The 57,671-nt window shown below is 63.7% G+C and carries 44 protein-coding genes and 1 tRNA gene (1 of these 45 running past the window's edge); 36 read left to right on the top strand and 9 right to left on the bottom strand.

Annotation, left to right across the window (positions count from 1 at the left end; all coding sequences use genetic code 11):
* The 3 genes from DY468_RS08555 to DY468_RS08565 all read left to right on the top strand — a co-directional run.
* Positions 1 to 286: EF-Tu C-terminal domain-related protein (locus DY468_RS08555; protein WP_502706217.1), on the top strand; the 286-nt coding region annotated here is incomplete at its 5' end.
* 44 nt (positions 287 to 330) lie between these two features.
* A complete protein-coding gene (locus DY468_RS08560) occupies positions 331 to 624 on the top strand; it encodes a hypothetical protein (RefSeq protein WP_349644261.1) in 294 nt (97 codons plus the stop codon).
* Positions 625 to 706: 82 nt separating this feature from the next.
* Positions 707 to 782: transfer RNA gene (locus tag DY468_RS08565), tRNA-Trp, on the top strand.
* Positions 783 to 950: 168 nt separating this feature from the next.
* Here the strand turns inward: DY468_RS08565 and DY468_RS08570 are convergent.
* Positions 951 to 2,162 carry a PepSY-associated TM helix domain-containing protein gene (locus DY468_RS08570; protein WP_164604251.1) on the bottom strand — a complete coding sequence of 404 codons (1,212 nt, stop codon included), beginning with the start codon at positions 2,160 to 2,162 and terminating at the stop codon, positions 951 to 953.
* 91 nt (positions 2,163 to 2,253) lie between these two features.
* Positions 2,254 to 4,488 (bottom strand): TonB-dependent receptor, encoded by a 2,235-nt coding sequence (locus tag DY468_RS08575; RefSeq protein WP_164604253.1) that lies wholly within the window; start codon positions 4,486 to 4,488, stop codon positions 2,254 to 2,256.
* Between the two features lie 559 nt (positions 4,489 to 5,047).
* Between DY468_RS08575 and DY468_RS08580 the strand changes: the two genes are divergently transcribed.
* From DY468_RS08580 to DY468_RS08690, 23 genes are all read left to right on the top strand, one after another.
* Complete coding sequence (locus DY468_RS08580; protein ID WP_164604255.1) at positions 5,048 to 5,578, top strand: RNA polymerase sigma factor; 531 nt, start codon at positions 5,048 to 5,050, stop codon at positions 5,576 to 5,578.
* A gap of 142 nt (positions 5,579 to 5,720) precedes the next feature.
* Entirely contained in the window at positions 5,721 to 6,686 is a 966-nt protein-coding gene (locus DY468_RS08585) for a FecR family protein (protein WP_164604257.1), read from the top strand.
* A gap of 129 nt (positions 6,687 to 6,815) precedes the next feature.
* Positions 6,816 to 10,322, top strand: coding sequence for a TonB-dependent receptor domain-containing protein (locus tag DY468_RS08590; RefSeq protein ID WP_246700926.1), 3,507 nt, complete (start codon positions 6,816 to 6,818; stop codon positions 10,320 to 10,322).
* Between the two features lie 104 nt (positions 10,323 to 10,426).
* Positions 10,427 to 11,110, top strand: a complete 684-nt coding sequence (locus DY468_RS08595; RefSeq protein ID WP_164604261.1) for a biliverdin-producing heme oxygenase — start codon at positions 10,427 to 10,429, stop codon at positions 11,108 to 11,110.
* The gene (gene exbB / locus DY468_RS08600) at positions 11,107 to 12,057 is read left to right on the top strand and encodes a tonB-system energizer ExbB (RefSeq protein ID WP_164604263.1); all 951 of its coding nucleotides are present in this window, start codon (positions 11,107 to 11,109) and stop codon (positions 12,055 to 12,057) included. Before DY468_RS08595 ends, exbB begins: the two co-directional genes overlap by 4 nt.
* 14 nt (positions 12,058 to 12,071) lie before the next feature.
* A complete protein-coding gene (locus DY468_RS08605; protein ID WP_164604265.1) occupies positions 12,072 to 12,521 on the top strand; it encodes a biopolymer transporter ExbD in 450 nt (149 codons plus the stop codon).
* Positions 12,518 to 13,363, top strand: coding sequence for an energy transducer TonB (locus DY468_RS08610; RefSeq protein ID WP_164604268.1), 846 nt, complete (start codon positions 12,518 to 12,520; stop codon positions 13,361 to 13,363). The genes DY468_RS08605 and DY468_RS08610 overlap by 4 nt, the downstream gene beginning before the upstream one ends.
* A 337-nt stretch (positions 13,364 to 13,700) precedes the next feature.
* Positions 13,701 to 13,889, top strand: coding sequence for a preprotein translocase subunit SecE (secE, locus tag DY468_RS08615; RefSeq protein WP_164604270.1), 189 nt, complete (start codon positions 13,701 to 13,703; stop codon positions 13,887 to 13,889).
* A 16-nt stretch (positions 13,890 to 13,905) separates the two neighbouring features.
* Positions 13,906 to 14,436 carry a transcription termination/antitermination protein NusG gene (nusG, locus tag DY468_RS08620; RefSeq protein WP_119857401.1) on the top strand — a complete coding sequence of 177 codons (531 nt, stop codon included), beginning with the start codon at positions 13,906 to 13,908 and terminating at the stop codon, positions 14,434 to 14,436.
* Positions 14,437 to 14,688: 252 nt separating this feature from the next.
* Positions 14,689 to 15,117, top strand: a complete 429-nt coding sequence (rplK, locus tag DY468_RS08625; RefSeq protein WP_013501901.1) for a 50S ribosomal protein L11 — start codon at positions 14,689 to 14,691, stop codon at positions 15,115 to 15,117.
* 6 nt (positions 15,118 to 15,123) lie between these two features.
* Positions 15,124 to 15,813, top strand: coding sequence for a 50S ribosomal protein L1 (gene rplA / locus DY468_RS08630; RefSeq protein ID WP_110785902.1), 690 nt, complete (start codon positions 15,124 to 15,126; stop codon positions 15,811 to 15,813).
* Between the two features lie 103 nt (positions 15,814 to 15,916).
* The gene (locus DY468_RS08635; protein ID WP_164604272.1) at positions 15,917 to 16,867 is read left to right on the top strand and encodes an NAD(P)-dependent oxidoreductase; all 951 of its coding nucleotides are present in this window, start codon (positions 15,917 to 15,919) and stop codon (positions 16,865 to 16,867) included.
* A 141-nt stretch (positions 16,868 to 17,008) separates the two neighbouring features.
* The gene (locus tag DY468_RS08640; protein ID WP_164604274.1) at positions 17,009 to 17,473 is read left to right on the top strand and encodes a (2Fe-2S)-binding protein; all 465 of its coding nucleotides are present in this window, start codon (positions 17,009 to 17,011) and stop codon (positions 17,471 to 17,473) included.
* A 2-nt stretch (positions 17,474 to 17,475) separates the two neighbouring features.
* Complete coding sequence (locus DY468_RS08645; protein ID WP_164604275.1) at positions 17,476 to 19,641, top strand: xanthine dehydrogenase family protein molybdopterin-binding subunit; 2,166 nt, start codon at positions 17,476 to 17,478, stop codon at positions 19,639 to 19,641.
* Positions 19,638 to 20,288 (top strand): Isoquinoline 1-oxidoreductase subunit, encoded by a 651-nt coding sequence (locus tag DY468_RS08650; protein WP_164604278.1) that lies wholly within the window; start codon positions 19,638 to 19,640, stop codon positions 20,286 to 20,288. The genes DY468_RS08645 and DY468_RS08650 overlap by 4 nt, the downstream gene beginning before the upstream one ends.
* A gap of 679 nt (positions 20,289 to 20,967) precedes the next feature.
* Positions 20,968 to 21,486, top strand: coding sequence for a 50S ribosomal protein L10 (rplJ, locus tag DY468_RS08655; protein ID WP_107345092.1), 519 nt, complete (start codon positions 20,968 to 20,970; stop codon positions 21,484 to 21,486).
* A gap of 55 nt (positions 21,487 to 21,541) precedes the next feature.
* Complete coding sequence (gene rplL / locus DY468_RS08660; RefSeq protein ID WP_107345091.1) at positions 21,542 to 21,919, top strand: 50S ribosomal protein L7/L12; 378 nt, start codon at positions 21,542 to 21,544, stop codon at positions 21,917 to 21,919.
* Positions 21,920 to 22,384: 465 nt separating this feature from the next.
* Positions 22,385 to 26,509, top strand: coding sequence for a DNA-directed RNA polymerase subunit beta (rpoB, locus tag DY468_RS08665; protein ID WP_164604280.1), 4,125 nt, complete (start codon positions 22,385 to 22,387; stop codon positions 26,507 to 26,509).
* Positions 26,510 to 26,650: 141 nt separating this feature from the next.
* On the top strand, positions 26,651 to 30,853 hold the full coding sequence (rpoC, locus tag DY468_RS08670) for a DNA-directed RNA polymerase subunit beta' (RefSeq protein WP_164604282.1): 4,203 nt from the start codon (positions 26,651 to 26,653) through the stop codon (positions 30,851 to 30,853).
* 198 nt (positions 30,854 to 31,051) lie between these two features.
* The gene (locus DY468_RS08675; RefSeq protein ID WP_164604284.1) at positions 31,052 to 32,131 is read left to right on the top strand and encodes a helix-turn-helix transcriptional regulator; all 1,080 of its coding nucleotides are present in this window, start codon (positions 31,052 to 31,054) and stop codon (positions 32,129 to 32,131) included.
* Positions 32,132 to 32,387: 256 nt separating this feature from the next.
* The gene (locus DY468_RS08680) at positions 32,388 to 32,957 is read left to right on the top strand and encodes an N-acyl amino acid synthase FeeM domain-containing protein (protein ID WP_164604286.1); all 570 of its coding nucleotides are present in this window, start codon (positions 32,388 to 32,390) and stop codon (positions 32,955 to 32,957) included.
* Positions 32,958 to 33,241: 284 nt separating this feature from the next.
* The gene (locus DY468_RS08685; protein WP_164604288.1) at positions 33,242 to 35,305 is read left to right on the top strand and encodes an FAD-dependent oxidoreductase; all 2,064 of its coding nucleotides are present in this window, start codon (positions 33,242 to 33,244) and stop codon (positions 35,303 to 35,305) included.
* Positions 35,306 to 35,425: 120 nt separating this feature from the next.
* Entirely contained in the window at positions 35,426 to 37,576 is a 2,151-nt protein-coding gene (locus DY468_RS08690) for an ABC transporter ATP-binding protein (RefSeq protein ID WP_164604290.1), read from the top strand.
* A gap of 106 nt (positions 37,577 to 37,682) precedes the next feature.
* Here DY468_RS08690 and DY468_RS08695 read toward each other — a convergent pair whose 3' ends face one another.
* Positions 37,683 to 38,135: a MarR family winged helix-turn-helix transcriptional regulator gene (locus DY468_RS08695; RefSeq protein WP_164604292.1), complete on the bottom strand. Its 453-nt coding sequence runs from the start codon at positions 38,133 to 38,135 to the stop codon at positions 37,683 to 37,685.
* 128 nt (positions 38,136 to 38,263) lie between these two features.
* Between DY468_RS08695 and DY468_RS08700 the strand changes: the two genes are divergently transcribed.
* Positions 38,264 to 38,692, top strand: a complete 429-nt coding sequence (locus DY468_RS08700) for a VOC family protein (RefSeq protein WP_164604295.1) — start codon at positions 38,264 to 38,266, stop codon at positions 38,690 to 38,692.
* Between the two features lie 130 nt (positions 38,693 to 38,822).
* Positions 38,823 to 40,031: an MFS transporter gene (locus DY468_RS08705; protein WP_164604298.1), complete on the top strand. Its 1,209-nt coding sequence runs from the start codon at positions 38,823 to 38,825 to the stop codon at positions 40,029 to 40,031.
* 78 nt (positions 40,032 to 40,109) lie between these two features.
* On the opposite strand, the gene DY468_RS08710 is transcribed toward DY468_RS08705, so the two are convergent.
* From DY468_RS08710 to DY468_RS08720, 3 genes are all read right to left on the bottom strand, one after another.
* A complete protein-coding gene (locus DY468_RS08710; RefSeq protein ID WP_164604301.1) occupies positions 40,110 to 40,583 on the bottom strand; it encodes a GNAT family N-acetyltransferase in 474 nt (157 codons plus the stop codon).
* Between the two features lie 548 nt (positions 40,584 to 41,131).
* Positions 41,132 to 42,751 (bottom strand): RNA-directed DNA polymerase, encoded by a 1,620-nt coding sequence (locus tag DY468_RS08715; RefSeq protein ID WP_164604312.1) that lies wholly within the window; start codon positions 42,749 to 42,751, stop codon positions 41,132 to 41,134.
* A 307-nt stretch (positions 42,752 to 43,058) separates the two neighbouring features.
* The gene (locus DY468_RS08720) at positions 43,059 to 43,460 is read right to left on the bottom strand and encodes a MerR family transcriptional regulator (RefSeq protein ID WP_164604315.1); all 402 of its coding nucleotides are present in this window, start codon (positions 43,458 to 43,460) and stop codon (positions 43,059 to 43,061) included.
* Between the two features lie 66 nt (positions 43,461 to 43,526).
* Here DY468_RS08720 and DY468_RS08725 point away from each other — a divergent pair, with 66 nt between their 5' ends.
* The gene (locus tag DY468_RS08725; RefSeq protein ID WP_164604318.1) at positions 43,527 to 45,656 is read left to right on the top strand and encodes a heavy metal translocating P-type ATPase; all 2,130 of its coding nucleotides are present in this window, start codon (positions 43,527 to 43,529) and stop codon (positions 45,654 to 45,656) included.
* On the opposite strand, the gene DY468_RS08730 is transcribed toward DY468_RS08725, so the two are convergent.
* Positions 45,651 to 46,868, bottom strand: coding sequence for a YbfB/YjiJ family MFS transporter (locus DY468_RS08730; RefSeq protein ID WP_205512145.1), 1,218 nt, complete (start codon positions 46,866 to 46,868; stop codon positions 45,651 to 45,653). The two genes, DY468_RS08725 and DY468_RS08730, sit on opposite strands and share 6 nt — an antisense overlap.
* Before the next feature lie 96 nt (positions 46,869 to 46,964).
* Here DY468_RS08730 and DY468_RS08735 point away from each other — a divergent pair, with 96 nt between their 5' ends.
* Positions 46,965 to 47,846, top strand: coding sequence for a LysR family transcriptional regulator (locus DY468_RS08735; RefSeq protein WP_246700927.1), 882 nt, complete (start codon positions 46,965 to 46,967; stop codon positions 47,844 to 47,846).
* A gap of 1,095 nt (positions 47,847 to 48,941) precedes the next feature.
* On the top strand, positions 48,942 to 50,552 hold the full coding sequence (locus tag DY468_RS08740) for a hypothetical protein (RefSeq protein WP_164604323.1): 1,611 nt from the start codon (positions 48,942 to 48,944) through the stop codon (positions 50,550 to 50,552).
* Positions 50,553 to 51,170: 618 nt separating this feature from the next.
* On the opposite strand, the gene DY468_RS08745 is transcribed toward DY468_RS08740, so the two are convergent.
* A complete protein-coding gene (locus DY468_RS08745; RefSeq protein WP_164604325.1) occupies positions 51,171 to 51,866 on the bottom strand; it encodes an O-methyltransferase in 696 nt (231 codons plus the stop codon).
* A 136-nt stretch (positions 51,867 to 52,002) separates the two neighbouring features.
* Here DY468_RS08745 and DY468_RS08750 point away from each other — a divergent pair, with 136 nt between their 5' ends.
* Positions 52,003 to 52,851 (top strand): AraC family transcriptional regulator, encoded by an 849-nt coding sequence (locus tag DY468_RS08750; protein ID WP_164604329.1) that lies wholly within the window; start codon positions 52,003 to 52,005, stop codon positions 52,849 to 52,851.
* On the opposite strand, the gene DY468_RS08755 is transcribed toward DY468_RS08750, so the two are convergent.
* Positions 52,814 to 53,731 (bottom strand): hypothetical protein, encoded by a 918-nt coding sequence (locus DY468_RS08755; RefSeq protein ID WP_164604332.1) that lies wholly within the window; start codon positions 53,729 to 53,731, stop codon positions 52,814 to 52,816. The two genes, DY468_RS08750 and DY468_RS08755, sit on opposite strands and share 38 nt — an antisense overlap.
* Positions 53,732 to 54,652: 921 nt before the next feature.
* On the opposite strand from DY468_RS08755, the gene rpsL reads away from it, so the two are divergent.
* The 4 genes in view from rpsL to tuf are tightly spaced (at most 38 nt apart) and all read left to right on the top strand, a layout consistent with a single transcriptional unit that may run on beyond the window.
* Positions 54,653 to 55,024: a 30S ribosomal protein S12 gene (rpsL, locus tag DY468_RS08760; protein ID WP_008969396.1), complete on the top strand. Its 372-nt coding sequence runs from the start codon at positions 54,653 to 54,655 to the stop codon at positions 55,022 to 55,024.
* Positions 55,025 to 55,039: 15 nt separating this feature from the next.
* Positions 55,040 to 55,510: a 30S ribosomal protein S7 gene (rpsG, locus tag DY468_RS08765; RefSeq protein WP_164604335.1), complete on the top strand. Its 471-nt coding sequence runs from the start codon at positions 55,040 to 55,042 to the stop codon at positions 55,508 to 55,510.
* 30 nt (positions 55,511 to 55,540) lie between these two features.
* A complete protein-coding gene (gene fusA, locus DY468_RS08770) occupies positions 55,541 to 57,613 on the top strand; it encodes an elongation factor G (RefSeq protein WP_164604338.1) in 2,073 nt (690 codons plus the stop codon).
* A 38-nt stretch (positions 57,614 to 57,651) separates the two neighbouring features.
* Positions 57,652 to 57,671, top strand: the start of a protein-coding gene (tuf, locus tag DY468_RS08775; RefSeq protein ID WP_164604340.1) for an elongation factor Tu. Its footprint extends 1,171 nt past the window's final position; only the first 20 of its 1,191 coding nucleotides appear in the window; it begins with the start codon at positions 57,652 to 57,654; its stop codon lies beyond the right edge, outside the window.

Consider the following 57,671-nt stretch of genomic DNA (forward strand, 5'->3'; position numbering starts at 1 on the left):
GCCGCACACCAAGTTCAAGGCCGAAGCCTACATCCTGACCAAGGAAGAGGGCGGTCGCCACACTCCGTTCTTCACCAACTACCGTCCGCAGTTCTACTTCCGCACCACCGACGTGACCGGTGTCGTGCACCTGCCGGAAGGCACCGAGATGGTGATGCCGGGCGACAACATCGCGATGGAAGTGCACCTGATCGTGCCGATCGCGATGGAAGAGAAGCTGCGCTTCGCCATCCGCGAAGGGGGCCGCACGGTGGGCGCCGGCGTCGTCGCCGCGATCATCGAGTAACCATCATCGCTCACGCCGAACGACAGCCGCGAGCACGTTTGATCGTGCTCGCGGCCTTTCTTTTTGCTCTGCTCGCGCCGGCGGCAGGTGAGGCGGCCTGCCCGGACCGGCCGCCATGCAAGGGCTGCGGCTGCAAAGGCGGCACCGGCTATCGCGCGCCGGACGGGCATTGCGTCGGCTTCCGCGAGCTCGACCGGGTCTGCGGCGCGCCGCCGACCCGCTGCGTGTTCGAGAATGCGCCGGGGACGGGCGCCAACCGGGATTGCGCGCTGGCGCCCCGATCACATCGCAAGTCCGGAACCGGTCCGGATGCCGTGCCTGTGGAACCTGTCGAATAGACCAAAGCCTAAGCGCGTATCCCACTTGCCAGCAGGGCACCGCCTGTGCTTCAAACGGCCCGTTCGGCGGCGACGCCGACGTAGGAGTGTAGCTCAATTGGTAGAGCACCGGTCTCCAAAACCGGGGGTCGCAGGTTCGAGCCCTGCCACTCCTGCCAGCGATCCGCTAAGCATCTGAATTCTCTAAAATAGTCGGTTAACGCCGGGGCTTGCGGGGTCGATTTTGGTCGCGCTGGCGGCGGCCGATTGCGGGCGATGCGCTGACGGAAGCGATAGCCTGGCCGTCGCGCGAGCCGGGTGTGCCTGATGCCTTTGCCGGGGCCGGGCTAAGCAGCCAACGTCTTTGCCTTGGCGCGGGGCTTTTCGTCGCGCGCCAGCCGCGCCTTGCGCTTCTTCCACCAGACATAGAGACCGGTATAGGCGCTGATCGCCAGCGCCAGCCCGACGAACGCGACGAAAACGCGATAGGGCAGGCCGAACACCTTGGCCATATGCAGCGATTGCAGCCAGCGGCTGACTGTGTCGCCGGAATAGGCGCCGGTCGGCATCCGGGAGCCGAGCAGGGCGCCAGTGCGGGCATCGACGAACACGCCGGTCTGGCCTCGGTCGCTCTGCACGTCTCGCGACGTGTTGGCGAAGTAGATGAACGCGTCGAAGCGGCGATTGTAGAACAGATGGCTGCGGAAATTGACGACGAAGCCTTGCTGCGCCGCCAGTTCGTCCATCGCGCGGGAGGCGATGTCGTAGGCTTGCGGCCAGCCGAGCAGCGGCTTGCTGGTGTCCGCTTTGCGCGGCTCCGGCGTCTTGCTGAACTCGAGGAAGGTCGACATCACCGGCGTATAGACCTCCTGCCGCAGATTGAGCATCACGCTCGACCACGCGAACAGGAACAGCACCGCCCACAGCCACAGGCCGGAGGCGCGGTGGACGTCATAATGCAGTCGATACGCGCTGGACTTGTGCTTGATCAGCCACGCCGGCAACCAGCGCTTCCAGAATGGTGAGATCCGCGGGAAGGTCGATACGATGCCGACCAGGCAGTTCACCGTCCACACCAGCGCGACGAGGCCGAAGAACCATTGGCCGTAGGGGGCCGGCAGCGCCAGCGCATAGTGCAGCTTGTAGATGAAGCCGATCAGCGTGGTGCGATCGAACGGCGTGGCGCCGTACTTGCGCACGCCGAGCAGACGCCCGTCATACGGATCGAGGAACGCCTGATCCGCATCGGGCTGTTGCGGATCGCTGCGCGTCAGATTGAACGGGACCGAACGATCCGGCGTCCGCAGAAACGGAAATCCGGTGACCTGATAACCCGGCAGTGCCGCAACCGCCCGGGCATGCAGCTCGAACGGATCGAGCAGCGCGGCGGGCCGTCCCTGTGCGTCGAGGCGCGGCTGCACCACATACTGCTCAGGATTGACGAGCGCCTCGAGCTCCTTCTCGAACGCCAAGAGGCTCCCGGTCACGCCGGCGACGATCAGAAACGCCGCTGCGAACAGGCCGGTCCATTTGTGGATGAAGACCGAAAACGAGATCATGCGGGCCATGCCGCAGCCTGCGCGCAGGCTGAGCGTGGGCTCCGTCCGGCTCTGCGCGCATCATCCGTCATCGTTGTCGTCTTCTTCCGGCTCAGAACCGGAACGTTGTCGAAGCCAAATAGGTGCGCGGTGCGCCGAGATAGATCTGCCTGTCCGACGCACTGGTCATCCAGTAGCTGCTGTTGCCGACATTCTCGATGGCGAAGCGCAGCGTGATCGGCTTGCCGTTCCAGGGCGAGGCGAAGGTGTAGCGCGCACCGAGATCGAACCGCGTCCAGGACGGCACCAGGAAGCGGTTGGCAGCGTCGGCATAGGCCTCGCCGAAGTGGATCGCGCGGCCGGTCAGGGTCAGGCCATCGGCGAACGGCGTGTCCCACTCGGTGCCGAGGCTGACCTGCACCTGCGGAATGCCGAGTGAGCGCTTGCCGTCGTTGATGCCGTTCTGCGTCTTGACCTGACGGGCATCCATGAACGACGCGCCGCCGAGCACGCGCCAGCCGGTCACGAGTTCGCCGAAGGTGTTGATTTCAACACCGCGGTTGCGGTTCTCGCCGTCCAGCGAGAAGATCGGCAATGGTGAGTTCGGAAGCGTGATCTGTGCCGGCTGCGAGATGTCGTAAGCGGCGACGGTGGTGGTGAAGCGGCCCCAATCGACCTTCACGCCCATCTCGTGCTGGACCGATTTGTACGGCGGGAACACCTGACCCTGGTTCTGGAAGCCGGCGTCCACGATCGTGCCCATCATCAGGCCTTCGATGTAGTTGGCGTACACCGAGACGTTCTCCAGCGGCTTGATCACGAGCATATAGGCCGGCGACCATGTGCCGGCGCTGTAGCTCGATGTCGGGGCCCCCGTGATCGTATTGAACGCGTCCGACGCGGCTTCCTGCCGGCGGATGCCCATCGTGAACTGGATGCGCTTGTTCAGCACCGACATCGTGTCGGCGATGCCGTAGCTGTTGAGTGAACTCACATTGGCCTTGACGACGTCGACTTGCGGAATCGTCTGGAAGGGGACAGGAGCCGGATTGTAGATATTGGAGGTCACCCGCGTGCCGACGCTCTGCGAGGCGTCGAGCTGGCCACTCCACAGCGTGGTGTTGAAGTTGACTTCATGCAGCACCGGACCAGTCTCGACCGTGGCCCGGAAGCCTGCCTGTTCGGTGTGGTTGTGGCGGTTCTGCCGATTGACGAACGGCGTCGACGTGGTGTCGCCGAGGGCATTGACGATGGTCGGGTTGGAGATCGTCGAGGTGATGGAATTTTCGAAGAAGCCGCCGCCGCCATAGATCGTCAGCCAGTCGGTGACGTCGACTTCGGCCTGGAACAGCGCCGCGGTGTTGGTGCCCTTGATGCCGGTCCAGGTCGGAATCCAGAAATTGGTCGGGGAAGGCGGCGTCGGCACCGCAGTCAGGCTCGGGCTCAAGGTGTTGCGGCCGCTGAGGCCGTTGCCGCGGAAATCGTTGTAGAGCACGTCGGCGGAGACCCGCACGCGCTCGCCGCGATAATCCAGCGCCAGCGCGTGGCTCTGATCGCGCAGGCTCTGATTGTCCACCTCGGTGTTGCCGTCGCGATAGCTGCCGTTGTAGCGGATGCCGAATTCCTTGTGTTCGCCGTAGCGCTGGCCGACGTCGAGATGTACGCCGCCTTGCCCGCGCGACGCGAACGACGTCGTCACTTCGGCGATCGGCTCGTTGCGGGCGCGCTTCATCACGTAATTGATCGCGCCGCCGATCGAATCGTCCGGCGACTGACCATTGAGCAGGCCGCTGAGCCCCTTGATCACCTCGACGCGCTCGACCGCATCGATCAGGTTGAAGGTGTTGTTGCCCATCAGGCCGAAATAGCCGTTGATGCCGACCGCGGTGTTGCCGAGCAGGAAGCCGCGGATCACCGGTTGCTCGCGGCCGATATTGCGCGGCAGCGCCGAAGCGACGGCGGGGTCGTTGACCAGAACGTCCGCCAGCGTGCGCGCCTGCGTGTTCTCGACGAGCTCGCGGGTGTAGGTGGTCTGGTTGAACGGCGTATCGAGTACGCCGCGATTGCCGAGCAGACCGACCTGACCGCCGTTCGCGACCTGGCCGCCCGCATAAGACGGCGTCAGCGCACCGACTGTGCCGCGGCTGGGCACGACGTAGGGAACCGGAGCGACCGGCTGCAGCGGCGCCGCCGCAGCACGGCGGGGCGCGGCGCGAGGGGCCGATGCTTGGCGGGTGGGTTTGGCGCTCGGCTTGCTTTGCCGTGTCGGGGCTTCGACGCTGATCGCGGGGAGTGTCGACTGCGCCTGCGCCGGGCCGACGAAATCGATCGCAAGTGATACAGTCACGAATGACAAAGTGAGACGGCTCACAGCACCAAGGCACGCAACGCGAGCCACATTGTCGAGTATCACTTCCTTCGCCCCTCCCAGAAGACGCCAAGCGCATGTGTGTCTGATAGGATGCGGTCTACGAAAACGATCGCGGTCGCAAGATGGCCACGATTAGAACGCTTCGAAGTCGCGATGGCGCCGGCGTGACTTGGATGAAGAAAGTTCGGCCGCGAACGCGCCGCCGCGCTCGCGAAGGGGATGGTGTTGCTGGAATCATTCCGATCGCGACGCGCGGCAGCTCGCACGATCAGGCATCAGATCGCTGCGACCATCCGTCGCGTGTTGATGCGATCCGTCCGGTCGCACGCAGGCGCGGATGCGCCGATGTGCGCGCTGACATCGGCGGCGAGGTGGAGTGAGGCGCGCTACTGCGATTGTCGCACGGTGGAATTCGCAGCGCTGCCGCTAGAGCCAATCTAATTCGCTGGGTTTGCGACGAAATCGGGCGGCTGGTAACCGGATTGGTGGAGATGGCGTTCGCTCGGGGGGCGAAAGGTTGAGTGGCGTTCGTTCGATGACCGATTTGACCGAGAGTCTGGCGCATCTCTATGCCGACGAGCATCGGCGGCTCCAGCGGTTTCTGATTGCCCGCGGACTGTCTGCGAGCGCTGCCGCCGATATCGTGCAGGAGGCTTTCCTACGCCTGCTGCGTGCGCCGCGCGAAGAGGTCCGTGACCTCCGCAGCTATCTGTTCCGAACCACCGACAATCTGGCGATCGACGAGGCCCGCCGGCGTCGCCGCAATATATTGGCAACGGCTGTCGAACTCGACGAAGCGATCGCCGACCCGTCGCCGCTGCCCGATGCGGTGCTGATTTCCCATCAGGAATTCCGAGCGTTGCACGCTGCACTGGCCGCATTGCCGCCGCGCCCCCGCGAAGTGTTGATTCTCCACAAGTTCGAAGGAATGAGCTACGCCGACATCGCCGACCGGCTCGGAATCTCGAAAAATACCGTGATGGCGCACATGCTGAGAGCGATGCTTTGCCTCAAGGCCAGCTTCTCGGCAGAGGGGGGCGGTGCGGACGGCTCGTCGGTCCGGTGATGCCATCCCCCTGACGGATGCGGTTTCGCTGTTTTTCCTTCACTTGAACGTCTTCCGTGCCTAGCTACGCCCCGCATCGGCGATGTCTCCCACCGCATGACGGCGCAATTCCTCAATGTACGATCGTGTCACACGAGGCCGCATGAACAGATTGGACGGACCTGCGTCCATAGACGAGCAAGCGGTTCAGTGGTTCGTTATCCTTCGCGATGACGAGGCCACCGAGGAGGACCGCGCCGCCTTTGCGACGTGGCTGGCGGCTGATCCGGCCCACGAGGCTGCTTGGCGCTCGGTCGAGCGGATGTGGAGCGGCCTCGATGCCGTCGGACGGCGTCCGGCGCCGCGCAGCCCTCGGCGGCAGCGATCGAACCTGCCGAACCGCATCGCGGCGACTGTCGTGCTGTTGCTGGTGATGGCCGGTTTCGGCTGGCAGTTGCTGCCGGTTGGCCTGTTCGCGGACCATCGAACCGGCGTGGGCGAGCGCAAGACGGTCATGCTGCAGGATGGTTCGCAGGTCGAGCTGGCGACCTCGACGGCGATCGATGTCTCGTTCGGCGACACCGAGCGGCGCATCAAGCTGCTGACCGGAGAGGCATTCTTCGAGGTGGCGAAGGATCCCGGAAGGCCATTCATTGTTACGGCCGAAGGCGGCGAGGTGCGCGTGCTGGGCACCGCGTTCGACGTCAAGATTGCGAAAGACGTTATGGTCGCCGTCGCGCACAACACGGTTCAGGTCGGAACGCCAACGGCGACGCCGGTGAAAGTCGAAGCCGGTCACGAGGTTCGCTACGGCACCGGCGGCGTATCTGGTGTCACTGCGGCGGATCTCGATGCCGTACAGGCGTGGCGGCACAATCAACTGATCTTCCGCGACGTGCCCTTGGATGATGTGCTGGCCGACCTCGGCCGGTATCGGCGCGGTCCGATCGTGCTGTTCGGCGGTGCGCTCGGCAAGCGGCACGTCACGGCGGTGTTCGACACCGACGACGTGGATGCGGCGCTCGACACCATCGCTCAATCGCTGTCGCTGCGGGTTTATCGTGCCGCCGGCCTTCTGACTGTAATGATTCCAGGTCCAGAATCGCAAAAAGACGCGGTAGTCGAGTAACTACTTTGTCCAACTCCCCCGTCTTCATCGGAGCAGGCCGCTACACGCGGCCGAACGACGATGGGGGCCTTCGGGATGAGTTTGGATACAAAGTGCGTATGCTCTAATGGGCGACTGGCCGTTCTGTTGATGGCGGCGACGTTCTTGTCGACGGCCACGACGGTTGAACAATCCTACGCACAAGCTCCGCAACCATCACGCGCAGGCGCCGGCTCTCGCGAGCTCGACATCCAGGCTCAGCCGCTCGGGAGCGCGCTGATCGCATTCTCCCGTCAGTCGCGGCTGCAGATCTTCGTCGATCAAGCTCTGGTGGCGGGAAAGTCAGCGCCGGCGGTCCGCGGCGCGCTGACACCGTCTGCCGCGCTCGACCGGCTTCTGGTCGGGTCCGGGCTCTCCTATCGGTTCAAGCGTGGAGGCACCGTCACGATTGTCGGTCCGGTCAGCGCCAGCATGAACCAGATGCCGGCATCCGATGGATCGCTAATGCTCGATACGATCGACATCTCGGGTGGTCGCGGAACTCCGGCCGAGGTGCCATACCGCACGCCCGCGCCCGTGACCCAGATTACGCAGGAGAGCATCGAGCGCTTTCGGGGCAGCAGCCCGGCCGACATCTTCCGCGGTACGCCGGGTGTGATGTCGGGCGAAGCCAGGAACGGCGGCGGTTCGATCGACGTCAATATCCGGGGCATGCAGGGCATGGGCCGTGTCGCCGTCACGGTTGATGGCGCTGAAAACGGGCTGACGGTCTATCAGGGCTATCAGGGCATCTCGAACCGGACCTACGTCGATCCTGATCTTCTGGCCGGCGTCGACATCACCAAGGGCGCGGAGGTCTCGTCGCGGGGCATCGCCGGCACGGTGGCGATGCGCACGGTCGGCGCCGACGATGTCGTGAAGGCCGGTGAAAAATGGGGCGTGCTGGTCAAGAGCAGCTTCGGCACCAACACCGCCAACCCGCGACCGGGCGATCTCGGCGGTTATACCTGGCCGCGGCCCTATGTCAGCGATCCGCAGCCCTATCCGGTGCCGACGGCGCAGGCTTCCGGCCTCGACCGCCCCGGACTGTTCACTCCGACCAGTGGCTCGTTCAGCACCGTCGCGGCGATCAAGGAAGCAAACTACGATTTGCTGTGGGGCTACGCATACCGAAAGCAGGGCAACTATTTCGCCGGAAAGAACGGGCCGGGCGCGGGCGTCCTTGACACCGGGCCGCAGCCGCTCTGCTATTCGAGTGGCTTCTGCTATTACCCGCCGAGCCCGATCTCGTATGCACATGTCTACCAAAACACCGGTCTGACCAGCTATCGCGCTGGCGAGCAGGTCCTGAACACGCAACTCGAAACCGAATCGTATCTGGCCAAGGGCACTGTGCGATCCGACGACGGCCAGAGTCTGCAGATCGGCTACAACGGCTATCGTAGCAGGGCCGGTGACGTCATTGCCTCGTTGTTCTCCAGCGCTCAGAGCCAAGCGGTACAGCAGGCCCAGGAAGATGTGACCAAAGTCGATACCGGCACCGTCCGCTATCGTTGGAAGCCGGAGGACAACGGACTCGTCGACCTCAAAGCCAACATGTGGATGACCAACCTGACGTTGCTGACGCCGCCTCGGGTCAGCTTGGGAACCAACGTCAAGCCTGAGGATTTCGGTCTTCCGTACAACTACCTGCCGGGCAATCAAACCACGATGGGCGGCGGCGACCTCAGCAACAGGTCCCATCTGTCGTTGGAGCGCTTCGGTTCGCTCGATTTCGATTACGGTGCGTCATATGTCCAGGAAGCGACCAGGCCGACGCCGTTTACAAATCAGCTCAATGCCGGCATCCCGTCCCGAGAAGGCGCCAGGCAGGAGATCGCCGGTTTCGGTAAGGTCGCGTACAAGCCGGTCGATTGGCTCACGCTGAACGGCGGTCTCCGGTATTCGCATTACTGGTCTCAGGATCGGAGCACGATCACCAACGCCTCACAGATGAATCCGCAGCCGTCGCGTGACACCGGCGGATACAGTCCGTCCGCCGGAATCGTGGTCGAACCGATCAAGGACGCACAGTTCTACGTCAACTACTCCAGCGCCCTGCGCATGCCGACCCTGTTCGAATCGGTTGCCGGCTACAGTCTGATCCCCAACGCTGGTCTGCTTCCCGAGCGCTCCAACAATTGGGAGGCCGGCGTGAACCTCTTCAGAGAAGGGGGGTTCGCGCCCGCCGACAAGGCGATGATGAAGTTCGGCTACTTCAACTGGAATGTGTCGAACTACGTCGCCCGGATGAGCAAGTCGTTTGTGGATCCGACCTATGGCTACACCTATTCGGCCCTACAGGTTGTCAATATCGATCGTGCGCGCTTCGAAGGACTCGAATGGTCTGGCCGCTATCAGAGCGGCGGATTCACCGCAGAAGTCGCAGCGAATTACTATCTCAACGTCGAATATTGTCCGACTGCGGCCAATTGCGCCACCTCGACTCTGTCCGGCGACTATTCGGCTAATCAGGTGCCTCCAAAATATTCGGCGAACATCACGCTGTCGCAGAAATTGCTCGACGATGATCTGACGGTCGGTGGTCGTGCGAGTTATATCGGGCCGCGCTCGATCGGATACGGGGCGGTGCAGTATGGCGCGGCTGCCATCATCGCGCCGATTATCTGGCAGCCGTATTGGCTGGTCGATGTGTTCGCCGAGTATAAGCTCACAACGGATATCACCCTGCGTGCGACCGTCGAGAACTTGACGGATCAGTATTATGTCGACCCGCTCAGTCTGGTTCAGCAGCCGGGGCCGGGGCGCACGTTCCGCCTCGGTATGAGCGGGAAGTTCGGTGGCAGCGAGACGGTCACACCCGGATCTCTGACGCGCCTGTTCGCGCCGAGCGCAGCGGTTGCGAACTGGAGCGGCTTCCATGCCGGCATCAACACAGCCTACAACTCCGCGAAATTCGGTGGGACCATGACCGCGTTGGACGGGGCGGCCGACGGTCATGCCGCGAACGAAGCGCCCAATCAGCAGGTCGGCGCGCTGTCGTTCGGCTTGCACGCAGGCTACGACTATCAGTTCGCCAACCGGTTCATCGTCGGCATCGAGGCCGATGTCGCCAAGACTGAGATCGGTGCGTCGCAGGTGACTTTCGCGTCCGAAGGCGCCGCCTGCAACTGCGCGAACAACCTGGGCAGGATGCGGCAGTTCGAAGCCGTGCAGCAGAGCGAGATCAAATGGCTCTCCACCGTGCGCGGACGGCTCGGCTTCGCCGTCAACGATAGGCTGATGCTGTTTGCCAGCGGCGGTGTTGCTTTCATGAGGCAGGACGAGTCCCGGACGCAGTACCGTGCCGTCAATTCCGGAAACTTCGCGTGGCCGACGACGACCGTGGCGGCTTTCACCGAAGACAGTTCTCGTACCCGAGTGGGATATGTGATCGGCGGCGGCGGCGAATTCGCTGTGGGCGGTGCGTGGTCGATCAAGGCTGAGTATCTGCTAGCCCGGTTCACCGGCGAGGACTTCACCTTCGCCGACGCCAGAGCAGGCGTACTGCCGGGCAATTTCGTGACGCCGGCGACCTACGCGACGAACAACGGACGCAAGCTCAGCAGTAACGTGGATATCCCCATGGTCCGCGTCGGAGTCAACTATCGGTTTTGAGATCGACGAGAGCCGCAGCGACGCGGCAGCGCTGAGCGTTGCAGTGGTGCGGCTCACGAGATGCAAGGCGGGGTGGCCGCATCCTGCAGGTAGGAGAATTCTGAATGACAGCAACTGATAGCGCACTTGTCCTCAGTCGCTCGAAGCGGCTGAAGGCCGCGACGCAGGCGACGCACGAACGGCTGGACAGTGGGATCATGGCGCGGAGGCCGTTTTCGAGCCGCGAGCGATATGCGCTGTTTCTCCTTGTCCAGCATCGCTTTCACCAGGACGTCGACGCATTCTATCGCAGCGCCGCGCTGGGCGAATTGCTGCCGGCTCTGCTGGAACGACGGCGGCTCGAACTGATCGAGTTGGACCTTCGTGATCTCGGCGTTGCACCCGAGAATTCGCGCGCGACGTTCATGTCGATCGGCGAGCAGCCGATCGACATCCCGACTGCGCTGGGTTGGCTCTATGTGGCCGAGGGCTCCAACCTCGGTGCTGCGTTTCTGCTGAAGCAGGCCGGCAGCCTCGGTTTGTCGGAGACGTTCGGTGCGAGGCATCTCACTGCCGCTCCAGAGGGACGCGGCCTCCATTGGAGGACGTTCACCGCGGCCCTCGATGCAGCGCCGCTGTCGGCGATGGAGGAGGAGCGCGCGATCGCGGGCGCGCGTGCCGCGTATCAGCGCGTGCACAAGCTGGTGAACGAGGTGTTGGTCGTCGCCGCGGAATCCTCCCGAAGCCTTGAAACGGATGATGGCGATCCAACGAGGTCTCATCCTGACGTGAAGGAAGGTGAGGGATGACGGCAGTCCGTCGAATATCGATATGGGCATCACTTGCGCTGATCGGCGCATTGCTCGTCTGTGCGCCGGACGCAGCGGCACAGCAGCCCGGACCGGTACCTGCACCGTCTGCGCCGACGAGCGTGACCTCCCCGGAGAGTCCGAGCGTTGCGCCCGCCGCAGTTCCGGCCGGGGAGGGCGGTGGATCGGTGGCGCGGATCCCGCCGAAATCGGATCGCCACTCTGGTCTGCCGCACGATCTGTCCCCGGTTGGCATGTTCTTGGCAGCCGATTGGGTGGTGAAGGCCGTGATGATCGCGCTGCTGCTCGCCTCGTTTCTGAGCTGGACGATATGTGTGGCCAAAGCCGTCGAGGTGGCGTGCGCTAACGCCAGGGCGAAGCGCGCATTCAGGATCGTCGATCAATCGCTCGATCTGGACGAGGCGGTGCATCGCCTCAGCAAGCGAGGCGGCCCTGCCGTCTTCATGGTGCGCTCGGCGAGCGACGAGCTGCACCGCTCGTTGCCGGTGCTTGCCTATGCCGGCGAAACTGGCCTGAAGGATCGCGTGGTGTCTCGTCTGGCGCGCATCGAGGCGCAGGCCGGGCGCAGGCTGATGCGCGGCACTGGATTGCTTGCGACCGTCGGCGCGGTATCGCCCTTCGTCGGCCTGTTCGGCACGGTGTGGGGCATCATGAACGCCTTCATCGGGATTTCGCAGAGTCACACCACCAACCTCGCAGTGGTGGCGCCGGGCATCGCCGAAGCGCTGCTGGCGACGGCGTTTGGCCTAGTCGCCGCGATGCCGGCTGTCGTCATCTACAACGTCTTCGCACGCGCCATCTCCGGTTATCGCCAGATCTTGGCCGATGCTGCGGCCGGCGTGGAGCGGCTGATCAGCCTCGATTTGGATTTTCGCAAAATCCCGGACGAGCGCCGGACATCTTCGTCGATGTTGGCAGCAGAGTAAGAGTGGAGAAGTCCATGGCAGACAGCGTGAGAGAGTATGGCGGCGGCCAGTTCGATGACGATTGCGGGACCACGGTGCACCCTATCATTGACGTAATTCTGGTGCTCCTCATCATCTTCATGGTCGCGGCGCCACTCGTGACGGCTCATGTCGATCTTGGTTTGCTGACGTGGACATCGGAATCGACGCCGCGAGTCGGCAAGCCGCTCTATCTCACTCTGAACAGTGATCACACGCTGCGTATCGACGACAGCCCGGTCGCCCGTAAGGATCTACGGGCGACCATCGATCGCGCGGCCGGCGGCGACAAGAAAACCCGTGTCTTCGTTCGCGCCGACAGCAGGGTCGATTATGGAAGTCTGATGGAGGTGATGAATTTGCTGCGCGGCGCCGGCTATCTCAAACTTACGCTGGTCGGTCTCGAGCAAGTGGCCTTGCTACCTGCGCCCGCGTCCGTGCCGTGACCGACTTCAACAGCTCGATCAGCCGCCGGACCAAAGCTCTCGAAATGTTCGGTTGGTCGATGGCGGCGCTGCTGATGGTGGGGGCACATGCCGGCGCTGTGGTCTGGATGCTGCTGCCCGATCCGGTGGTCCCCGCGGAGAACTCGGCGCCGGCCGCCATCATGGTGGATATGGCGGCGGTGCCCGAAGCGATCGTCACGGCGAGAACCGATATCTCACCGGACCAGAAATCGGCCGATGACAGCCGGCCTCAAGCAGAGCAACGGCAGGAGCCGCCTCCGCTCGCCAAGCCGCCGGTCGAGCCGAATGAAACAGCACCAGCCAAGCAGACCAAGACGGAGGACAAGCCGCCGGTCGTCGAGACTGCGGAGGTGCCACTTCCGCGTCCCGAACCTCCGCGGGCGGTGACGCCCCCGGAGCCAAAGCCGACGCCGAAGAAGAAGCAGCGCCCACGCCCGCAGCGGGCTGCGGCCAATTCCCAGGCAATGCGGCAGGCGCAGCTCGAGGCGAGGCAGTCGGATCGGATAGCGGCTGCTCAGACCGCGTTCGGTGGGGCTTCGCAGTCCCCGGCGGATTGGCGGTCACGGCTGATGGCGCATCTGCAGCGCAGCAAGCGCTCGGTGTCGGCGGCCGCTGACCAAGGGAGGCGCCGGATCGCCTATGTGCACTTTGCGATCGATCAGTCCGGCAATGTCCGGTCGGTGAGATTGGTGCGGTCGTCGGGCTTTGCCGAGATCGACCGGGAGGCGCTCGCGCTGGTGCAGCGCGCATCTCCGGTTCCGCCGCCGCCGCCCGGTGCGAGCCGGAGCCTGACGGTGCCGGTCGGATTTGTCTCGGACTAGGCTCTCGGGGACGCTGTCGCAATGCCGACGACGGCAGCGCGGCCCGTGTAGGAGATTGGAATATTACGGCTTTTGGGATACCTGAAGGGAAGGTGGGAGCCCGTCGGCGGGGGGAGCGACAGCCGTTCGCAGCTTGACGTTCCAGCGATCTGGCCGTAAAAGGCCTCACTCGCTGCCGGCCCGTTTTGACGGATTTCCGGCGCGGCTTTGATTTCCCGAAAAACAGGGCCCGGTTGGCGGCTCATCCTGAAGCTGAGGGGTTCCTTGGCGAGGGTTGGGCGCAACAGGGCTGTCTGGCTTTCACAAACCCGATATCGAGACTGAACCGGATCACGCCATGGCCTTCAGCCCGTTCAAATTCCTGCAGGAAGTGCGGAGCGAAACCGCCAAGGTGACCTGGCCGACCCGCCGCGAGACCTCGATCACCACGATCATGGTGTTCGTGATGGTGGCGCTGGCTTCGATTTTCTTTTTTGCCGCCGATCAGGTGATCAGCATGCTGATCCGCCTGCTGCTCGGCGTCTAACGGCAGGCCCCGCCCTATGAGCATGCGCTGGTACATCGTCCACGCCTATTCGAACTTCGAGAAGAAGGTCGCCGAGTCGATCAAAGAGCAGGCCAAGCAGCGCGGCGTCGAGGACCTGTTCGAACAGGTGCTGGTGCCGACCGAGAAGGTCACCGAGGTGCGCCGCGGCCGCAAGGTCGATGCCGAGCGCAAGTTCTTCCCTGGCTACGTGCTGGTGAAGATGAACCTCACCGACGAAGCCTTCCACCTGATCAAGAACACCCCGAAGGTCACCGGCTTCCTCGGCGCCGAGAACAAGCCGATGCCGATTTCGGAGTCCGAGGCGATGCGCATTCTGCACCAGGTGCAGGAAGGCGTGGAGCGCCCGAAGGCGTCGGTGTCGTTCGAGATCGGCGAAAACGTCCGCGTCGCCGACGGCCCGTTCGCGTCGTTCTCCGGCGTGGTCGAGGAAATCGACGAGGCTCGCTCGCGCGTGAAGGTTGCGGTGTCGATCTTCGGCCGCGCGACCCCGGTCGAACTGGAATTCGGTCAGGTCGAGAAGGTCTGATCGTTCGAGGTCGTGGCAGGGCCTTGGCTCTCGCCATGACGTCATTGCCGGGCTTGACCCGGCAATCCATCTCCTTCGCGAGAGTTTTGCGAAGAGGATGGATGCCCGGATCAAGTCCGGGCATGACGGGAGAGAGCGGGGCGAGCGCCTTGCTCTGAGAAACGTGGGAGGCGTGCCGGTGATCGCCAGTCATCGGAAATCGCCCGACCACGAAACCTGAAACCGCCGGCTCGCCGGCAACAGGAGAGTTCAATGGCAAAGAAAGTGACCGGATACCTGAAGTTGCAGGTGCCGGCCGGAGCGGCGAACCCGTCGCCTCCGATCGGTCCCGCGCTTGGTCAGCGCGGCCTCAACATCATGGAGTTCTGCAAGGCGTTCAACGCGCAGACCCAGAAGGAAGAGAAGAACACGCCGATTCCGGTGGTGATCACGATCTACGCCGATCGGTCGTTCACCTTCGAGATGAAGACCCCGCCGATGTCCTACTTCCTCAAGCAGGCGGCCAAGATCCAGTCCGGCTCAAAAGCGCCGGGCCGCGACGTCGCCGGCAAGGTGACCTCCGCCCAGGTGCGCGAGATCGCCGAGAAGAAGATGAAGGATCTCAATTGCGACACCGTCGAGTCGGCCATGCGCATGGTCGAGGGTTCTGCCCGCTCGATGGGCCTGCAGGTCGAGGGGTAACGGATCATGGCAATCGGTAAGCGTCTGAAGAAGATCCGCGAAGGCATCGATCGCACCAAGCTGTATCCGCTCGACGAGGCGGTGAAGCTGATCAAGGAGCGCGCGATCTCGAAGTTCGACGAGACCATCGAGGTCGCGATCAACCTCGGCGTAGATCCCCGCCACGCCGACCAGATGGTCCGCGGCGTGGTCATGCTGCCGAACGGTACCGGCCGCACCGTGCGCGTCGGCGTGTTCGCCCGCGGCGCCAAGGCGGACGAAGCCAAGGCTGCGGGTGCCGACGTGGTCGGCGCGGAGGATCTGGTGGAGCAGGTTCAGGCCGGCAACATCAACTTCGACCGCTGCATCGCCACCCCGGACATGATGCCCCTGGTCGGCCGCCTCGGTAAGGTGCTCGGCCCGCGCGGCATGATGCCGAACCCGAAGATCGGCACGGTGACCATGGACGTCGCCGGCGCGGTCAAGGGCGCCAAGGGCGGTTCGGTCGAGTTCCGCGTCGAGAAGGCCGGTATCATCCAGGCCGGCGTCGGCAAGGCCTCGTTCGAAGCCGACAAGCTGGTGGAGAACATCAAGGCGCTCGCGGACGCGGTCAACAAGGCCAAGCCGAGCGGCGCCAAGGGCACCTACATTCAGCGCGTCGCGGTGTCCTCGACGATGGGCCCGGGCGTGAAGGTCGAGCCGGGCACCGTCCACTAAGTCCGTGCCCGGACGATCGACGATTTGAAAGAGGGCGGACGGGGCAACCCGTTCGCCCTTTTTGTTTGCTCGCAAACCAACAACAACAAACATGAGGGCAGGAATGGCCGACAAGGTTCTGGTGACGTCGCGGTTCGGCAGGTCGATGCTGGGGCGGTTCACCGAGCGCTTCGAACTGCTCGAGACCGCCGGCAAGCCGGCCGATCAGGTGTTCGGCGCCGCCGAGCTAGCCAATGTCCGCGCGCTGCTGACGATGGGCGGCCAGCCGCTCGGCCGCGCGACCTTCGACATGTTGCCGGCGCTCGGGGCGGTGGTCTGCTACGGCACCGGCTATGACGGCGTCGATCTGAAAGCCGCCGCCGAGCGCGGCATCGTGGTCGGCAACAGCCCGGCGGCGAATGCATCCGCCGTTGCTGATCTGGCGCTGGCCTTGCTGCTCGCCTTGATGCGCCGCGTGCTGCCGGCAGACGCTTATGTGCGCGCCGGCGGCTGGTCGGGCGCCAAGCCGTCACCGATGCTCAAGCCGCCGCGTGGGCTCACCGGCGCCAAGGTCGGCGTCTATGGCATCGGCGAGATCGGTTGCAAGATCGCTGCGCGCGTCGCCGGCTTCGAGACCGAGGTCGCTTATCACAGCCGCAGCCGGCACGACGTGCCGTATCGCTACATCGGCGACCTCGGTGAATTGGTCGACTGGTGCGACGTCCTGCTGGTCGCGGTCCGCGCCGGCCCCGACACCGAGAACATCATCGACGCGAAGATGCTGAAGCGGCTCGGGCCAAGTGGCGTGCTGGTGAACATCTCGCGCGGCTCGGTGATCGATCAGCCGGCCCTGATCGAAGCCCTTCGTGAGGGGGCCATCGCCGGCGCGGGCCTCGACGTCTACGCGCAGGAGCCTTACGCGCCGGATGCGCTGGCGGAGTTTCCGAACGTGGTGCTGACGCCGCATATCGGCGGCCATACCCTGGAGGCGCACGTCGCCATGCAGGATTGCGTAATCGCCAATCTGGCAGCGTATTTCGAGGGAAGGCCGCTGCCCTATCCGGTCGAAGGATAGTACCTAACGGCAGGTCCTCTTAACGCAACAGACCCGCTTTCGTTCCGTCGCGACGCGAGCATTTCGTCGCAACTTGATGTGAGTTGTAGTTGCTAATTCGTCGCAGTTAGGTTCGCTCCCTGATTTCAGGGAGGCGCGCCGATGGCGGCGTTTACACTTTCCATCAACGGACAGGCGCACGCGGTCGACGTCGATCCCGACACGCCGCTGCTGTGGGCGATCCGCGACGGCGCCGGACTGACCGGCACCAAATACGGTTGCGGCGTCGCGCAATGCGGCGCCTGCACCGTGCACATCGATGGTCAGAGCACACGCTCGTGCTCGTTGCCGGTGTCGGCGGTGGGGGATCGCAAGATCACCACGATCGAGGGGCTGAGCAGCAAGGAAGGCCGCGCGGTGCAGGCCGCCTGGGCGGCGATCGACGTGCCGCAATGCGGCTACTGCCAGTCCGGCCAGGTGATGAGCGCCACCGCTCTGCTGGAGCAGAACAAGGCTCCCACCGACCGCGACGTCGACCTGGCGATGAACGGCAACATCTGCCGCTGCGCCACCTATGTCCGCATTCGCGCCGCGATCCATCAAGCCGCGAAATCGCTGGAGGGCTGAGCATGACCATGCACGATCGCAGCCTTTCCCGTCGCAGCGTTCTCAAAGCCGGCGCGGGCCTCGTGATCGGCGCCTACGTCGCCGCGCGCACGCCGGCCTTCGCCCAGAACCAACCGGCGCCGCAGCAGGTCAACATCGCGCCCAACACTTTCCTGATCATCAAGCCGGACTCCACCGTGACCGTGCTGTGCAAGCACATCGAGATGGGGCAGGGGCCGCTCACCGGGATGGCGACGCTGGTCGCCGAAGAGCTCGACGCCGATTGGGCGCAGATGCGCGCCGAACATGCACCATCGAATCCGGTGCTGTACAAGAACCTGCTGTTCGGCTTGCAGGGCACCGGCGGCTCCAGCGCGATCGCCAATTCCTACGATCAGATGCGGAAAGTCGGTGCTGCGGCCCGCGAAATGCTGGTCGCCGCCGCCGCCGAAAGCTGGGACGTGCCGGCCGGCGAGATCACGGTCGAAAGCGGGATCATGCGCCATCGCTCCGGCAAACAGGGGCGGTTCGGCGAGTTCGCCGACAAGGCGATGCAGATGGCGGTGCCGTCGGATCCGAAGCTGAAGGATCCATCCGAGTTCAAGCTGATCGGCAAGGAAGGGGCGGTCAAGCGTCTCGACAGCGTCGAGAAATCAAACGGCTCGGCAGTGTTCACGCTCGATATCAACGAGCCGGAGATGTTGACCGTGCTGGTCGCGCGGTCGCCGCGGTTCGGCGGCAAGGTCGCATCGTTCGATGCGAGTGCGGCCAGGAAGGTGCCGGGCGTCGTCGACGTCAAGCAGGTGCCGACCGGCGTCGCGGTTTATGCCACCGGCTTCTGGCCGGCCAAGCAGGGCCGCGACAAGCTGAAGATCAGCTGGGACGACTCCGCCGCTGAGACCCGCAGCACCGCCGACATCCTCGGCGAGTTCCGGGAGCTGTCGACCAAGGCCGGCCGTGTCGTCAAGGCGAAGGGCGATTTCGACGCCGCGGCCGCCGATGGCGGCCAGCTCGTCGAGGCCGAGTTCGTGTTTCCGTATCTGGCGCATGCACCAATGGAGCCGCTCAACAGTTTCATTCACTGGCAGGGCGAGACCGCTTCGGCGCGCTACGGCTGCCAGTTTCCGACCCCCGATCACGGGGTGATCGCCGAGGTGCTCGGCATCGGCGTCGACAAGATCAAACTGCAGACCATTCTGGCCGGCGGCAGCTTCGGCCGCCGCGCTCAGCAATCGGCGCAGGTCGCTCGCGAGCTTGCCGAGGTCGCCAAGGCGTTCGGGCCGGGCCGGCCGATCAAGCTGGTGTGGACCCGCGAGGACGACATGCGCGGCGGGTTCTATCGGCCGTTCGGCCTGCACCGCATGCGGGGCGTGGTGAAGGACGGCAAGATCGCTGCCTGGAGCGACACCATCGTCGGCCAGTCGATCATGAAGGGATCGGCGTTCGAGGCGATGATGAAAGACGGTCTCGACCCCACGCTGGTCGAGGGCTCGAACGAGTTGCCCTACGAGATCGCCAATTTCAAATGCGAGGCGCATCAGGTCGAGATCGGCGTTCCGGTGTTGTGGTGGCGCTCGGTCGGCCACACCCACACCGGCTATGCGGTCGAGGCGTTCGTCGATCAGTTGCTCGAAGCCGCCGGCCAGGACCCGGTCGAGGGACGGCTGGCGATGATGGACAAGCATCCGCGTCACGCCGGCGTGCTGCGGGCGGTGGCCGAGAAGGCCGACTGGAAGGGCGCCAAGCTGGAGACCGGCCGCGCCCGTGGCGTTGCGGTGGTCGAGAGCTTCAACACGTTCGTGGCGCAGATCGTCGAGATGTCGGTCGGCGACAGCGGTCCCAAGGTGCACAAGGTGTGGGTCGCGGTGGACTGCGGGGTGGCTGTCAATCCGGACATCATCCGCGCCCAGATGGAGGGCGGTGTCGGCTTCGCGCTCGGCCACATCCTCTATGCCGAGCAGCCGATCGACGCCGGTCGCCCGGTCGCCGGTAATTTCGACACCTACCGGTCGCTGCGGATCGACGAAATGCCGGAAATCGACGTCACCATCGTTCAGTCCACCGAGAAACCCACCGGAGTCGGCGAGCCCGGCGTGCCGCCGCTCGGGCCGGCGGTGGCCAACGCGATGGCCCGGCTCGGCCTCGGCCGGCCGCGGCAATTGCCGATCGTGCCGGGAGCGGCCGCATGAGCCGGGTTCGTCAGGCGGTCCTGGCTGGCTTTGCTGGGGTGTTGGTCGCGAGCCTGGTCGCGGTCGCCGGACCATTGCTGCCGGGGGAAGCCGATGCCGCCAGCCGCGCGGCCGATTCCACCCAGCTTCGGCCGGTCTCGGACTTCGCCAAGATCCGCGACAAGCAGAAGCGGGCGATCGCGCTGTTCGAGGAGGCCGGCAAGGTCATCACCTCGCCGCGTTGCATGAACTGCCATCCGGCCGGCGACCGGCCGACCCAGACCGACGCGATGCGGCCGCATCAGCCGCTGGTGGTGCGCGGCGAGCACGGCCTCGGCCCGCCTAGCGGACTGGCTTGCACCACCTGCCACCACCAGGCGAATTTCGATCCGGCCGGCGTGCCGGGCAATCCGAAATGGGCGTTGGCGCCGCTCGAGATGGCGTGGCAGGGCAAGACGCTGGGCCAGATCTGCGTTCAGATCAAAGACCGAACCCGCAACGGCGACAAGGACATGGCCGCACTGGTGCATCATATGGCTGAGGATGAGCTGGTCGGTTGGGGCTGGCATCCGGGCGAGGGCCGTACCCCGGCGCCGGGAACTCAGAAGCAGTTCGGTGCGCTGATCAAGGCGTGGGCGGAAGCCGGCGCTGCCTGCCCGAAGGGGTGACGGAGTCGCGCCGGCATTTGACCTCGAAGGCTTGCGCAGGCCGAGCCGATCCGGCAGGATTCCCGAAGTCGCTGTCGCTGAGCGCGCCCCGTGCTGGGCGCGCTATGCCAAAATCGTGCCGATTGGCCAAGTTTGCTCTTGGCAAGCGCATTAAGACTCGCTAAACACCCCGCTCCGGACGTGCCGGCTGTGGCTGGCGCGCCCGTGCGCGCATTCCAATGACCTGATCGATAGGAGACTGTTCCTTCAACTCATCCATCCGGATCGCTGAAGGACGCAGAACACTGTCGCTCGATCGGAATGCGAGCAGGGATCGAAAGGTCGATGGGCCGGCTTGCCGGACTGTCTTCCAGACGATCTCGGTCCTGTCCGAGACTGCAGGCGCCGAAGCGGAAGCGATCGTTTCCTCAGAGGCTTAATCATACAGCCTGCATAGACGGGTGAAGACCGGATTTTGTGTCCCGACGCTGCGTGCGGCGGGATGCGGATAGGGTTCGAACCTCGACACCCCGTTCGGGCGACGGCGTCAGCCGGAGTCGGTTCGGGAGGGCAGGCAATTCACGATCGTCTCGCCCTACGTGTCCTTGGAGGCTTGTGCCTCGGGGTCGGGTTGGAGCGGGACGGTGGGTGCAACCCGGTGGTCCTGCTCGTAGGGACCGCCAACCGGAGAGAGCTTGCTGTGGAAAGAGCGGCAAAAAAAGAGGCGGTCGAATCGCTGAATGGTCTGTTCCAGACCACCAGCGTCGCGATCGTCGCTCACTATTCCGGCCTCACCGTTGCCCAGATGCAGAAGCTGCGTCAGCAGATGAAGCAGGCGGGCGCCTCGGTGAAGGTTTCGAAGAACCGTCTCGCCAAAATTGCTCTTGAAGGCACCGACGTCGCAGCCATCGGCTCCCTGCTGAAGGGGCCGACTGTGATCGCTACATCCAGCGATCCGGTCGCGGCGCCGAAAGTTGCCGTCGAATTCGCCAAGGCGAACGAGAAGTTCGTCATTCTCGGCGGTTCGATGGGCACAACCGTCCTGAACGTCGATGGTGTGAAGGCTCTGGCCTCGCTGCCGTCGCTCGATGAACTGCGCGCCAAGCTGGTCGGCCTCGTCCAGGCCCCGGCGACCAAGATCGCGCAGGTCACCACTGCTCCGGCTGCCAAGCTGGCCCGCGTGGTTCAGGCCTATGCCTCCAAAAGCGAAGCGGCCTGACGCTTCACTCCCAATCAACCCTGGTTCGAACTGATACCCGTAAGGAACTGATTCAATGGCTGATCTGCAGAAGATTGTTGACGACCTGTCGAGCCTCACCGTGCTCGAAGCCGCTGAGCTCGCCAAGATGCTCGAAGAGAAGTGGGGCGTCTCGGCCGCTGCGGCCGTCGCGGTTGCCGCTGCTCCGGGCGCCGGTGGCGCCGCCGCTCCGGCGGAAGAGAAGACCGACTTCACCGTTGTCCTGGCCTCGGCCGGCGACAAGAAGATCGAGGTGATCAAGGAAGTCCGCGCCATCACCGGCCTGGGCCTCAAGGAAGCCAAGGATCTGGTCGAAGGCGCTCCGAAGCCGCTCAAGGAAGGCGTCAACAAGGAAGAAGCCGACAAGATCAAGGCCCAGCTCGAGAAGGCTGGCGCGAAGGTCGAACTCAAGTAAGTCGATCGGTTTGGCCGGGCCCGGGTTTCCCGGGTCCGGCATGGTCGCGGTTCGGACCATTGGTCCGGGCGGCAACGGTGAGGCGGGCTGCGGTGTGCCCGGGCGAGCCGTCACAGGAATGTGTGGAAAGGCGGGGGTGCAACCCCTCGAATCTCCACATTGCCGTCCCATATTGGTGCGGCAGCACGAAAGCGCAGGCGCGATGGGCGTGGTAACGTGTCCGCGCAGCCTTTAGGAGAATCGGCAATTTCGGGCTTTTTCGGTCTGTGACGACGAGGTTTTCGACGGGCGGGTGCGGCAGCGCCCCGCGCGTCATTTTGCGTTCGGAATTAGTGCCGAGCCGACTTAGGATTTAGTTCCTGAAATCTGGCTCCTGAATTTCGGATGTTCGGTATTCAACCCGGGGGCGAGGCGGCTCGCGCTCCGGAAGGTTCGCCCAACCGGGCGACGAAACGAGAGGCCACGATGGCGCAGCAGACGTTCACCGGTCGCAAACGCGTTCGCAAGTTCTTCGGTCACATCCGGGAAGTCGCGGAGATGCCGAACCTCATCGAGGTTCAGAAGGCGTCCTACGACCAGTTCCTGATGGTCGCCGAACCTCCCGGAGGACGCCCAGACGAGGGTCTGCAGGCGGTGTTCCGGTCGGTCTTCCCGATCTCGGACTTCTCCAACGCCTCGATGCTCGAATTCGTTCGCTACGAATTCGAGCCGCCGAAGTACGACGTTGACGAGTGCCGCCAGCGCGGCATGACCTATGCTGCGCCGCTGAAGGTGACGCTGCGCCTGATCGTGTTCGATATCGACGAGGAAACCGGCGCCCGCTCCGTGAAGGACATCAAGGAGCAGGATGTCTACATGGGCGACATCCCGCTGATGACGATGAACGGCACGTTCATCGTCAACGGCACCGAGCGCGTCATCGTCTCGCAGATGCACCGGTCGCCGGGCGTGTTCTTCGACCACGACAAGGGCAAGACCCACTCGTCGGGCAAGCTGCTGTTCGCCGCCCGCATCATCCCGTATCGCGGCTCCTGGCTCGACATCGAGTTCGACGCCAAGGACATCGTCTATGCGCGTATCGACCGTCGCCGCAAGCTGCCGGTGACGTCGCTGATGTTCGCCCTCGGCCTCGACGGCGAAGAGATCCTGTCGACCTTCTACAACAAGATCCTCTACAAGCGGACCAAGGAAGGCTGGCGCGTTCCGTTCGACGTCAACCGGTTCCGCGGCTACTCGACCGTCAACGACCTGATCGACGCCGACACCGGCAAGGTCGTGCTCGAAGCCGGCAAGAAGCTGACCGTGCGCGCCGCCCGCCAGCTCCAGGAGAAGGGGCTCAAGGCGCTGCGGATGTCCGACGAGGAACTCGTCGGCAACTATCTGGCCGAGGACCTGGTCAACCCGAAGACGGGCGAGATCTATGCGGAAGCCGGTGAGGAGATCACCGACAAGACGCTGAAGATGCTCAACGAAGAGGGCTACAAGGAGCTCCCGCTGCTCGACATCGACCACGTCAATGTCGGCCCCTACATCCGCAACACGCTGAACGCCGACAAGAACATGACGCGTGAAGACGCGCTGTTCGACATCTACCGGGTGATGCGTCCGGGCGAGCCGCCGACGCTGGAATCCGCCCAGAACATGTTCCAGTCGCTGTTCTTCGACGCCGAGCGCTACGACCTGTCTGCGGTCGGCCGCGTCAAGATGAACATGCGCCTCGACCTCGATGCGCCGGACACCCATCGCACGCTGCGCAAGGAAGACATTCTGTCGGTGATCAAGACCCTGGTCGGCCTGCGGGACGGCAAGGGCGAGATCGACGACATCGACCACCTCGGCAACCGCCGGGTGCGTTCGGTCGGCGAATTGATGGAGAACCAGTACCGCATCGGCCTGCTCCGCATGGAGCGCGCCATCAAGGAGCGGATGAGCTCGGTCGACATCGACACCGTGATGCCGCAGGACCTGATCAACGCCAAGCCGGCGGCGGCGGCGGTGCGCGAGTTCTTCGGTTCGTCGCAGCTCTCGCAGTTCATGGACCAGACCAACCCGCTGTCGGAGATCACCCACAAGCGGCGCCTGTCGGCGCTCGGCCCGGGCGGTCTGACCCGCGAGCGCGCCGGCTTCGAAGTCCGCGACGTGCATCCGACCCACTACGGCCGGATCTGCCCGATCGAGACGCCGGAAGGTCCGAACATCGGTCTGATCAACTCGCTGGCGACGTTCGCCCGCGTCAACAAATACGGCTTCGTCGAGACTCCGTACCGTAAGGTCAAGGAAGGCTGCGTCACCGACGAGGTGGTGTATCTGTCGGCGATGGAAGAGGGCCGCTACGCGGTGGCGCAGGCCAATGTGGCGCTCGACGCCAAGGGCCGCTTCACCGACGATCTGGTGGTTTGCCGCGCCGGCGGCACCCGCGACGTCGTGCCGATGCCGGCCGATCAGGTCGACTACATGGACGTGTCGCCGAAGCAGCTGGTTTCGGTCGCCGCGGCGCTGATCCCGTTCCTCGAGAACGACGACGCCAACCGCGCGCTGATGGGCTCGAACATGCAGCGCCAGGCGGTGCCGCTGGTTCGCGCCGAGGCGCCGTTCGTCGGCACCGGCATGGAAGGCGTGGTCGCCCGTGACTCGGGCGCGGCGATCGCCGCGCGCCGCACCGGCATCATCGACCAGATCGACGCCACCCGCGTCGTGATCCGCGCCACCGAAGATCTCGATCCGACCAAGTCGGGCGTCGATATCTACCGGCTGATGAAGTACCAGCGCTCGAACCAGTCGACCTGCATCAACCAGCGTCCGCTGGTGAAGGTCGGCGACCACGTCAAGAAGGGCGACATCATCGCCGACGGTCCGTCGACCGATCTCGGTGAGCTCGCGCTCGGCCGCAACGTGCTCGTCGCGTTCATGCCGTGGAACGGCTACAACTTCGAAGACTCGATCCTGCTCTCCGAGCGGATCGTGAAGGAAGACGTCTTCACTTCGATCCACATCGAAGAGTTCGAAGTGATGGCCCGCGACACCAAGCTGGGTCCTGAGGAAATCACGCGTGACATTCCGAACGTGTCGGAAGAAGCGCTGAAGAACCTCGACGAAGCCGGCATCGTCTACATCGGCGCCGAAGTCCGCGCCGGCGACATCCTGGTCGGCAAGATCACGCCGAAGGGCGAAAGCCCGATGACGCCGGAAGAAAAGCTGCTGCGCGCGATCTTCGGTGAAAAGGCCTCGGACGTTCGCGACACCAGCTTGCGGGTGCCGCCGGGCGTGCAGGGCACCATCGTCGAAGTCCGCGTGTTCAACCGTCACGGCGTCGACAAGGACGAGCGTGCGCTGGCGATCGAGCGGGAAGAGATCGAACGCCTCGCCAAGGACCGCGACGACGAGCAGGCGATTCTCGACCGTAACGTCTACGGCCGTCTCGCCGACCTGCTCGACGGCCGTCAGGGCATCGCCGGTCCGAAGGGCTTCAAGAAGGACACCAAGATCACCCGCGCGGTGCTCGAGGAGTACCCGAAGTCGCAGTGGTGGCTGTTCGCCGCGCCTAACGACAAGCTGATGGCCGAAATCGAGGCCATGCGAAAGCAGTACGACGAGTCGAAGAAGGGCCTCGAACAGCGCTTCCTCGACAAGGTCGAGAAGCTGCAGCGCGGCGACGAACTGCCGCCCGGCGTGATGAAGATGGTCAAGGTCTTCGTCGCGGTGAAGCGCAAGATCCAGCCGGGCGACAAGATGGCCGGCCGCCACGGCAACAAGGGCGTGGTCTCGAAGATCGTGCCGATCGAGGACATGCCGTTCCTGGAGGACGGCACTCACGCCGACATCGTGCTTAACCCGCTCGGCGTGCCGAGCCGCATGAACGTCGGTCAGATCCTCGAGACGCATCTCGGCTGGGCGTGCGCCGGTCTCGGCAAGCGCATCGGCGAGACGATCGACACCTATTACCAGAGCCAGGATCTCGCGCCGCTGCGCGAGACCCTGCGCAAGATCTACGGCGAGGACGAGACCATCAAGTCGCTCGACGATGGTGAGCTGCTCGAACTCGGCCGCAATCTCAGCCACGGCGTGCCGATTGCGACCCCGGTGTTCGACGGCGCCAAAGAGACCGACATCGAAGAGATGCTGAAGCTCGCGGGCTTCGACGCTTCGGGTCAGTCGACCGTGTACGACGGCCGCACCGGCGATCAGTTCGATCGTCGCGTCACCGTCGGCTACATCTACATGCTGAAGCTGCATCACCTCGTGGACGACAAGATCCACGCCCGGTCGATCGGTCCGTACTCGCTCGTCACCCAGCAGCCGCTGGGCGGTAAGGCGCAGTTCGGCGGCCAGCGCTTCGGCGAAATGGAGGTGTGGGCGCTCGAGGCTTACGGCGCGGCCTACACGCTGCAGGAAATGCTCACGGTGAAGTCGGACGACGTCGCCGGCCGCACCAAGGTGTACGAGGCGATCGTGCGCGGCGACGACACGTTCGAAGCCGGTATTCCGGAGTCGTTCAACGTGCTCGTCAAGGAAATGCGCTCGCTCGGCCTCAACGTCGACCTGCACAACTCCAAGCTGGCGGCGCCGCCTCCGGCCGAGGCTGCCGAGTAACTCAATGCGTGAAGCCCGGCGGCGTGCGCTTTGCGCCGGCCGCCGGGTGTCCCCGCCGCGCCGGCGTCACGCGCGCGACGGGGAGGGCCTCTGGAATTCCGATTTTGCGGCCGGTGACGACCGGCACGCGAGGAGATGGCGATGAACCAGGAAATTATGAATCTTTTCAATCCGACGACGCCGGCTCAGGTCTTCGACCAGATCCGGATCTCGATCGCGTCGCCGGAGAAGATTCTGTCGTGGTCTTACGGCGAGATCAAGAAGCCGGAGACGATCAACTACCGTACCTTCAAGCCCGAGCGCGACGGCTTGTTCTGCGCCCGCATCTTCGGGCCGATCAAGGACTACGAGTGCTTGTGCGGCAAGTACAAGCGGATGAAGTACAAGGGCATCATCTGCGAGAAGTGCTCGGTCGAAGTGACTCTGTCGCGCGTCCGTCGCGAGCGCATGGGCCACATCGAGCTGGCCGCGCCGGTCGCGCACATCTGGTTCCTCAAGTCCTTGCCGTCGCGCATCGGACAGTTGCTCGACATGACGCTGAAGGACCTCGAGCGCATCCTGTACTTCGAATACTACGTGGTGCTGGAGCCGGGCCTCACCGACCTCAAGGAGCGTCAGCTCCTGTCGGAGGAGGAGTACCTGCGCGCCCAGGATCAGTACGGCCAGGATTCGTTCACCGCGATGATCGGCGCCGAGGCGATCCGTGAGCTGCTGAAGGGCCTCGAACTCGAAAAGATCGACGCGCAGCTCCGCGCCGAGATGGCCGAGACCGATAGCGACATCAAGCACAAGAAGCTTGCCAAGCGGCTGAAGATCGTCGAAGCGTTCCGCTATTCCGGCAACAAGCCGGAGTGGATGATCCTGACGGTCGTGCCGGTGATCCCGCCGGATCTGCGCCCGCTGGTGCCGCTCGACGGCGGCCGGTTCGCGACCTCGGATCTCAACGACCTGTACCGCCGCGTCATCAACCGTAACAACCGCTTGAAGCGGCTGATGGAGCTGCGCGCGCCGGACATCATCATCCGCAACGAAAAGCGCATGCTGCAGGAAGCTGTGGACGCGCTGTTCGACAACGGCCGCCGCGGCCGCGTCATCACCGGCGCCAACAAGCGTCCGCTGAAGTCGCTCGCCGACATGCTGAAGGGCAAGCAGGGCCGGTTCCGTCAGAACCTGCTCGGCAAGCGCGTCGACTATTCGGGCCGTTCGGTGATCGTGGTCGGTCCCGAACTCAAGCTGCATCAGTGCGGCCTGCCGAAGAAGATGGCGCTCGAACTGTTCAAGCCGTTCATCTATTCGCGGCTCGACGCCAAGGGGCTGTCGACCACCGTCAAGCAGGCCAAGAAGCTGGTCGAGAAGGAGCGGCCGGAGGTTTGGGACATCCTCGACGAGGTGATCCGCGAACATCCGGTGCTGTTGAACCGCGCCCCGACGCTGCATCGCCTCGGCATTCAGGCGTTCGAGCCGGTGCTGATCGAAGGCAAGGCGATCCAGCTTCACCCGCTGGTGTGCTCGGCGTTCAACGCCGACTTCGACGGCGACCAGATGGCCGTGCACGTTCCGCTGTCGCTCGAAGCGCAGCTGGAAGCGCGCGTGCTGATGATGTCGACCAACAACATCCTGCATCCGGCGAACGGCCAGCCGATCATCGTGCCGTCGCAGGACATCGTGCTCGGCCTGTACTACCTGTCGATCCTGCGGGAAGGCTTGCCGGGCGAGGGCAAGGTGTTCGCCGACCTCGCCGAGCTCGAGCACGCGCTGTACTCGAAGGTCATCCACCTCCACACCAAGATCAAGTATCGCTGGCACTGGGTGGGTGAGGACGGCAAGGAAACCGTTCGCCTGATCGAGACCACGCCGGGCCGCATCCTGCTCGGCCAGGTCCTGCCGAAGTCGCCGAAGCTGCCGTTCGACGTCATCAACAAGCTGATGACCAAGCGCGAGATCTCCGGCGTCATCGACCAGGTCTATCGCCACTGCGGTCAGAAGGAGACGGTGATCTTCTGCGACCGGATCATGGCGCTCGGCTTCTTCAACGCGTTCAAGGCCGGCATCTCGTTCGGCAAGGACGACATGGTCGTGCCGGGTTCGAAGTGGAAGATCGTCGATACGACCCGGACGCTGGCGAAGGACTTCGAGCAGCAATACAACGACGGTCTGATCACTCACGGCGAGAAGTACAACAAGGTGGTCGACGCCTGGTCGAAGGCCACCGAAGAGATCGCCAAGGAGATGATGAAGGAGATCTCCGCGGTTCGGAAGGCGAAGGACGGCTCCGAACAGCAGGTCAACTCGATCTACATGATGGCCCACTCCGGTGCGCGTGGTTCGCCCGCGCAGATGCGTCAGCTCGCCGGTATGCGCGGCCTGATGGCCAAGCCGTCGGGTGAGATCATCGAGACGCCGATCATCTCCAACTTCAAGGAAGGTCTGTCGGTTCTCGAGTACTTCAACTCGACCCACGGCGCCCGTAAGGGTCTGGCCGACACCGCGCTGAAGACCGCGAACTCGGGTTATCTGACCCGGCGTCTGGTCGACGTGGCGCAGGACTGCATCATCACGCAGGCCGACTGCGGCACCTCGCTCGGCATCAAGATGCGGGCGATCGTCGACGCCGGCACCGTGGTCGCTTCGCTGGGCAGCCGTATCCTCGGCCGCACCGCGGGCGAGGACGTGCGCGACCCGGCCACCAACGAGATCATCGTCAAGCGCGGTGATCTGATGGAGGAGCGGGACGTCGAGGCGATCCATCAGGCCGGCGTGCAGGAAGTGAAGATCCGCTCGGCGCTGACCTGCGAGCTGGTCAACGGCATCTGCGGCAAGTGCTACGGGCGCGATCTCGCTCGCGGCACCCCGGTCAACCACGGCGAAGCGGTCGGCGTGATCGCGGCGCAGTCGATCGGCGAGCCGGGCACCCAGCTCACGATGCGCACCTTCCACATCGGCGGTGCGGCGCAGATCAACGAGCAGTCGGTGATCGAGTCGAACTTCGACGGCAAGATCGTGATCAAGAACCGCGCCATCGCCCGCAACGGCGAAGGCCACAATGTTGCAATGGTCCGCAACATGGTGATCGCGATCGTCGATCCGGACGGCACCGAGCGTGCGACCCATCGTATCCAGTACGGCGCGCGCGTGCACGTCGACGAGGGCGATATGGTCAAGCGCGGTCAGCGCATCGCCGAGTGGGACCCGTACACCCGGCCGATCTTGACCGAGGTCGAGGGCGAGATCGGGTTCGAGGATCTGATCGAGGATCAGTCGATCTCCGAAACGCTCGACGAGTCGACCGGTATCGCCAAGCGTATCGTCATCGACTGGCGCTCGACCCGCGGCGGCGCGGACCTGCGTCCGGCGATCGTGATCAAGGGCAAGGACGGCAAGGTGCTGAAGCTGGCGCGCGGCGGTGACGCCCGTTACATGCTGTCGGTCGACGCCATTCTGTCGGTCGACGTCGGCGCCCAGGTCAAGCCCGGCGACATCCTCGCGCGTATCTCGACCGAGAGCGCCAAGACCCGCGACATCACCGGCGGTCTGCCGCGGGTGGCGGAGCTGTTCGAGGCACGGCGGCCGAAGGATGCGGCGATCATCGCCGAGATCGCCGGCACCATCCGGTTCGGTCGCGACTACAAGAACAAACGCCGGCTCTCGATCGAGCCGCTCGACAAGAACGAAGAGGCGCGCGAGTACCTGATCCCGAAGGGCAAGCACATCCACTTGCAGGACGGCGACGTCGTCGAAAAGGGCGACTTCATCGTCGAGGGCAATCCGGCACCGCACGACATCCTGGCGATCAAGGGCATCGAGGAACTCGCGGCCTATCTCGTCAACGAAATCCAGGAGGTCTATCGACTCCAGGGCGTGTTGATCAACGACAAGCACATCGAGGTGATCGTTCGCCAGATGCTGCAGAAGATCGAGATCACCGACCAGGGCGAGACCGACATGATCTCGGGCGAGCAGGTCGACAAGATCGAGTTCAACGCGCTCAACGCCAAGGCGGTCGAGGAGGGCAAGAAGCCGGCAACCGGCAATCCTGTGCTGCTCGGCATCACCAAGGCGTCGCTGCAGACCCGCTCGTTCTTCTCGGCGGCGTCGTTCCAGGAGACCACCCGGGTGCTCACCGAAGCCGCGGTCAACGGCAAGGTGGATCCGCTGGAAGGCCTGAAGGAGAACGTCATCGTCGGCCGGCTGATCCCGGCAGGCACCGGCGCCTCGATGGCCAAGATCCGCGAAGTGGCGATGAAGCGCGACCGGCTGATCCTCGACGAGCGCGAGAAGCAGGCGGCGATCGTTCCGGCTGCCGCGCCGGAAGCCGAACCGCTGTCGCTGCCGCCGGCGGAATAACCGCTGCGGAGTACTCGTAAAATCGAAAGGCCGGGAGCGATCCCGGCCTTTCTTGCGTTTGGAGGCTCCTCGGCCGGCGCGCGACGGCGCGAGGGCGTCGAGGGCTTCAAGTTCCGATTCCATCCGCCGGGAAACTACTCTAGGTTTCAGAATACAGTTTATTCGCGATACTCTCGGTGATTGCCCGGAGCCCAGGCGTTGGACCTTCTGCAGTACATCGACGGGATTTACGAAGCCGCTGTCGTTCCGGAGAAGTGGCCGGACGTACTTGGATCGTTGTCGCAGGAGGTTTCGGGTGACGGCGGTGTGTTGTTCACCTTCGCGCGGAAAGACATGTCATGGACGACCTCGTCCGGCATCCGCGACCTCTTCCTTGAGTTTCTCAACGATGGCTGGGCCGCGATCAATCCGCGGCCGGTCCGGCTGTCGGCAGGCAATCATCCCGGATTTGTCCGCGACAGTGATGTCTTCACGGCTGAGGAGTTAGCCAACGATCCGGTTTACGCGTTCTATCGGCGCAAAGGCATTGGTTGGGCCGTCGGCACGATGCTCGATACGCCGTCCGGTGACTCGATCGTCTTTTCGTTCGAGCGCGCCTACAGCAAAGGGCCGGTGCCGACCGAAGTCGTGCAGGCGTTCGACCGGATCCGTCCGCATCTTGCGCGCGGCGCGCTGCTGGCAGCGCGGCTCGGGTTGGAGCAGGCCAGATCGATGGCCAATACCCTTCTTGCGCTGGGCCTCCCCGGGGGCGTGCTCGATCGCCGTGGCCGGCTGGTTGCCAGCAATGCCCTGTTGGATGCGCTGGTCCCGAGCACAATGCAGGATCGACGAGATCGGTTGATGCTGTCCGATCCGCTCGCGGACCGGCTGCTCGAAGGGGCCTTGAGCTATCGCGGCCTGCCAGGAGCTGGCAGCCGTTCGATCCCCATTGCCGCGGCGATCGGCCGGCCGGCGATGATCGTGCATTTGTTGCCCATCCATGGCGTCGCCAATGATGTGTTTTCGGTGGGCCGATCGTTGGTGGTCGTGACTCCCGTGGATCGCTCCGCGGTCCCCAATGCGGAAGTCATTCAGGGGCTGTTCGACCTCACGCCGGCCGAGGCCCGGGTCGCCCGGAGCATCGGAGAGGCGCGTTCGGTCGAGGACATCGCGGCTGCCCAAGGCATCTCCCGCGAAACCGTCCGCGCCCAGTTGAAGGCGGTGCTGGCGAAAACCGGGCTATCGCGCCAGCAGGAGCTCGTGAGCTTGCTGGCCGGCCGGCATCTGCCGTGGGCGTGACGACGACGAAGTCCGCCAGGGCGGGCGGACGGGCGATGTAACCCAAACGGGTGATGCAGATGTACCGCTACCGTCGCAAGCTGCGTTTCGACGCAGAAGCGCGAAAATCCGCATGAGAACCTCAGACGTTGTCGCCGATTTGTGGGTCCGGGCGCATGCCCCCAACCCGAGGCTCCAGTTCCTGAGCGATCGCTGGCCGCAACCGGCGATGGTCACGACGGACAGTTCGATCCGTGTCGTTAGGTCGGAGCTCGAATTGCAGGACGTCGGCCGTCTCCGCAATGACGTACGGGCAGCCCGCGCCGGACAGCCGCATGCCGGCGGCGAGGTCGGCGACCGGACGGTGGTCGATGAAATCGATCGTTGCAGTCTGGTTTTCGTTGCCGAACATCAGGGCCGAGAACTCGCAACCGTCAGGCTGTCGCGCGCCATCGACGCGCTCGGCGATTCCCACCTCGCGCCCCTGATCGAAGCCGTGCAGCCGGCGGACCTTGCCGTCACCGTCGTCGTGTCCCGGTTCGCCGTGATTCCCGAGCGCCAGGCCCGTGCCCTGGCGCTCCCGATGTTCTTTCAGGCCTATCGCAGTATGCATTTGGTCGGCGCGCGCTGCGCCTTGATGACGATTCATGCCACGATGGTCGAGGTGTTCGCGCAGTTCGGCTGGAAACAGACCGGCGAGGTGGTCCATGACCCGTTCGCCGGCGAGATGCAGATCCTGCGTCACGATCTGCTGGATATGACCCTGTTGCGCGCAGCCGACTCGCCGCTGGCCAGCATCGCCAGCGATTTCTTCCGGCACGAGGGCCGCGCCGCGACGCCGCGCTGATGCGACTGAGCCTCGCAAGCAGCCGTCTCGACGTCAGGCTTTTTCGTTTCGGAACAGCGTTTTACCTCCGGATCGAGGCGCTGTTCATCTTTCCTTCAGGTGCAAAGGCCCTTCCTATAGGTTGAATCCACGGTTCGGAACCGGGACGCGCGTTTCGACGTCAAAATCAGCCTCAAGCCATTGAAGCCACGCTGGTTTTCTCAGAGAATCACGGCCCGGACGGGAGCCGCGGGGCGAACCGGCACGCGTGGCGGATGCCGCGGCGATGTTTCTGAAAGAACACGATGTTTGATCTTGCAATCGTTGGTGGCGGCCCGGGCGGGCTGATGAGCGCCTGGTATCTCAAACGCAAGCTCGGGGGCCTGTGCAAGGTCACCATCTTCGAAGCCTCCGACCGGCTCGGCGGCAAGATCGTCACCCAGAAATTCGAAACCGCGCCGGCGATGTACGAGGCCGGCGTCGCCGAGCTGTACGACTACTCGATGACGGGGCCGGATCCTTTGCGGGAGCTGGTGCAGCATTTCGGCCTGCAGACCATCCCGATGGACGCCGAGCAGGTGCAGCTCGACGGCGAGCTGCTCAACGACGTGCCCGGCATGCGCAAGAAGTACGGCGATAAGACCGCCGAGGCGATCCTGGCGTTCCGCAAAAAGTGCACCGAGCAGATCACGCCGACCGAGTATTACGAGGGCGTCGGCGCGCACGACAACGAGCACCCCTGGGCCTGGACCAATTGTGAGCAGTTGCTCGACAAGGAGATCGAGGACCCGACCGCCAAGCGCTTCTTCAAGGTAATGGCGCGGTCCGACATCGCCACCGAGAGCCACAACACCAACGGCCTCAACGCGCTCAAGAATTTCGTGATGGATATCGACGGCTATATCGGCCTGTATTCGATCCAGAACGGCAACGAGCAACTGATCGAGTGCCTGCGCTCGGAGATCGACGCCGAGATCCAGTTCAATCACCGTGTCCTCAAGGTCGGCAAGACCGAAAGCGGGCGCTATGAGCTGAACATGATGAACGGCAAGGGGCCGGAGACGCGCGACTTCGACCTCGTGCTGATGTGTCTGCCGCACAACTGGCTCGCCACGCTGAGCTGGGGCAACGAGCAGCTCCGCAAGGCGATGGTCAAGCACGTCGCCTATTTCGACCGCCCGGCGCACTATTTGCGGATCTCGCTGCTGTTCGATTCCCCGTTCTGGGGCGACAAGATCCCGGGCTCCTGGTTCATGTCGGAAGCGTTCGGCGGCTGCTGTGTCTACAATGAAGGTTCGCGCCACGACGTCGGCAAATACGGCGTGCTCAATTTCCTGGTCGCCGGCTCGGACGCGCTGGCGTTCTCCAATCTGACCGACAAGGAGCTGATCGAGCTGGCGCTGAAGTCGCTGCCGGCCTCGCTCGGCGACGTCCGCGGCCATTTCCTCGAAGGCAAGACCCATCGCTGGCTGTCGTCGGTGAACTGCATCCCGGGTGGCCTGCCGGTGCGCGACGTGATGACCAATCATCGCCCCGAGCCGAAGAACCATCCGGGCTTCGTCATCGTCGGCGACTATCTGTTCGACTCGACGCTGAATGGTCTGCTGGATTCCTCGGACGCCGCCACCGACATCATCGTCACCGAGACGATGAAGCTGCGCCGGGCTCGCGCCGCCGACGGCAAGCCGGTTTCCGACAAGATCGACCGCGACTATTTCGAGAACTATCGCAACCAGGGCCCGTATCGCGAGGTCTGGAGCAAGTTCACCGATCCGGACTATCTGATCCAGACCATCAAGACGGTGTGGGACACGCCGCACGGCTACAAGCTGCTGGTCGCCGGCTCCGCCAGCGGCGAGCTGGTCGGAGCACTGCGGCAGCGCGGCGTCGATGCTTACGGCGTCGAAAACAACCGCTTCATCCACGGCAAGACGCCGGAAGCACTGAAGCCCTACAACAAGCTGGGTTCGATCGCCGAGCTGCCGTTCGCGGACGAGGAATTCGACTTCGTGTTCGAGACCAGCCTGTGCCATGTCTCGGAGAACCGCGTGGTCAAGGCGATCCGCGAGCTGCACCGCGTCGCCCGCACCGGTCTGGTGTTCGGTTCGGTGACCAGCGACATGGATGCCGGCGTCATCGACCGCTACGACCTGCTGCGCGGCATCAAGAAACTCGGCACCTGGTGGGAGTGGTCGGAACTGTTCTTCTCCAACGGCTTCGACCTGTCGGTGAACCGCAACGATTGCGGCGACGTGCTGTGGGAGCTCGCGGTGAAGGCCGGGAAGGGCCCCGGCCACTGGTACAGCGACGCCGACAGCCTTCGCTATTCGTTTTTCGACAAGGTCGATGACGAGGATGACGACGACTGAGCATGAAGTCGTCGTGGACGGCTCCCGTTCGCTTGAGTAAATCCGGCGCCGTGGCTTGAACCAAGTCACGGCGCCGCTCATTGTAGTCGTGCGGTCCGGCCCCCCAACGGTTTTCGAGTCATGGCGCGTAAGCCCAATCCTCCTGCCAATCCGGCCCCAGCGCCGGCCGATAAGGCTGCCGCAACGCCGCCGGTCGACTCCGGTGCCGGCAGTCCGGCCGCCGCGAGTTCGGCTCCCGGTCCCGAAGGCGCCACCCCGGTCTCTCCGCTGGACGAGAAATTCGCGCTGCCGGTCGGCACTGCGGCTCCGGTGGTGCCGACCACCAAGCCGCCGGTGAAGCAGCTCATCGCCGACAAGACTCCTGCGGCTCCTGTGCCGGGCGGCAAAGATGCCGCAGACGCGGACGATGACGACGAGGATGAGGACGACGACGACGAGGAGGACGATGACGACGACGAGGAACTCGTCGTCTTCACCGCCCGCGAGGCCGCCGGCGCGTTCGCGACGATCGCCGGCTTCATCCGGCCGGTCGTCGTCAACTACAAGAAGATGCTGGCGTTCGTGGTGTTCGGCGTGGTCGTCGAGACGCTGTTCAACGTCATCATGCCGCTCAGCCTGAAGTTCCTGATCGACGATGCGCTCGGCGAGGAGGATTTCCGCGAGCTTTACAAGATCCTGTCGATCCTCGGCGTTGCCGGCGTCATCACCTCGATCGTGGCGGTGTGGTACGAGCGCTGGGACGCGCGGCTCGCCGCCGCGGTGGTGGCCGACGTTCGCACCAAGCTGTTCGAGCACGTCCAGCGCCTGCCGGCCGGCTATTTCGCCCGCACCAAGCGCGGCGAAATCCTGTCGCGGTTCTCGATCGACATGGCGGCGTTCGAAAGCGTGGTCGAGATCCTCGCCAACACCGCACTGCTGCCGTTCCTCGAGCTGATCGCCGGCATCATCCTGATGCTGTTCCTGAACTGGCAGCTCGCCGTGGTGGCGCTGCTGATCTTCCCGATCACCCTGATCGGGCCGCGCATCCTGACGCCGAAGGCGGTGCAGGCGAACTACGAGCAGAAGGTGCAGGAAGCCGGGCTGCTCGGCCTGGTGCAGGAAAATGTCGGCGCCCAGGCGGTCGTCAAGGCGTTCAGCCTGCAGCGCAAGATGTTCGGCTTCTTCTCGCTGCGCAATCACGCGACCCGGCAGAAGATGGCGCAGGCCACCTTCCTGACCTCGATGGTCGAGCGCAGCGTCACCGTCGCGGTGCTGATGCTGCATCTGTTGGTGCTGGCTCTCGGCGCCTATCTGGCAACCACCGGCCAGATCACGGTCGGCACCTTCGTCACCTTCGAAAGCGCATTCTGGGAGGTGTCGTACAACATCGCCCATCTGATGCAGTTCATCCCGGTGTCGATCCAGGCCGCCGCCGCGGTGCGCCACATGCAGGAGCTGCTCGACGAGAAGACCCCGATCGCCGACAAGCAGGGCGCAGCCGAGATGCCGCGCATCGTCGACAACATCGCGTTCGAGCGGGTGTCGTTCGCCTATGAGGGCGCCGAACGGCCGGTGATCGACAATCTCAGCCTGAAGCTGAAGGCCGGCAAGACCATCGCGATCGTCGGCCCGAGCGGTTCGGGCAAGAGCACGCTGCTCAACATGGTGCTGCGGCTGTACGACCCGAACGAAGGCCGGGTCTCGGTCGACGGCGTCGACATCCGCAACGTGACGCTGGATTCGCTGCGCCGGAGCATGGCCGTGGTGTTCCAGGAGAACATGCTGTTCAACATGTCGATCCGCGACAACATCCGGCTCGGTAAGGAAGGCGCCACCGATGCCGAGGTGGTGCAGGCGGCCAAGAAGGCGGAGATCCACCGCTTCATCATGAGCCTGCCGGAGAAATACGACACTGTGGTCGGCGAGCGCGGCGACACACTGTCCGGCGGCCAGCGCCAGCGCATCGCCATCGCCCGCGCCATCGTCCGCGATCCGTCGGTGCTGCTGCTCGACGAGGCGACCTCGGCGCTCGACCAGACCACAGAGGCGGCGATCAACAAGACGCTGATGAAGCTGGCGCGCGGCCGCACCATGATCTTCTCGACCCACCGTCTGACCTCGGTGGTCGATATGGACGAAATCGTCGTCGTCTCCGGCGGTCAGGCGATCGAGCGCGGCTCGCACCAGGAACTGCTCGCCAAGAACGGCGTGTATCGCAAGCTGTGGGACGACCAGAAGCGTCACGGCGCCGGCGACGATGATGACGACGACGATGAGGACGACGACGAGTGAGGCGCGGGGCGCCCGGCATCCCGCGGGACGCCGGCTTGTGCCTGGCTTGATTGCTCGGACTTGGTCCGCCGCTGATATCAGCGTGATCCGGAAGGCCCAGACCACCTCAATCGGCTAGGCGGCCGAGCACGTTCAACTCAGCGCGAAGTCCTTCGGCATCGGCGAGGTTGGCTTCGATCTCCGCGTGCAGCTTGCGCCAGATCGGCACCGCTGCGGCCAGCGTCTTGCGCCCTGCAGGCGTCAGCCGCAGCAGCCGCGCGCGCCGGTCCGAAGGATCGGTCAGAACTTCGAGCAGATTGCGCCGCTCCAGCGGCTTGAGGTTCGCCGTCAGCGTGGTGCGGTCCATCGCCAGCAGCGCGGCGACGCTGCCGAGCGAGGCGGGCTGCGGCCGGTTCAGCGACATCAGCAAAGAGAACTGACCGCTGGTGAGGCCGGCCGGCTTCAGCGCGAGATCGAACCGCCGCGCCAGCGCCCGCGCGGCGCGTTGGGCGTGCAGGCACAGGCAACTGTCGCGCACCAGCAGCGTGGTTTGGAAACTCGGTTCGGCCGACGGGCGCATCTGAGAACGGCTCTTGACAAGCGGGAAGCAATATAGGTTGATATCAACCTAACTGCTCGGGATCAAGCGTCGCCGCGCAGGCGGGGCGCGACATCGGTCGCGCCGAGTGAAACGGGGAGGAGTATCGGATGAAGATCGTGACCAGCCTGAGCTTCCAGGGGCAGTGCCGCGAGGCGTTCGAATTCTACGCCAAGATGCTGGGCGGGAAGATCACCGCGGCGCTTCCCTATAGCGACGCGCCGCCGGAGATGCCGATCACCGATCCGAAGTACAAGAGCTGGCTGATGCACTGCTGGCTCGAGGTCGGCGACCAGGCGCTGATGGGCGCCGACATGGACACCGCCTGGGCTCCGAACGTCGACAAGCCGAAGAACGGCTTCGATGTCACCTTGCACACGCCCGACAAGGCCCAGGCGCAGCGCTGGTACGAGCAACTGTCCGAAGGCGGCAAGCCGATGATGCCGTTCGCCGAGACGTTCTGGTCGCCGGGCTTCGGCACGCTGATCGACCGCTTCGGCATTCCCTGGATGATCAACACGGTGCCTGCTGCGGCCTGAGAGCGGCGCGAGCCTTTCAACGTGATTGCGAGCGAAGCGAAGCCATCCAGCTTCGCGCCTGAGCTGGATGGCTTCGTCGCTTCATACGGCAGGCTCACGCAGCCATCGCTTGCGCAACACGGAAGCAACCATGAACCAGTCCTATCGGTGGGTGATCGTGGCGGCCGGCGGCGTGCTCGGCTGCGTCGCTGTCGGCGCGATGTTCTCGCTGCCGGTGCTGCTGCGGCCGATGTCGCAGGACACCGGCTGGTCGGTCACCGGCATCTCCACCGCGATGACGATCGGTTTTCTGGCGATGGCCGCCGCCAGTATGCTGTGGGGCAATCTGTCGGACAGGTTCGGCCCGCGCCCCGTCGTGCTCACCGGATCGGTGGTGCTGGCCATCAGTCTTGCGCTCGCCAGCCGCGCGACGTCGTTGATCGAATTCCAACTGCTGTTCGGCGCGCTGGTCGGCGCTGCGACAGCCGCGGTGTTCGCTCCGATGATGGCCTGCGTCACCAGCTGGTTCGATACCGGGCGCGGCCTCGCCGTGTCGCTGGTCTCCGCCGGGATGGGGATGGCGCCGTTGACGATGGCGCCGCTGGCGGCGTGGCTGGTGACGATCCACGACTGGCGCGGCGCGATGCTGATCATCGCTGCGATCACCGCCGCGACGATGATCCCGGCCGCACTTCTGGTGCGGCGGCCGCCGGCGCTGGAGGCCGGCGGCGCGGAGGCGGCGCCCATCGGAGCCGACGACGAGATGACAGTCGGGCAGGCGGTGCGCTCGCCGCAATTCGTCACGCTGATGCTGGCCAATTTCTTCTGCTGCGCGACCCATTCCGGCCCGATCTTCCACACCGTCAGCTACGCGGTGACCTGCGGCATCCCGATGATCGCGGCGACCTCGATCTACAGCGTCGAGGGGCTGTCCGGAATGTTCGGCCGGATCGGCTTCGGGCTGGCCGGCGACCGCTTCGGCGCCCAGCGCGTGCTGGTCATCGGCCTTTTGGCGCAGGCGCTCGGCGTGCTCGCTTACGCCTTTGTCGGCGGGCTCGGCGGCTTCTACGCCGTCGCGGTCGCCGTCGGCTTCATCTACGCCGGCACCATGCCACTCTATGCGGTGATCATCCGCGAGAACTTTCCGCTGCGGATGATGGGCACGATCGTCGGCGGCACCGCGATGGCGGGCAGCCTCGGCATGTCCACCGGCCCGGTGCTGGGCGGGCTGATCTACGATGCCTATGGCAGCTACGCGCCGATGTACGTCGCCTCCTGCGGCATGGGGCTCGCCGCGATGCTGATCCTGGCGACGTTCCGACCGTTCCCGCCGCGGCGGGTGGCATTGGCGGTGGCGTAGGAGGGGCGAGGCCTCCCCGCGGGTGGTGCAAATGGGGATGTTACGACGGGTAAGCCGCGCCAGACGCCTGTTCTTCCCTCAGGGTAGTTCGATTGCCATAACTGTGCGCATGCGTCCGAGGTATTCGACTTCCTCGATTGGTTTCCACCCTAGCGCAGCGTAGTATGTTGGCAACGTGCCAGACGTGAAGAGATGGACGCGGCGAAATCCTAATTCAACAGCACGCGTCGTCAGTGCACGGATCAGCCTGATCCCGATCCCGTGCCCTCGCGCCGATTCGACCACGAAAAGCTGAGCCATCCACGGTGAAAGCTCGGGGCGTATCGTCATTTCACTCGCTAGCAAATTGACTGAGCCCATGTAAATTGGGCCGCGCCTGGCGACCAAAACTGATGGCAGTCGAGTTGATCGGGCTGCTTTCTTCAGGAAGTTCTCGTAATCGAGCTCAGTGTCGTGGCCGGTTAGCGCGCCCCAGTGCGCAAATTGAAGCGCGGCAATTGTAGTTACCAAATCGGGCCTATCGACCAAGTTCTCGATAAATGGATCGCTCATGACAAACTGAAGCCTGCTATTTGGCAGGCCAGCCTAGTGTTCAGTGACCCGGATTTCCATTCACGCATTCTTACATTCGTTGAGTTCTGTTTTTTCAGGGGCGGTCCTCTGCGTGGCGGCGGGATCCGGCGCGATCGTGCCGCGGGCGTCTTCGATCAAGCCGCTTTGGGCTCGGCGGTGGATCGCCATGCGCTATCGGCCAAGCTGCGCAAGAACCGGAGGCATCTGGTGTGGTCCGGCGACCCAGGTTCGCCGCTGCAAGCCTTGATGGCGCTGCTTCCGAGTGCGGGCGCGAGGCGGCGGGCTGTTGGATAGCAGAAGGTCGTCCGACCGGGGCGCAATCTGCGTAACGCTAGTTGTTCGACCGCTTTGAGATTGAAGCAGGCTAGCGGCCTTGCTTGCGTGAGAATGGGGCGGCTGCTTGTGACTCTAAGCGGACGTTCTCATCATGCGCTCCCATATGCTCGATTTGGCGGCCTGCCGGTCCAATATCTTGAGACCAAATAATTCTCTCTTTGTTCAAAATCGACGACGAGATGGTGTCGGTGCTACTTCTTGCTAATTGCGATCGTTAAAAGCCTATTTAATGGCGTGTGGCTCCCCCAATTGGTCTTTGCATTTTGCTTCTCAACCTTCGGCCATTTGCGCGAAGAGAAATAGATGGCGCTCTGAATGTAGGGGGAGGACGTAGTGTAAATGCCTTGTAAAGTGATCCTTCGGGAATGATCTCCATAACGTCCGACGAATATCGCCGCGACTGCCCGGAGCGTCTCGTGACGATTGGCGTCCTGAAGGATGTCAAGCGCGATCTTAACGGACGTATCGTTGTGCTCGTCCGCTTGAGAGAGCGCAGCAAGAATCCACATTTTCTGCCAGTCGGTCAGCTCCGAGTCCACTAGCAGGGCCAAGAGCGAATTCAGAACGCTCTCACATTTCAGGAATTTGGCAACGTAAGATGCATATATCTGGGCCATTGATGGGCGCTTCTTGAATGACTCCAGCACATGTTGAAGTGCGTGGTCTGATTCAGCTTTCGCAAGCAATGGTAGGCAGAACCGCTCAATGTTCTCCTCTTGCCCGAGATAAATTCCGATGGAATCGAAGAGCTGCTTCGTTGCCTCCAGACTAAGTTCGTCCTCTTCTTGGTCGTCTTCCTCTTCGTCGTCATCGTCCCATTCGGACTGAAATCCGTAGTCGGCGTCGAAGTCCTCATCGTTGAGTTGTTCCCGGATCTCTTCGACCGCTTCGTCGAACAGCTCCTGCAGATCCGGCTCCTCTGAATGAAGCTGATTTTTTGGAATGATCTTGCACTTCGCTTCATTCAGAACAAGATCGTAGCTGCGCAGACGGGGGATGAGCTGTCGCAGCAAGGTCTCAGCAGCTTCGACGCTCTCGATAAAAACGTACAGATCGTCGACGTAACGAGCTGCCAACACATCATTATCTTTTAAGAAACGATCGATTGGCTCCATGTAGAAATTTCCGAAGAGGTCTGATGGAAACATTCCCTGAAGTATTCCACGCGAAGAACGGTTGCTTGTGTAGCTGGTTAAGAGCGTTTCGAGTCGAGTCAGCAGCTCGCTCGGATATCCAGAGTCGTTTAGCACGTTGATCAACGTGTGAAGATTCATGGAGCCGAAGTAGTTGGCAACATCGATCTTGAGTATATATTTGATGCCCTGCTCCTGCGAATGCTTCACTAGGGCGCTCTGCAGCGCACTCCAGCAGGTCCTGGTAGGTGTGAACATCGCCGGGCTGTCCAGCGCCGCAAGTTGGTGACTAAACGAGCGTGAGTGGTCAGTCTTCTTCTCAACGATAGGGGCCGCTTGGTCTGCCAGAATCTGATAAAGTAATCGATCGTGGGGGAGAAGAATGCTTCCTGGTCGTGAAAAGCTAGGCCCCAGTCGTACAGGATGCGCAGCGACCTGTATGCGAAAGGACTTTGGGACTTCGATCGTGACAGGCAGGCCCGGGCTGTATGCGCCCTTGGATAACGCCGCCTTCACCTCCAAAATGAGTTCATCGCCTGCCTTTGCATAGATGAAGCCGATGTGGGGAGCGTAGATGAAGTCGGATCGAAGGTCGTGAATAATCCGCGTGAGCGCGAGTTGCCAATCGATCTTGGCCATAACCGCCCCGTCTAGGCCGAAAGGTATCTTATCTGACATGCTGACCGCTCCGTATCCGGGCAGGATGCGGCTCTGCTGGTTGCAATTCAACCCCTAGTTGGCGATGGGAGAGCTTGTATTCATGAACTGGCTGATGCGTCCTTATGGGAGAATGTCCGCTTGTGGCCCCTTGCAGCATCCGTCGCGCTCCCGCTTCGGTGCCGGTTCGAAGCGCAAGCGGACGTGCCCAATCAGCTCTTGGTCAGATGCAGCGGTGTCTGAACCAAAGGCTGATTGACCGGCTTCAGAATTGGCAGTGGCGTAAGAGAGGGCGACGGCTGCTGTGCCGGCAGCACAGCGGTCGCCGCTACGGCGACAGCGCCTCGATAATGCGGCAGTCGGCGACAGTGCCGCAGTCACACTGCGTGATCATGTGATTCAGCTCCCGGCGCAGCGCCTGCAGGTCTGAAATCTTGCGGTCGACTTCGGCCAGATGCTGCTTGGCGATCGTGTCGATGGCATCGCAGGAGCGTTCCCGCTCGTCAGACAGATCCAAAAGCGCGCGGATCTGGTCGAGCGAGAAGCCGAGGTCGCGGGCGCGGCGGATGAAGCTCAGCCGGTTGAGATGCTCCGCCGTGTAGGCGCGGTAGTTGCCCGGCGTGCGCGCCGGGGCCGACAGCAATCCGATCCGCTCGTAATACCGGATGGTTTCGACCTTGGTGTCGGTTTGACGCCCGAGATCCCCAATCGCGAGATGGCCGGCCTGCATGCCTTGACCCTGTAGTTGCTACAGGGTGCATATGGGGGCGTGACGAAGCTTTGTCGAGGTGATGCTGTGGCGACCGAGGCCTATAAAATTCGTGTGGAAGGCATGGACTGCGCCTCCTGCGCGCTCAAGATCGAGACCGCGATGCAGCGGCTGCCCGGCGTCGCGGACGTCCGTGTCAACTATTCGGCCGGTACTCTGGCGCTCCAGCTCGATCAGGATCGAACCCCGCCACAGATCATCGAGGAGCAGCTCCGATCGCTCGGTTATCAACCGCTGGCGGCTGCGTCGTCTCCGAACAGCGTCCCGGCCGTGCGGGAGCGCTCGCCTTGGTGGAAGGACGCGAAGCTGCGGTCCATCCTGATCACTGCCGCGATGTTTGTCTTGGCGTTCGCGCTGTCGCAGATCGTCCCGCCCCACGAACGGTGGTTCTATTCGGCGGCGGCCGTGGTCAGCCTGATCCCCATTGCCCGCCGGGCGTTGATGGGCGCCGTTGCGGGAGCCCCGTTCAGCATTGAAACGCTGATGACCGTTGCGGCGATCGGCGCAGTCATGATCGGTGAGGCCGAGGAAGCCGCCGTGGTCATCGTTCTGTTCAACGTTGGTGAGTGGCTGGAGACGTTTGCGGCGGGGCGCGCGCGCGCCGGGATCGAAGCGCTGATCGAGGTCGTGCCGCGCACCGCGTGGCGGCTTCGCGGTGGTTCGGGGGAGGTAGAGGAGGTTCCGGCTGCCGACCTGAAGATCGGCGACGTCGTGGTGGTGCGTGCCGGCGACCGCATCCCGTCGGACGGCAAGGTGATCGAAGGCCGTTCCGATGTGAACGAAGCACCGATCACCGGTGAATCCGTTCCGGTCGCCAAGGCGATCGGCGATCAGGTTTATGCCGGCAGCATCAACGCGAACGGCGAGCTGCGCATCGAGACGACAAGTGCTGCGGCCGACAACACGATCGCGCGCATCATCCATCTGGTCGAACAAGCGCAGGAGAGCAAAGCGCCGACGGAACGGATGATCGATCGTCTCAGCCGGTGGTACACGCCCGCCGCCATGCTGGTGGCGCTCCTGGTCATCATCGTGCCGCCGCTCGGCTTCGGCGAGGATTGGTCGACCTGGATTTATCGCGGACTCGCAACGCTGCTGATCGCGTGTCCGTGCGCTCTGGTGATTTCGACGCCGGCCGCGATTGCGTCCGGGCTTGCGGTGGGGGCTCGCAAAGGGCTGCTCATCAAGGGCGGCGCGGTGCTGGAGACGCTGGGCAAGGTGAAGACCGTCGCCTTCGACAAGACCGGCACGCTGACGCTGGGACAGCCTCAGGTGACCGACGTGGTTGCCGTCGTCGGCCAGGACGACGCTGTGCTGGCGCGCGCCGCGGCCGTCGAAGGCAACACCAGTCACCCGATCGGACAGGCGATCGTCCGCGCCGCGAAGGCGCGCGGATTGCAGCTGCCCGTCGTGTTCGGCGGGAGTCAGGCGGTGCCGGGCAAGGCGATCTCCGCGCGTTTCAAGGACGGCTTTGCTTGCGTCGGATCTCCGCGCTTTGCCGCCGAGCGGACCACGATCCCGCCGGAGCTTGCGACGACGATTTCCAGCCTCGAGCACGAGGGCAAGACGGTTGTCGTGCTCATTTCCGGAAAGACCTGCGAGGGCGTCATTGCGCTGCGCGACGAGCCGCGTCCGGATGCGGCAGGCGCCATGCAGCAACTGACCTCCAAAGGCATCGCGGTGGTGATGCTGACCGGCGACAACGCACGAACCGCTCGGGCGATCGCCGGCCAACTCGGCATGGAGTCCCGCGCGGAGCTTTTGCCCGACGCCAAGCTCGCCGAGATCAGCCGCCTGAAGGACGTATCCCCGGTGGCAATGGTCGGCGACGGCATCAATGATGCGCCGGCGCTCGCGGCTGCGTCCGTCGGCATCGCCATGGGGGGAGGAACGGACGTTGCGCTGGAGACCGCCGATGCGGTGCTGCTGAACGACCGCACCCGCGGCGTCGTGGAATTGATTGCGCTGTCGCAGGCGACGCTCGGCAACATCTGGCAGAACATCTCGATCGCGCTCGGGCTGAAAGCGGTGTTCCTCGCCACCAGCCTGCTCGGCGTGACGACGTTGTGGATGGCGATCCTCGCCGACACCGGCGCCACCGTCCTGGTCACCGCGAACGCCCTTAGACTGCTGCGGTGGCGGGCGTCGGAGTCATGATGCCGGATGAGGGGCGGTTGGCTCGGCGTCGCGGCAGAGCCAGGCTGTGCTGATCGCCAGCAGCAGGGTGGAAGCGGCGCTGGCCCAGGCCATGCTGTCCCAGCCGGCCCAGGTGCCGGTGCCGAGAAGGCGAATGGCGACCGGCCCGATGATCTGCCCCACGGCGAACGCCACCGTCATCCGCGCCAGCAGCGGCGTCGGATTGGCGGGACGCAGCTCGCGGGCAAGCTGAAGTCCGGCCATCGTCGCGACCATGAAAGTGCCGCCGACCAGCACGGCGGAGGCGGCGAGGGACCACAGCGCGTGGCTGATCAGCGGCAGCGCCGTGCCGACCGCCATCGTCCCTTGGGCCAGCGCCCACACCCGCCGCCGCGGCCAGCCGTGGAGGCGATGAGCCGCCAGCGCCACCGACACCGCGGCGGCCAGCCCGAACAGCGGCCAGGTGATGCCGAACACCAACGGGTTCGCGGTCAACTCCCGCGCCATCGCCGGCAGGAAGGTGGCCGGAATGATGTAGCCGAAGCCGAAGACGCCGTAACACGCCACGATGCCCCACTGACGATCCGCACGCTTCGTCGTGAGTTGCGCGTGCGCAGGCGTGACTGCCGCCGGCGGCGCGCTGGTGCGGCGTCCGAGGCCGGCGGCGACGATGATCGTGCCGAGCGTCGTGATCGTTCCGAGTTCGAGCCACAGCGCGGACGCCGTCTGCTGCCCGCCGAGCCAGGCGATCGTCCCGGCCAGCGCGATGCCGAGGCCGACGCCGCAATAGATCCAGGCGCCGAGCTGCGCGCTGTGGCGCCGCGCGAGTTCAGTGAGGCACCAGCTGCTGGCGCACACCAGCGCCCATGCGCTGCAAACCCCGGACACCGCGCGCAGCACGGCGCCGACAAGCTCCATCGAGCCGCGATCGATCCACGCCGGCGCCATCGTCGACAGCACGATGCCGATCAGGGACAAGCGCAGGCCGCGCTGCGGATGGCCGGCAAAGATCGAGGCGGTCAGCGCGCCCACAAGATAGCCGGCGTAGTTCGCCGCCGCCCATTCGGCGCCGGCGGCGGCACTCAAGGTGCCGTCGCGCATCATCAGCGGCAACAGCGGCGTGAACGCGAACCGGCCGATCCCCATCGCGGCGGCGAGCGCCACGGTGCCGCTTGTGACGATCAGCCAGGTCGGCGGATGAGGGGCGGCAGCTTCGACGGAAGTGCGGTGCATCAGGTTGCCCGATCAAGCCAAGTGGGGCGTCGACACCACCAGATCGGGCCAGCATTGAAAACTGAATTATTCTGAACTACCGTTCTCGATATGAGAATGATGGACCTCGACGACCTCGAGATCTTCCGCGCCGTCGTCAGGGAGGGCGGGGTCACCCGCGCGGCGGACCGGCTGCACCGGGTGCCGTCCAACGTCACCACCCGCATCAAGCAGCTCGAGGAGCGGATCGGGCACAGCCTGTTTCGCCGGCAGGGGCGCGGTCTGGTTCTCACCGATGTCGGCCGCACCCTACTGAGCCACGCCGAACGTCTGCTGCAATTGGCCGATGCCGCCGAGCAGGAGTTGCGCAGCGGCAAGGCGAGGGGCGTGCTGCGGCTGGGGTCTCTGGAAAGCGCAGCCGGGGTGCGGCTGCCGCCGCTGCTGTCGCGCTTTCATGCGCGTTACCCCGATATCGCGATCCAGATGACGACCGACACCACCGCCGCGCTGCTTCGGCAGTTGGAGCGGTTCGAGATCGACGCCGCCTTCGTCTCAGAGCCGTTCGAGCCGGGACGTTTCACCTCGGTCGCGGCGTTCGACGAAGAACTGGTGCTGATCACCGCCAAGGGCGACCGCCCGCTGCGCCGCTCCGCCGACCTCGGCGGCAAGACCGTGGTGGCGTTTCCGCACGGCTGCTCCTACCGCCGGCGCCTGATGGAATGGTTGGCATCGGAAGGCGTATCACCCGACCGTATTCTCGACCTCGGCTCGTATCACGCCATCGTCGCCTGCGTCGCGGCCGGCTCCGGCATCGCCATCGTGCCCGCAGGCGTACTCGATCACGCCGCTTTGGGCATGGCGGTGGATCGCCATGCACTACCGGCCAAACTGCGAAACAACCGGACGCATCTGGTCTGGTCCGGCGAGCCCGGCTCGCCGCTGCAAGCCTTGATGGCTCTGCTTCCGAATGCGGGCGTGAGGCGGCGGCGCGGTGGATAGCAGGGGGGCGTTTGAGCGGGCACTATCTGCGTGACGCTGGTCTTTCGACCGCTTTGAGATTGAAGCCGGCGTGCAGCCTTGCCTGCGTAAGAGTGGGGGTGCTTGTGAGCCTGAGAGGACATGACGTGTTTAGCCATATCGACGCGTTGAGTAGAAGTTAGCCTGCTTTCCTCAACCGGAGATGCACTTGTATCATCGGTCGGCGAAACTGCGGCTTGCTATATCCCGGATTGCGGGGGGTGGGGCATTGTTTTGCGTCCGATGTGGTATCGCGTCGGCGATATGAAGTAGAATCGACTTGAACGGTGCTGTCGTAGGCTTAGTCGCAAGCGGCATTTGTGCCGTGGCGGCCGGCCTTCCACCTCAGCATGATCTCCAAAGCGCAGCGCTGGTCTTGAACCTTTCAGACCGTAGAGATCTGGTCAAGATTCCACTATTCGAGCTGCCTCCTCAGAGCAACTAATGGATGCGGCGGGCTTGCAATGCAAGTATTTCCGCTTAAACTAGCCTGCCGTGCTTATCAGCATGGCAACGATCGGGCGTGAAAGTCTCGTTTTCATGTGAGGAACGGCGCATGGCTTTTTAGCGCGGACGCATATTCAGATTCACTCCGCTCGCGGTGATCCTGATCAAGCAAGGGGATGCAGCATTGCTGAGTTGGTTGGGAGGCTCGCCGAGGTCGACGAAGTTGTTCCGGCGAAGTGTCTGCCGTTCCATGCGTCTAGACTTTTCTGACTTGAGGGTGAGTATCTACGTGGGGTCGGCGCGGTGGCGCTTCTTCGCAAAGCTATCCGGGCATGGTCAACCTGTCACCGACCCGCAATCGGGGAGCGCTACGCTTTTAGTGACGTGAGAGACGGGATGCACGGACGCATTGGTCTTTATTGCTCCGCGACCCGGCTATGGAGTTGGAGAGAACTGGGTGGAGAATCCGAACAAATTACGGCGCAGCATATCGCAAGAGCTCTTGGAACTGCGTGTATTCGGATTTATCCCGGCGAGGATGGAAGTTTAGAGTTCCAAGCGTATGAATAGCAAAATAAAGCGACCCACGCGTTAACGCTTGTTCATCAACAAGCAAGGGGATCTGGGAATATGGAAACGTTCAGAAGCGTGCTCTGCAGCTGGCCCAGCCGCAAGTCGGTATACTTCAAGTATGCCTTCGCCCTCTTTGTAGCGCAAATCGGAAGTGGTTTTGCTCATGCTGAGATTGTCGGGGATCCCGGTGACGACTGGCGCCTTAACTTGAACGCTCAATTCAGCGCGCCTGGTCCTCACCAGTCGAGGCAGGACCACCACCTCTACCGCATCGATTTCAAATGCAAAGCGACGGCTGCGCTTCCGATGAAGAAGGTCGTCGATTTATTAGTCATGCGGTCTGTAACGACAAGCCACTCGGTTATCATTAGTAAAGACTATGTTGCTCCGGATGCCTCCGGAAAATTGAAGATTCCTGAAAAACCTCTCAGCTTGCTTACGCCGTATGCAGTCAATGCTCAGAATATTTCAGATAACCGGGCCATCTGTCCGAAGGTGCCGATTATCGTTTCCGGTACACAGCCGATCTATATTGTCGCGATGGTCAACTATTCGACCACTAACGCGCCCGGCGCAATCATCAAGATTGGCTACTCCATCGCCAAGCTGATCCCTGCCTTGTGGTCTGTTTTCGAACCAGCTGCAATGCCGGCGAGTATTGGCAATAAGCTGTCCGGCGTCGGCGACACGAAGGGGCCGATGGAAGATATTCTTTCGACGTTCAACGACGATAAGAGCTTTGGGAAAGGTTTCGATCTCGACGTCGGACGGTATCTTGTGAAGACTGATTACAATGAGATCGAAGTCACGGTAGCCAAGCTCGACTCGGTTGTGTTGGCAAAGCCAAGTTCTTTGCAGGAGACCTTTCGGACACAGATTCGAGCTGCGCCGGATCAGATCAAGCCCGACAGTGTTGGATCGACTTGCGCCAATGTTGCTGGCGCCTTGAAAGACGCGGGATTTTCGGAGGGCGAGGATATACCTTACGCGCTCGTCAATTTGGCGAGCCGCCTCGGTAGCAAGCCGAAACTAATAGAATGCTTGGAGGCTACCGGTACGACCGATACTGCACTCAAGCTTGGGCCCGTACTTTGGAAGTGGATTATCAAAAAGCTTGTGATTACGGATGATGACCTAGCCAACATTCAGCCATCATCATTCGCCGATGCCAAGCGTCGAATTTACAACTTCATTGTCGCATTATCGCGGATAACCAAGGGAGATACGGCCCGCGCCGCAGAGGGAGTGGCACAACTTAAGATGATTACGACCGAAAAGGTGAATCTTGTAGATACGATTGATGACCTTTTAGGCGGTTCTGGGAGCCTTCAGCCCAATGAATTGGCGCAGCGCCTTGTCAGCAAAGGTTATCTCCGCTTCGGCTGCATGGCGCCGGTGGGAGATAAGAACGGGGCTGGCATGTCGAACGGCGTGGGCTCATTCCTGATGATCAGGGCGTCAGCCGACGTAAACTCTGCGAAACTCGCAGATGCGCTACCTGTGCACGTCGTGTTCAAGCGCGGGCTGATCTCAAGCATACTCGCATTTCAAGAGCCTGGTTGGGTGAAGACGAACCTGGACGCCAATGAAGGTAACTGCAATGGCTTTAGGGTGATCGATGGTGCAGTGGCCGAAAGCAGTGGAGGTCGTCTGCTCGCTACTCAATAGGGTTGCCGGTTTGTAGACGGATTCGGTTGTCCGTCGCACCCGAGCCGCTCCGCGGAAGCGCTTCGGCGGCTTCACATCTTCGAATGGAGATCATGGTTCTATCACCGGCAAATCGTTCTGCAATCAAGCCCATGTTCGACAAAGGGGCTCATCTCGTTCTTATGGGCGACTCTTCGGTTCGATCTGCGCGTCACGCCGGAGTTAGGTTTAAGTTGCTGAGAGGGCGACAAATTCGCTATGAGGGATAAGGTGTCGCGATGTCCGCTACTGACCCATCGCAGCATCCGTCGCCCGCTTTGGTGCCGGCGCTAAGCGCAAGCTGAGGTGACCTGTCCGGCTCTTCATTATATGCGGCGGCGTCTGAACCAAAGGCGGATCGGCCGGCGTCGCTGTCCACGATACCTGCGCGGTGATGCAGAATAGGTGGTTGTCGGTGTCGTCGATCTTGCAATGATCGAGCGTAGCCAGTCTCGGCGTGGCGACCGGCTCGGTGCTCGCCGCGCTGATCAGCGATTGCGCTGGCAGCTAAGTGGCGGTCATTCTTGCTTCCGGCGCCGCGGCCCAACGCCGCGATGCCGAGCCGCGCGGCGTTCGGGTCTGTCGCTCCGCCCGCTGGCGTCACTCGATCCGCACGGTGAATTCGTTGCCGCGGCCTTGGTCGATGTCGAGGGAGCGGGAGAAATAGCCATTGGCGGGGGCGCGGACGTAATCGAGATAGTCCTGCGCAAAGGCGTTCTCGCCGAGGATGACGGCGCCGGGTGCCAGCCGCGGCTCGATCAGTTTGAGCACGGGCAGGTACAGCGAGAACGCGCCGTCGATCGAGAGAACATCGACGTCGCCGCCGACGTCTTTCAGCGTGTCGAGCGCATCGCCCTCGCGGATCTCCACCAGGTCGGCCAGCCCCGCCGCTTCGAGGTGAGCCCGCGCTCGCGCGACCTTGGTGGGCTCGATCTCGGAGCCGATCAGCCGGCCGCCGCCATTGTCGCGCAGCGCAGCCGCGAGGTAGATCGTCGAGATCCCCATCGAGGTGCCGAACTCGACGATCCGGGTCGCCCTGCGGGCGCGCGCGATCGCGTACAGGAAGCGGCCATAGGTTGGAGAAATCGCCAGAAAATGGTCGGCGTGCTCTCGATACGTGGTTCGATAGTTGAGACGTTCCTCATCGACAAATCTGGCGGCCAAGTCCTTCAGCGTTTCACCGGACCTTTCGGCCTGCGCCATCATCTCGGCCACCAGGGTGCGATCCGCGGCCTCGGCCTCGGCGTGGAGTTTGTCGAGCGTCGCTGCGACGCGCTTGCTGCTCAGCGATGTCATGCAAGTCCCTTTCGGTCATGCCGAGACCGGTTCGGCCTCGGCTGTCCGGGTGAGTAAAGGGAGGCGGCATTGGCGTCATTACGCAGCTTAGACAGATTGTTATCCGTTCACGCCAAGCGGCGCGGTAGGCTGGCCCATGCCCATTCTCACCGACAGCTCCACTGCGGCCGACTGGACCGAACCCGACGAGGTCGCGCGGCCGGTCGTGGCCTATGGCATGGCATCGGAGATGATCGGCTCGTTCGAGATCGATCTGCACTGCCATGCCAAGGCGCAGATCCTGCTGGTGCAGCGCGGTGCACTGAGTTGCCGGGTGGACGGCGGATTGTGGATCGTGCCGCCGCGCAGCGCGGTCTGGATCCCAGGCGGCACGCTGCATGCGATCACCGCGACCGGCAGGCTCGAAGGCTATGCGGCGTTCGTCGCCGCTGGCATCGATGTGGGACTGCCGCAGCGCTGCTGCACCGTCTCGGTGACGCCGCTGCTGCGTGAACTGCTGTTCCGCGCCGCGAGGCTGCCGCTGCTGTACCACGAGGGCGGGGCGAGTTCGCGTCTGATCGCGGTGCTGCTCGACGAGATCGCGGTTGCCAGGATCGAGGATCTGCATCTGCCGATGCCGTCCGATCCGCGGCTGCGCGCGTTGGCCGACCTGATGATGGCGGCGCCCGCCGATCGCGGCTCGCTGCAGGGCTGGGCAGCGCGCGCCGGCCTCAGCGAGCGGACGCTGGGGCGGCTGATCAGCCGCGAAACCGGGATGAGCTTCGGCCGCTGGCGCCAGCAGCTCGGCGTCATGCTCGCGGTGCAGTGGCTGGCCGGCGGCGCCTCGATCCAGCAGGTCGCCGCCGATCTGGGTTACGAAAGCGTGCCGAGCTTCGTCACCATGTTCCGCAAGACACTCGGCACGTCGCCGGGCAGATACATGGCGGAACGCCATGCCGGCGCCCGAGTCACTTGCTGCTCAGATACAGCGGCGTCCGCACCGTGAGCTGATAGGCCGGCTTCGGCGTCCACGACACCTGTGCGGTGATGCCGAACAGGCGGTTGTCGTTGTCGTCCATCTGGTCGAGGTCGATCCGCAGGATCGGTTGGGTGAAGGGCGCGATCGGGGTGAAGCGCAGCAGCTCGGCGCCGCCGAACGACTGCAGGCCGGCGCGCCCCGTCAGCTTCCAGTTGCTCTCCCACTGGTAATAGCCGCCGAGCCAGCCGACCGTATTCGGATGGATTTCGGCGCGGTCGGCGTCGATCGCCGTGGTGGTGAACTGCACGCCGGCGAGCACGCCGCGGGTCTCGTCGGCGTCGAACGCGTAGGACGCCTCCAGCACGGTGTTGAGCGAGGTGGTGGCGAGCGGTCCGCTCGGCACCGAGCGGGTGAGGGTGGTCTGGAGTGTCAGGCTCGGCAGCGATCCGCCGTCCTGGCGATAGAGGTCGGCCTGGACGCCGACGTTCCAACTGGTGATGTCGACCGAGCTCCAGCCTGATCCGCCGTTGCTGGTGGTGGCGCTGAAGCCGCCATACAGCGAGACGCGGTCGTTGACGTCGATGGTCAGCGGCACGTCGAGTTCCGCGCTCTGGCTCGCCGGCAGCGTCGGCACCTGCAGCGGCGGCAGCGCCGCCAGCTCGCGCAGGCGCGACAGCACCGCGAGGGTCGGGCTGGAAAAGCCGATCGACAGCACGCCGGCCGGGGTGCGGCCGTAGCTGGTGCGGAGGTCGAGGTAGATATTGGGGTAGGTCTGGGCCGGCGCGTCGTCGTCATCCGCGTCGGCCGCGCGTGCGGGCAGGGCGAGGAGCTGCAGCGAGACCACGGCTGCGGCGATCGCCGCCATCCGGCGTCGCGGCACCGCCCGATCTCGCCCCGAACCCGCCATCTCGTTCCCACGCCTCTGCGGCTGGCCGACCACGTCGCCCGCTCGGCACTTAGCCACAGCGGTTCCGCCGCCGGCAATCAGGATCGACCGGCTTCTGTGGATCGCGCCGCCACCGGACGCGATCGTCCTTGAATCGGGCGGCGGTCGTTGGTCGAATAGGTCCAGTCTCAAAGAGGTGTTTTAATACCGTATTGTGCGGCGACGCGCAGGGAGTTCCGGTCTGTGCCGAATCGAGACGGCGGGCAGCGGTCGATTCTCCCCCGACTCGGGGCCGGAATCGGTTGGGCGACACCTGACGATTCTATGAATCCTGCCCGGCGGACCCCGGATCGGGCCGCTGCGGACTACGCCCGGAGTCGGAAATCGGGGTCCCGGCGCGATCCTGCCGCAAGGCGATAACGCCCCATTCCATCGGCATTTCATGCCGGTCGGACAGAGTGCGAAAAGTCGTCGCCGAACCGTCATCTGGTAGCGGTTTTGCCTTGACTTGGGGGGTGTGCGCCGATACAACCCGCCCACTTCAAGACAGGCGGTGAGCGTCGCCAACGTCGGAACGGACAACCCGGGCCGTCCTTTCAAGGACTTACGGGCACCACCCTCGACCCAAGACGCTCAAACGCTGTCGACATAAGCCAGGCAATGCCAGGACATTGAGCGTTCTTTCGAGGCTCTTTCTCGTCGGGACGGTTTTGGAAGCATGACCTCGGTAAGAACCGGTCAGTGGAAACTGCCCGGTCTTTGCTGCGGTCCTCTGTTGCGTGGAAGCGCTTTCCGCTCAGCGATGGGCGGCTGGCGCGATTTCGCTTTGCGTGATCGGGCATTGGTTCGGTCGGGCAGGGCGGCCGCTGGGGCGGGTAGCTCCGAACGAATTTGCGAAGCCGACTGACCGGTTTCGCGCGAAGCTTGAGGGTGAAGGCGAAGATGCCGACGATCAACCAGCTGATCGCAAATCCGCGCGTGGTGCAGAAGTCGCGCAAGAAGGTTCCGGCGCTGCAGCAATCGCCGCAGAAGCGCGGCGTGTGCACTCGCGTCTACACCACGACGCCGAAGAAGCCGAACTCGGCGCTGCGTAAGGTCGCCAAGGTGCGCCTGACCAACGGCTTCGAGGTCATCGGTTACATTCCTGGTGAAGGTCACAACCTGCAGGAGCACTCGGTGGTCATGATCCGCGGCGGCCGCGTCAAGGACTTGCCGGGCGTGCGCTACCACATCCTCCGCGGCGTCCTCGATACCCAGGGCGTCAAGAACCGTAAGCAGCGCCGTTCGAAGTACGGCGCGAAGCGTCCGAAGTAAGCGGGGAGAGCATCCATGTCCCGTCGTCACGCAGCCGAAAAGCGCGAAGTTCTGCCCGATCCGAAGTTCGGGAACATCATCGTCACCAAGTTCATGAACTCGGTGATGTACGCCGGCAAGAAGTCGGTCGCCGAAGGCATCGTCTACGGTGCGTTCGACCTGATCGAGGCCAAGACCAAGCAGCCGCCGCTCGGCGTGTTCGAGCAGGCGCTCGAGAACGTGATGCCGGCGATCGAAGTTCGGTCCCGCCGCGTCGGTGGCGCCACCTATCAGGTGCCGGTCGAAGTGCGCTCCACCCGCCGTCAGGCGCTGGGCATTCGCTGGCTGATCGCCGCCGCCCGTGGTCGCAATGAAAAGACCATGACCGAGCGCCTGTCGGCCGAGCTGCTCGACGCCTCCAACAACCGCGGCAACGCGGTGAAGAAGCGTGAAGACGTGCACAAGATGGCGGAAGCCAACCGCGCGTTCTCGCACTACCGCTGGTAACGGCAAAGCAACGGAATCAAGGAAGACGCTATGCCCCGCGTTCACGCCATCGAGGACTACCGCAACTTCGGCATCATGGCTCACATCGATGCCGGCAAGACCACGACGACCGAGCGCATCCTGTTCTACACCGGCAAGAGCCACAAGATCGGCGAAGTGCACGAAGGTGCCGCGACGATGGACTGGATGACGCAGGAGCAGGAGCGGGGCATCACCATTACGTCGGCCGCCACGACCGCGTTCTGGAACGGCAAGCGTCTCAACATCATCGACACTCCCGGCCACGTCGACTTCACCATCGAAGTCGAGCGCAGCCTGCGCGTGCTCGACGGTGCCGTGTGCGTTCTCGACTCCAACCAGGGCGTCGAGCCGCAGACCGAGACCGTTTGGCGCCAGGGCGATAAGTACAAGGTTCCGCGCATCGTCTTCGCCAACAAGATGGACAAGACCGGCGCCGACTTCTTCAAGTGCCTGCAGGACATCGTCGACCGCCTCGGCGCCAAGCCGGTGGCGATCCAGCTGCCGATCGGCTCTGAGAACAACTTCAAGGGCGTGATCGATCTGGTCCGCATGAAGGCTGTCGTCTGGAACGACGAGTCGCTGGGCGCGAAGTTCGAAGACGCCGAGATTCCGGCCGAGTTGCTCGACCAGGCCAAGGAATATCGCGAGAAGATGATCGAAGCCGCCGTCGAGCTCGACGACGACGCGATGGGCGCTTATCTCGAAGGGACCATGCCGGACGAGGCGACCCTGAAGCGTCTGATCCGCAAGGCGGTGCTGACCGGTGCGTTCTATCCGGTGCTGTGCGGTTCGGCGTTCAAGAACAAGGGCGTTCAGCCGCTGCTCGACGCCGTGGTCGACTACCTGCCGTCGCCGCTCGACGTGCCGGCGATCAAGGGCACCGACGATCAGGGCAACGAAGTCGTGCGCAAGGCGGACGACAAGGAGCCGCTGTCGCTGCTGGCGTTCAAGATCATGGACGACCCCTTCGTCGGCACCATCACCTTCTGCCGCATCTACTCGGGCGTTCTGCAGAGCGGCACCGGCGTTGTGAACTCGACCCGCGAGAAGAAGGAGCGCATCGGCCGCATGCTGCTGATGCACGCCAACAACCGCGAAGACATCAAGGAAGCCTATGCCGGCGACATCGTTGCGCTGGCCGGCCTGAAGGAAGCCCGCACCGGCGACACGCTGTGCGATCCCGCCAACCCGGTGATCCTCGAAAAGATGGAATTCCCGGAGCCGGTGATCGAAATCGCGATCGAGCCGAAGTCGAAGGCCGACCAGGAAAAGCTCGGCATCGCGCTGGCGAAGCTGGCTGCCGAAGATCCGTCGTTCCGGGTGTCGACCGACCTCGAGTCCGGTCAGACCATCCTGAAGGGCATGGGCGAACTTCACCTCGACATCAAGGTCGACATCCTGAAGCGCACCTACAAGGTCGACGCGAACATCGGTGCGCCGCAGGTGGCGTTCCGTGAGCGCATCACCAAGAAGGCCGAAGTCGACTACACCCACAAGAAGCAGACCGGTGGTACCGGTCAGTTCGCTGCGGTGAGCTTCGTGGTCGAGCCGACGGAGCCGGGCGCCGGTTACATCTTCGAGTCGAAGATCGTCGGCGGTGCGGTGCCGAAGGAGTACATCCCGGGTGTCGAAAAGGGCATCGAGAGCGTGCTGTCGTCGGGCGTGGTCGCCGGCTTCCCGGTGGTCGACGTCAAGGTGACGCTGGTCGACGGTAAGTACCACGACGTCGACTCGTCGGCTCTGGCGTTCGAAATCGCCTCTCGCGCCGCGTTCCGCGAAGCGCTGCAGAAGGGCAAGTCGGTTCTCCTCGAGCCGATCATGAAGGTCGAAGTGGTGACTCCGGAAGACTACACCGGTTCGGTCATCGGCGACCTGAACTCGCGGCGTGGCCAGATCCAGGGTCAGGACATGCGCGGCAATGCCAACGTGATCAACGCGATGGTGCCGCTGATGAACATGTTCGGCTACGTCAACAACCTGCGCTCGATGAGCCAGGGCCGGGCGAACTTCACCATGCAGTTCGACCACTACGCGGAAGCGCCGGCCAACGTGTCGGCTGAAGTCCAGAAGAAGTTTGCCTGATTGTCGCCGGTTTAAGCCGCGACTGAACGGAGAGAGCGATGGCCAAAGCAAAGTTTGA

The sequence above is a fragment of the Rhodopseudomonas sp. BR0M22 genome (genome assembly GCF_010907035.1).
Taxonomy (GTDB): Bacteria; Pseudomonadota; Alphaproteobacteria; order Rhizobiales; family Xanthobacteraceae; genus Rhodopseudomonas.

What these genes read in the sequence shown, in the direction of transcription:
- DY468_RS08685 (WP_164604288.1), top strand. Translation starts at nt 33,242, where the DNA reads ATGTTTGATCTTGCAATCGTTGGTGGCGGCCCGGGCGGGCTGATGAGC.
- DY468_RS08700 (WP_164604295.1), top strand. Translation starts at nt 38,264, where the DNA reads ATGAAGATCGTGACCAGCCTGAGCTTCCAGGGGCAGTGCCGCGAGGCG.
- DY468_RS08730 (WP_205512145.1), bottom strand. Translation starts at nt 46,868, where the DNA reads ATGCACCGCACTTCCGTCGAAGCTGCCGCCCCTCATCCGCCGACCTGG.
- DY468_RS08580 (WP_164604255.1), top strand. Translation starts at nt 5,048, where the DNA reads ATGACCGATTTGACCGAGAGTCTGGCGCATCTCTATGCCGACGAGCAT.
- DY468_RS08755 (WP_164604332.1), bottom strand. Translation starts at nt 53,731, where the DNA reads ATGGCGGGTTCGGGGCGAGATCGGGCGGTGCCGCGACGCCGGATGGCG.
- DY468_RS08650 (WP_164604278.1), top strand. Translation starts at nt 19,638, where the DNA reads ATGAGCCGGGTTCGTCAGGCGGTCCTGGCTGGCTTTGCTGGGGTGTTG.
- rpsG (WP_164604335.1), top strand. Translation starts at nt 55,040, where the DNA reads ATGTCCCGTCGTCACGCAGCCGAAAAGCGCGAAGTTCTGCCCGATCCG.
- rplA (WP_110785902.1), top strand. Translation starts at nt 15,124, where the DNA reads ATGGCAATCGGTAAGCGTCTGAAGAAGATCCGCGAAGGCATCGATCGC.
- DY468_RS08720 (WP_164604315.1), bottom strand. Translation starts at nt 43,460, where the DNA reads ATGCAGGCCGGCCATCTCGCGATTGGGGATCTCGGGCGTCAAACCGAC.
- DY468_RS08640 (WP_164604274.1), top strand. Translation starts at nt 17,009, where the DNA reads ATGGCGGCGTTTACACTTTCCATCAACGGACAGGCGCACGCGGTCGAC.
- DY468_RS08585 (WP_164604257.1), top strand. Translation starts at nt 5,721, where the DNA reads ATGAACAGATTGGACGGACCTGCGTCCATAGACGAGCAAGCGGTTCAG.
- DY468_RS08695 (WP_164604292.1), bottom strand. Translation starts at nt 38,135, where the DNA reads ATGCGCCCGTCGGCCGAACCGAGTTTCCAAACCACGCTGCTGGTGCGC.
- DY468_RS08570 (WP_164604251.1), bottom strand. Translation starts at nt 2,162, where the DNA reads ATGATCTCGTTTTCGGTCTTCATCCACAAATGGACCGGCCTGTTCGCA.
- fusA (WP_164604338.1), top strand. Translation starts at nt 55,541, where the DNA reads ATGCCCCGCGTTCACGCCATCGAGGACTACCGCAACTTCGGCATCATG.
- DY468_RS08605 (WP_164604265.1), top strand. Translation starts at nt 12,072, where the DNA reads ATGGCAGACAGCGTGAGAGAGTATGGCGGCGGCCAGTTCGATGACGAT.
- rpoB (WP_164604280.1), top strand. Translation starts at nt 22,385, where the DNA reads ATGGCGCAGCAGACGTTCACCGGTCGCAAACGCGTTCGCAAGTTCTTC.
- DY468_RS08705 (WP_164604298.1), top strand. Translation starts at nt 38,823, where the DNA reads ATGAACCAGTCCTATCGGTGGGTGATCGTGGCGGCCGGCGGCGTGCTC.
- exbB (WP_164604263.1), top strand. Translation starts at nt 11,107, where the DNA reads ATGACGGCAGTCCGTCGAATATCGATATGGGCATCACTTGCGCTGATC.
- DY468_RS08735 (WP_246700927.1), top strand. Translation starts at nt 46,965, where the DNA reads ATGATGGACCTCGACGACCTCGAGATCTTCCGCGCCGTCGTCAGGGAG.
- DY468_RS08740 (WP_164604323.1), top strand. Translation starts at nt 48,942, where the DNA reads ATGGAAACGTTCAGAAGCGTGCTCTGCAGCTGGCCCAGCCGCAAGTCG.
- rplK (WP_013501901.1), top strand. Translation starts at nt 14,689, where the DNA reads ATGGCAAAGAAAGTGACCGGATACCTGAAGTTGCAGGTGCCGGCCGGA.
- secE (WP_164604270.1), top strand. Translation starts at nt 13,701, where the DNA reads ATGGCCTTCAGCCCGTTCAAATTCCTGCAGGAAGTGCGGAGCGAAACC.
- DY468_RS08750 (WP_164604329.1), top strand. Translation starts at nt 52,003, where the DNA reads ATGCCCATTCTCACCGACAGCTCCACTGCGGCCGACTGGACCGAACCC.
- DY468_RS08635 (WP_164604272.1), top strand. Translation starts at nt 15,917, where the DNA reads ATGGCCGACAAGGTTCTGGTGACGTCGCGGTTCGGCAGGTCGATGCTG.
- DY468_RS08645 (WP_164604275.1), top strand. Translation starts at nt 17,476, where the DNA reads ATGACCATGCACGATCGCAGCCTTTCCCGTCGCAGCGTTCTCAAAGCC.
- rpsL (WP_008969396.1), top strand. Translation starts at nt 54,653, where the DNA reads ATGCCGACGATCAACCAGCTGATCGCAAATCCGCGCGTGGTGCAGAAG.
- DY468_RS08710 (WP_164604301.1), bottom strand. Translation starts at nt 40,583, where the DNA reads ATGAGCGATCCATTTATCGAGAACTTGGTCGATAGGCCCGATTTGGTA.
- DY468_RS08590 (WP_246700926.1), top strand. Translation starts at nt 6,816, where the DNA reads ATGGCGGCGACGTTCTTGTCGACGGCCACGACGGTTGAACAATCCTAC.
- rplL (WP_107345091.1), top strand. Translation starts at nt 21,542, where the DNA reads ATGGCTGATCTGCAGAAGATTGTTGACGACCTGTCGAGCCTCACCGTG.
- DY468_RS08715 (WP_164604312.1), bottom strand. Translation starts at nt 42,751, where the DNA reads ATGTCAGATAAGATACCTTTCGGCCTAGACGGGGCGGTTATGGCCAAG.
- DY468_RS08745 (WP_164604325.1), bottom strand. Translation starts at nt 51,866, where the DNA reads ATGACATCGCTGAGCAGCAAGCGCGTCGCAGCGACGCTCGACAAACTC.
- nusG (WP_119857401.1), top strand. Translation starts at nt 13,906, where the DNA reads ATGAGCATGCGCTGGTACATCGTCCACGCCTATTCGAACTTCGAGAAG.
- DY468_RS08690 (WP_164604290.1), top strand. Translation starts at nt 35,426, where the DNA reads ATGGCGCGTAAGCCCAATCCTCCTGCCAATCCGGCCCCAGCGCCGGCC.
- rpoC (WP_164604282.1), top strand. Translation starts at nt 26,651, where the DNA reads ATGAACCAGGAAATTATGAATCTTTTCAATCCGACGACGCCGGCTCAG.
- DY468_RS08595 (WP_164604261.1), top strand. Translation starts at nt 10,427, where the DNA reads ATGACAGCAACTGATAGCGCACTTGTCCTCAGTCGCTCGAAGCGGCTG.